Raw genomic sequence first — 53,000 nt, forward strand, 5'->3', positions numbered from 1 at the left:
TGTGGCTCTGCAGGCTCCTGCCATCGGTTGATCTGGAATCAACCTGTTCCTTCTGGAACAGCCAAAACGATTCAGATCAACTGAATCGGAAAGCCCCCTCCTCGGAGGGGGCTTTTTGTTGGGCTTGTAGACCCTTAGGTGTCGGGCACTATGAAAGGAACCGTCTGCGCCTTGGGCGGCGATTGCTAAGACAAGAGCACGTCAGTGATCGTTTTCATGACCTGTGGCGACATCTTCCGGATCATCATTGCTCTGTTCGTTCCACCCCTTGGCGTCTTCACCCAGGTGGGATTGACCCAGCCTTTTTGGATCAACCTGGTGATCTATCTGTTCGCTGTGGGCGGTCTTGGTTTTCCGGTGTTGTTCGGCATGTGGCCAGCCGCTGTGATTCACGCCCTGTTTGTGATCCTGACCCGCAAATAAACACGTTTTAGCAATCTGGCTCTGAACAGATTTCAGCTTCGGCGGAATCTCCTGCTTGATCGCTTGGTTGATCTTCAAGCAACTGAGGTGGTGCGAGGGCCGTTTCTGCCTCGTTGAAGATTTGCTCGAGGTCAACCTCGAGGTCCACTTCATTGCCTTCCACCACGCTCACGTTGATGCGTTGCACCTGCATCTGCAGTTCAAGGCCAGGGAATTGCCCTGCAAGTCTGCTGTTGATGGTGTCTTGAATGTTCTGAACCTGCTTGTAACTCGGCAGCTTGGGATCGACGGATCGCACCACCACCCGGAAGCTTGGGGCTTGATTTTGTTCCCAGTAGTTGGGCCAGTCGAAAACGATCTTTTCGAGTTCCACGGCGTCGTTGGCGCCAAAGGTCAACGTCTCATTCTTCAGGTAGTAGCTGATCTCAGATTCAATCTGTTTTTGGGCAACCTCCCGCTTCACCTTGAATCGGTATTGCTCATACCTTCCATTCAGCTTTTGACCCACAATCATGGCCAAACCCAATGCCAACAGCACTGGTAAGCGTGAGCGTCGTCGTCGCTTGAGTTTCTCGCGGAAGTACGGCTCACGAATCGCCAGCACTGTGATCCCACCAATCAGAATTCCAAGCAAGTTGGCGGCATAGAGCAGTGCAGGCCCTTGGGCGCTGCTGATGTCTGGGCCGGAGAGCATCAATCCCATCACGCACACCGGCGGCACCAAGGCCACGGCAATCGCCGTGCCAGCCATAGAACTCACGGCACCGGGGTTGACCTTGGCGTAGGTCGCAATGGCACCTGCCGCCAGGGCGATTCCCAGATCAAACGTGTTGGGTTCAAGTCGGGCAGCGATCTGTTCTGGCAAGGCCTCGACCACAAGCACGCCTTGACTGCGTGCGATCCAGCCCAATCCCATCGACAGGATCAAGGTGATCCCAGCTCCGGCCGCAAGGGTGATCAGTGATCGGGACAACAGCCTGGCCTGCCCGATCAGAATCGCGAACACCGCCACCCTCAGCGGCAGAATCCAGGGGGCTACAACCATGGCCCCAATGACGACGGCGGAGTTGTTGGCCAGTAATCCCAAGCTGGCGATCAAGCTGGCACCAATGGTCAGAACGATGAAGGATTCGTTCAGCAGTGCTTCGCCGTCGTAACTGCGGTGCAGTTCCTCGACACGATCTTGATCTTCGAGAAGCGATTGTTGATCAACAACCACGGATGTCGTTCGTTCAGTTGCGTCGCCCCACAATTACTGGAGGCGTGTTGCCGTTGCTGCCCGGAAGGGCCGGTACAACCTCCGTTTGCCCATCCCACTTATCGAGGAACAGCTTGTAGAGCACCTGATCATCAAGGCTTCGGTTAAGGGTGTCGTAACGCAAGGCTTCCTGTTCAGCGATCTTCACTTCGGTCTGGGCGCGGAGCAGTTGCTGCTCGGCGATCTGTTTCTGTTCAATGGCTGCGCGGTATTCCTCGGCAATCTGCAGACCTGTGAGGTCCAAACCGCGCACTTCCACATATTCAAATTTGTCTAGCTCTTCGGCGACCGTGCGCTCCACCAGCGAGGAGATGTCGTTCCATTCGGTGGCAATGGTGACCAGCTCGTACTGGGAGAAGACCGACTTCAGTGCCTTCAGCAATGACGGCTGAATGATGCGGGGGTAAATCTCGCGGTCGTTGCCGGCGATCGTCCGGTAGATCCGTCCCGCTTCGTTGGGGCGAACGGCATATTTCACGGTTGCTGTGGCTTCGATCACCTGGAGGTCTTTGGTGAGGGTGGCAAATTCCTCCGGTTTGACCTGGGTGCGCACATCAAACGGATACACCGATTGAATGAACGGCACCTTGAGATTGAGGCCGGGCAGTCGTGATCCCCCGCTCACCTTTCCCAAGGTGGTGACCACGGCCACCTTGCCGGCAGGAACGATGAACAGAGCCTGCCCCAACAACAACAGCGCGCTGAGAACGACGGCAACCACAACGGCGAGGCTGTTGGCGGGATCGTTGATCCGTCGTGGGGTTTGCATGGTTCGGCAAGATCCTGAGCTGATGATGTCGTGTTTGCTCGTGAGTCGTTGGCTCAGGGACCTGTTCTCGGCCAAACCGACACCATCAGGATCCGACTGACGTCTAGTTCAACCAGAGCGACTTAAAGGCCCTTGGGTAGGGATCTCGCATGGTCATGGAGGTCTCGCGGATGAAGGTGATGCACGCTTTAGACCCGTCGAACACCTTCGCTTTGATCATCATTTCCATGGCTTGTTCAAGCGTTTTCCCCTCTTTGAGACTGGTGTCGATAATCTTCACTGCCTTGGCGGGTTCACAAGGACCCAGCTCCAGGGCTCGTGCAGCAGATGAGAGCACGCTTAAAGAAATCGATAGAAGCAGCACTCCGTTGAGGGCACGCATCTGGCCGGGATCCTGTGATGGATGCACGAAGCCTATGGCGTGGGTTTGCATGGATCTGACCCTTTTCTGACTGAGTTGATGTCTGATCTCACTGGCCTGGGTCCGAGCTGAAGCAGTCTCAAGTTCACCGAAATGCGTCGGATCAGCGAACAAAGTTGTGCACCTACGGCTCACCTCCGCCGCGCAGACAAGCTCCTTGGGTATGAGAGCTTTTCAGGCTGCTCTGTCTTGTGATGGAACAAGGCATAAAAAAACCTCCGTTGAACGGAGGAATAAGCCAAGTAATCCCCATCACCCGGCCTTCCAATAAGTTTAGTGCTTCTCGTCAAGTTTGTGCAGCTGATCCACCACATCTGGTGGATTGAATTGCACAAAACACCGCTTAGCGGTCGCTTATCCACAGGAGGGTGGAAAACTTTGGCAGTCCGTGTTGTCGCCGTTTCTTCAGAAGGCCTGCAATCACTGGTTCGTTCAGGTAGGCTGTGGATATCCCCATCACCCGGCCGCCCGCTTGTGGCGGCTTTTTTGTGCCCGTCCTGCCAGTGTGGACCTGTATTCCACAAGCCCTATGACGGTGAACCGGGAGCAGGCAAGGGACGCATTGGCGACACTTCTCGAGGTTTTCGCGGGGCCGAACTACTCGGGTGCGTTGCGCGATGGTGATCTCACCACCCGCCTCGATCGATGCACCGGCTGGGTGAAGGCTGAAGCCTCGGAGGCGGCATCCCTGATCGAATCATGCGTTCCGCATGGCAAGCCGATGCTTGCTCAGGCTCAGCAACGCCTAGCTGTTCTGAAATCGTTGAAAACGTTGCAGGAGGTTGCCGTCAGCCATTTCGGCCCCCTTGACGATCTCAGCTAATGGGCATCAGTCGCGACGCAGCCAAGGCGAGGCTTTGCTGAACCAATCGCCGAGATCATCTTCTGGGTGCTCAGGGTCGTCTGGATGACGTCGCCCCAGGTCGAGATCGGCCATCAAACCGTCGAGGCCTTGTTGTGTGCCTTCCCGTTGAAAACGCTGTGCTCTGCTCACCCATGTGCTCACGCTGCGATCGCGTTCGGCGAATTTTTGAAGGTAGACGCGTTCCTGGAGTGACACGAACTCGCCCTGGGCCAGGCGGCTGCAGATGTTTTGCAGTTTCAATCGTGTCGATGTGGTCAGCATGATCGATTCACCTTTTTCAGGTGATAGGGAGTCCCGACACAGGCTTCAGTTGCCCAAGGCACCATTTGTTGCACTGGTGCATGGCCTGGTTTTCATATCCTGACGGGATGGATCACGAGGAAACCCAGCGCCTAACGCCGATCTCATCTGACTCGCCCTGGTTGGAGCGCTGTGGCACGTTGTTGCGTCCGCAGAACGATCCTGCTCTGTTTGGCAAAGCCGATGCAGATCTGTACTTCGCTACAGATGGTCAACCACGTTTCTACGTGATGCGGATCCGCCGCCGGCCTCCCGTGCTCAAGTCGATGACGCGGCACCATCGTGTGAGTCAGTGTTTGGGGTCTGCAGATGCACAGCCCTGGTGGCTGGCCATGGCCCCTTCAACGGATTCCGGCTGTCCGCCCCCCGTGTCCTCCATCGCTCTGATCAAGTTTCAAGCTGGTGAAGCCTTCAAGCTGCATCCGGGAACGTGGCATGCAGGCCCTTTTGTTCGGGAGCAATCAGCACTGTTTTTCAACCTTGAAATGAGAACGACCAACGAAGATGACCACAATTCGCTCGTGTTAGAGCAGCTTTTGCTGTTGAACTTGATTTGATTGCCCCGAGCTGTAACGGGATGAACAGCGCAACAGGGTTTGAATGGCCTATATTTATTTTGTAGCAACCGCTACGAACGTTCACTTCGCTACACAGCGAAGCGCAGTTCGACTCAGGGCATGGAACGGGGCCTGAGCTTTCTACGAGGAACACCATGAATGCTCTTCAGCTTCTGAAGGAGCGTGAGCTGCGCGTGCAGCTCCGCAACAACTCCAAAAAGGCCGTGGCTCGCGGATCTGAATCCAGCGACTACACCTCTGCGCATCTCTCTCCCGTCAAGTTGGCGAAAGAGAAGGTTGCTCCAACTCAGTTGAAATACCGAGGAGTGACCTACGAGGCGATGCGTGCCAATTGGCTCTGAACCCTGTTTCATTCAAGGGATGAAGCCCCACTTCAGTGGGGCTTTTTGTTTGGATGGTTCGACTAAGTGTGCAAGTTGACAGTGGCTTTTGATGTTGCGACAACCGGATCCATGTCTTATCTGGATGTAAGGGATCAACTGCCATCGATTGACCCTGAAAATCTTTCGCCGCAGGACGTGCTGACCATTCTTCTGCATCTGTTCCAGCAGCAGCCCGGGTTCGTCGACCGTGGCCATGAGGCCAATAATAAGGAGACAGCTTGGGTGAATGGCTTTCTCTTTCGTCTTCAGAATGATGCCGCGGCTGAGCGTCTTTCCATTGAGGAAGTTGGCTCAAGCGTCGACAAAATCTCGGCTTTAAGATGATTACAACAGCTGATCAAGCGATCCCAATAAGTTTCTGTTGATCCTGCACATAGCCCGCGTGCTCCTCGAGCCTTTGCTCAGTTCGAGCCAAGCGCATGTTTGCAGTTCAAGAGTTAACAGTTGAGGGCTGGTCCAATCGTGCTGAGCACGCTTCAAAAGACAACGCCTTCTGGCATGCCCGTGCCCGAAGTGATGCTGATGGGCACACGTATCGTCTGATCAGTGAGGAAAAGCATGTTGTGTGCCTGCTCACCAGCCGTGGGTCTGAGTGCTGGGAGCTCGACTGATTTGCTGCTCTGGTTGCCCTGTTCAGGCATGATCGGTTGATGACCGACGACATGCAGCAAACCCATCCGCTTTACGCCATCGATCGCGACCAGATCGATGCTGTGTTGGGTCATGAGGGCGCGCCAGGCCCGCAGCAGTTGACAACGATTGCCGCATTGTTTTCTCGATATGCGGATTTTCCTGGCGCTGAAGATATTCGCGACGATCTGCAGAAATGTCTCACGCTATGGGGACTATCTCGCGTCGAGTTGAATCTCAAGACGCGGGAAATCTGGGAAAGTGGTTGGCGGCCTGGGCAGGATCCTGTGGCTGAGGGTGTTGGCTCTGGGGCTGATGTTGAGGATGCAGAAGCTTGATGCGTGTCTGCATGGCTCTTCCTTTAAGTGTTGAAACGTGGGACTGAGATGAGATCGGGCTTGTGATGTTTCATCGGTCAGCAGCCAAAGAGGAAGGCCGCCCTTCCCGGTGGAAAGACGGCCTAACTCGCTCGTTTGTGCATCGTTCAACCCATCACTTCAGCTAAGGAAAGAAAGGGTCGAAGCGTCTGGCTCGAGGCGCCCTGGGGCCATGGGCTCGAGGTGTTGGGTCGTTTTCTCCGAGGGCACCTGAGACGGTGCAAGTGGAGCGTCGATTGGCGTGGCGGACCATTGCGTGCCCACCAAAGGACCAACCCAGGTCATGGTTGAGACTGTTGGAGCAGGGGCCAGAAAGTCAGTCTGCTTCTTCGGTCTGCTGGGGTGGAGTGTCGTCCGTCATGGGCTCCTCCGATCTCGATGCCCATAGTTTTGTGCCTTCAGGGCACAAAGTCATCGGCATTAAGGCGCATTGCCTTGAGGGCCTGAACGATCGATTGTTGGGGTGGCGTGCCTTTCAGTCGGTTGAAGCAGGGTCCTGGTCTCGCGGGGATCCAGGGGCGATGGTCGTTGCGTCCGTTCTTGCTGGTTTGAGTGAGCCTTCAGTTTTGGCTGAAGACAAACCTTTGAAAACCGTTCTCGGGCAAGCGAGCTCATCAGGCCCCGGCCTGCTTTTCGACGCCCCTTGATGTGCGTTCTTCCTCCGTGAGGTATTCCTCGATGAGGGGGGAGCATTCACCCCTTTGTACGGCAGCGATCTCCCGTTCGATGTTCTGAATGAAAAACTCGTTGCCGTTCCTCTGGGCCACCGCAAGCACACGCTCGAGGCGTTCGAGTTCCGCCTGCTGCTCGTTATTCATGCCATAGAACATCAGTCAACACACACGCTGGCAGGGTTGGATCAATAAATCTGAAAAAGATGGCGTGATGAGTTGCTGAACTCGATGGATTTTTGCTCCTGAGGCTTATCTCAAAACCCGCTTAAGCAGCCTCTGATTCCGCGTCCTCATACAGAGCTTTGAGCTGATCGAGCTCAACCATCAGATACTGAATTTCAAGCCAGTCCGTCGAAAGGTCTATGGCGGTTTCGAGGCGGTCAATCTGACGCTTGAGAAGCTCCGACATTCCGCCTTCTGGCTGCATACCTCCCATGTAATCGCGCTTGATGCTGGATGCAAGCTGACTGCTGAAGTACGGAGGGGAAGGCCTTGCTGCGTTTCATCCCTACGTGTTCGCTCTCACAGACTGGATGGCTCATCTGTGGGAGTGTTCGTTGGCTTCAACACTTCCAATGACCTTTTTGATGCACTGGTCTTTCAAGACCGGTTACCACGAGATTGCGGCCAAGAAGTTTCTGGCAACGGGTGCGCCCTTCCCGGAGTGCAAGTCTTGGAAGCGCTTCCATGCACCTGGCTCGGTCGAAGGCTGGATCCTCGTGGAGGCAGACAACGCCGACGCCTGTTACGAGCACGCTGCTGAGTGGGCCGAGTGTCTCGATTGGGAGGTCACCCCAGTGCTGACAGATGAGCAGGCTGGCCCCCTGATCGCCAAGGCCTACAGCTGACGATCTGTTTGGGTCGATGCCCCTCGCTAAACCGGGGGGCTCCGCATCCCATGGGATCGATTCCAATACTTCTTCGTCGGATTGGATTTGTTTAGACGCCCCCTGATGGATTCGAACCATCGACCGACTGCTTAGAAGGCAGTTGCTCTATCCAGCTGAGCTAAGGGAGCAGGTGATCTCATTTTGGCAGGCTGCTTCAGGGCAGGTTGGATTTAGATGCCTTGCGCCGCCTAAGGTGATGGGCTCTTGATCGGCATCCATGGCCCCGCGTCGTCTCAGCGACAGCGAGAAGCAGGATCTGGTCGGTCGTTACAAGGCCGGCGAGTCAACAGCTGCTTTGGCTGAGGCCTTTGGCTGCAGTCCCAATACCGTCAGCCGCACGGTGAAAGCACTGCTGCCCGCTGATGCCTACGCCGCACTGAAGGCCAGCCGGCAAAAAGGGTCTGTCACCCCTCCACCGGTAGCCGTCACTCCGGCTGAAGAATCTGAGGCTGACTCCCTCAAGGACGACGACACCAGCCTGGCCCTCGATGACGCGGATGACTTCGGCGAGGACCCTGATGAGGAGCTAGCTGACGACGATGACAACGCCGGCGTTGAAACGTTCACGGAGCTTGTTCCCCTTCTAGGCGTAGGAGACCTCAGTGATCGCCCTCTGAATCAAGCCCAACCGTTCAGTGTCGACCTGCTGCCCGACAGCGCTTACATGCTGGTTGACAAGGTGGTCGAGCTGGATGCCCGCCCCCTCAAGGAGTTCCCCGAGTTGGGCCTCCTCGACGATGCCGAACAGGAACGCCAGGGGTTGTGCCTGTTTGTCAGCCCCCGCGCGGCCAAGCGCCAGTGCGGGCGCAGTCAACGGGTGATCAAGGTTCCCGACATGGCTGTTTTTCAGCGCACCAGCAGTTTCCTGCTGGCCCGTGGCATCACTCGCTTGGTGGTGGATGGAACCTTGATTGCGTTGGATGCCTGATTACCGGAGCTGATCGCTCTTAATTGAAGCGATCGCGTTGTTCGGGAAGCAACACGGCCGTAGCGGTTCCGCCACTGATCACGCCGATCACCAGAGCAATGCCCACGAGAAAACCCGTGGGGAGAGGTACCGACCGCTGCCCACCGAGCTGGAGCGTGTGGCGATCCTGAAGGTTCTGAGCTCCGAGGCAGAGCAGCAGCATCAGCAGCAGGCCACCGCCAAAGCTGATCAGCAGAAGACGAAGGCGAATCAACACGGCACAACCATCGACGGGTTCAGTTTGACGTGGCCTGGTGCAAGAGGGCATACAGCCGTCGTCTGGACAGCCCTGTGGTTTGGGCCAATTGCCGTGCAGCGTCACTGGCGCTTGCACCTTCGTCCTGCAACACCTGCAGCTGCCTGAGCAGCTCATCGTCGTTGGGTTCTTCCGCTTCCACCAGCGGTGCTCCCCCAAGCACAACCGTGCATTCCCCTTGGGGGGGGTGCTGCTGAAAGTGCAGCAAGGCATGGTCCACCGTCGGCCCCACCTGTTCTTCGTGGCGTTTGGTGAGTTCCCGTGCCACCTGCAGGGGACGGTCTCCTCCGCAGTGGTGCTGAAGTTCCTCGAGCAATGTGATCAGGCGGTGCGGCGCTTCGTACAGCACGATGGTGCGGGGTTCGTGGCTGATGTCGTCCAGGCGTGCCCGTCGCTCCTTGCCTTTGGTTGGCAGGAATCCTTCGAAACAGAAGCGTCCACTGGGTAAGCCGCTGCTCACCAGAGCGGTGGTGGCGGCGCAGGGGCCAGGGATGCAGATCACGGGATGCCCGGCTTGGTGCGCAGCGGCCACCAGCTCTTCACCGGGGTCGCTGATGCCCGGCAGCCCGGCATCACTGATCACCGCCATGCTTAGCCCCTCTGCCAGCAGATCCAGCAGTTGGGGTAAGCGTGTGCGGGTGTTGTGCTGATGAAAAGAGAGCTTGCGGCCGCCTGCTCCAAGACTGCTGAGCAGCTGTCCGCTGTGGCGGGTGTCTTCGCAGGCGATCACATCCACGCTGCGGAGCAAATCGCGCGCTCGTGGCGACAGGTCCCCCAGGTGACCAATGGGAGTGCCCACCAGATAAAGGCTGCCGCCGCTTGGTTCATCCCGCTGCATCACAATGGCGAGCGCCTCTGTTGATCATGATGCCCAGCTCTGCCGTTCTCCCCGCTGGCGTGAACCAGGAGGCTCTGCTGACGGAACTGCGTCGCCTGAGTTGGGGAGCCGCCGATATCTTGCGGGCCTATGCCCGCGGCGAGCAGCCCCCGCATGGTTTTCCCAAGGCCTTGAGTGTCGATGAAGGAGGAGAGGGCCCCGTTTCTGCAGCTGACCTGGCCGTTAACACGTGGTTGCTGGACGGGCTTTCCGCGGCGTTCCCCAAGGCCGACTGGACGTTGCTGAGTGAGGAGACTGCCAAGGAGCAGCTCACAGAGGGCCAACCGCTGCCGGCGGAGTGGCTGTGGATTCTCGATCCCCTTGATGGCACCAAGGATTTTCTGCAGGGCACAGGCGAATACGCCGTTCATCTGGCCCTTGTTCGCGACAAGCGGCCGGTGATCGGTGTTGTGCTTCTGCCGGAAGCCGATGAGCTTTGGATCGGCATCGTTGGTGAGGGTGCCTGGTGTGAAGACCGTCAGGGTCAGCGGTCTCCGGTTCGCTTCAGCGACAGAACCGAGGTTTCAGATCTGATCCTGGTGGCCAGCCGCAGCCACCGTGACGACCGTCTGGTCAAGCTGATTGATGACCTCAATCTCGGTGGTTCCAAAGCAGTGGGCAGCGTGGGCTTCAAGGTGGCCACGATTCTTAGAGGCGAAACCGACCTCTATGTCTCCCTTTCCGGCAAGAGTGCTCCTAAGGATTGGGACATGGCGGCTCCGGAGGCTGTGCTGCTGGCGGCCGGTGGTCGCTTCACCCACGCCGATCAGGCCGACCTCACCTACAACACCGGCGATGTGCGTCAGGCCGGCTGTCTGATCGCCAGCCATGGAAAAGCCCACGCCGAGCTCGGAGAGCGTGCGACGCAGGCCATGGCCGAGATCGATCCCGGCTTTCAGGTCTGAGGCCTGATCAGCTCAGAGGTGCAACCGGGGTGGGCTGAGGCTCCACCTCGGAGGCCTCGCCGGCCTGGGGCACGCCCCGCAGGGTGAGGTTGATGCGGCCGCGGTTGTCGATTTCGCGCACCCGCACGGTCACCTCGTCGCCCACCTTCACAACGTCTTCGACCTTCTCGACGCGAGCTTCCGAGAGCTGCGAGATGTGGATCATTCCTTCCTTGCCAGGAAGGATCTCCACAAAGGCGCCGATCGGGATGATTCGGGTGATCGAACCGGAGAACACTTCGCCTTCGTTGACCTTGCGGGTGAGGCCTTCGATGATTTTCTGGGCTTCTTCAGCCGCAGCACCATCGTGGGAGGCGATGGTCACGATGCCGCCGTCCTCAATGTCGATTTTGGTGTTGGTGCGCTCGGTGATCCCTTTGATCGTGCGTCCACCGGGGCCGATAACGGTGCCGATCAGCTCAGGATCAATCCGGAAGCTGAGCAGACGTGGGGCATGGGGAGACAGGTTGTCCCGAGGGGTGTCGATCGCCTCGAGCATCTTCTCGAGAATGTGGAGTCGCGCTGGGCGCGCCTGGTTCACGGCCTCAGCCACCGTCTTCACCGAGAGGCCGGTAATTTTCATGTCCATCTGCAGGGCGGTGATGCCCTTTTCGCTGCCGGCCACCTTGAAGTCCATGTCGCCGAGGAAGTCCTCGATTCCCTGGATGTCGGTGAGGATCCGCACCTCATCGCCTTCCTTGATCAGACCCATGGCAGCGCCACTCACGGGGGCCTTCAGCGGCACACCGGCATCCATCAGCGACAGGGTGCTGCCGCAGACGGAACCCATGGAGGTGGAGCCATTGGAGCTGAGCACTTCGCTCACCACACGCACCACATAGGGGAAGGTGTCCTTCTCGGGAAGCACGGGAAGAATGGCCCGTTCGGCCAGGGCGCCATGGCCGATCTCACGACGACCGGGGGAGCGCATCGGCCGGGTTTCACCGACGGAGTAAGGCGGGAAGTTGTAGTGGTGCAGGTACAGCTTCTCGGTGTTGGGATGGAGGTCGTCCATCTCCTGGGCATCGCTGGGGGTGCCCAGCGTTGCGGTGGAGAGCACCTGGGTGAGTCCGCGCTGGAACAGACCGGATCCATGCACCCGTCGCGGCAGCACGCCAGCCATGGCACTGATCTGGCGCACCTCGTCGAGGCCGCGTCCATCCACGCGCTTGCCGTCCTTGAGAATCTGCTGACGCATCAGCTTCTTGGTCAGCGCCTTGAAGCTGTTACCGAGCAATTTCGGGCTGCTGGCCAGGGCCTGGCGGACGGCATGGTCTTCTTTGAGACCTGCGATGGTTTCGGACACTTCGCCCTTCACTGTTTCCAGGGCTGTGTCCCGGTCGTCCTTGCTCTGATCAAACTTGCTCAGCACAGCACTGATCGCTTTGCTGCACTGCTTCTCGAGATAGGCAGGAACAGTGCTGTCCTCTTCCGGCTTCTCTGGCTTGACCTGGGTGATGCCCAGATCCTTGAGCAGCTGTTCCTGAGCCTTGATCAGTTCGCAGATCGCTTCGTAGCCGAAATCGATCGCCTCGATCACGTCCTGCTCGGGCAGCTGGTTGGCGCCGGCCTCGACCATCACCACGCCGTCGGGGGTACCGGCGACCACCAGGTCCAGATCACCCCGCTCGATCTCCCGGTAACTCGGGTTGAGGACGAAGTCATCCCCCAGCAGACCCACCCGCACGGCTGCCATCGGGCCGTTGAAGGGGATGCCCGCCAGCAGCGTGGCTACCGATGCGCCCGTCACCGCCAGAACATCGGCGGGGACCCGCTCATCGAGGGACAGGCAGGTTGCTACCACCTGTAGGTCGTCGCGCAGCCAGCTGGGGAACAGCGGCCGCATGGGGCGGTCAATCAGTCGTGCCGTAAGCGTGGCGCGTTCGGGTGGGCGGCTCTCACGACGCATGTAGCTGCCGGGAATGCGGCCAGCTGCATAAAGCCGCTCCTCGTAGTCGCAGATCAGCGGCAGGAAATCAATGCCTTCTCGACCGCCTGAACGGGTTGCTGTCACAAGCACGGAGGTGTCGCCACACTCCACCAAGACGGATCCTCCCGCCTGTGGGGCGAAGCGCCCGGTGGTCAGTCGAATCTCGCGTCCGTCAAAGGAGATCGACTGGGTTTGTCCTTGCACGACGTCTTATGTCCTTTTGTCAATCCCAAGTCTGACATTTCATGGTTGCTCTTCACAAGAAAGGGGAGGCCAAGCCTCCCCTCACGACGCCATGGCGACAGCTTGATCACCAGCTGGACTTGACCACGCCGGGCAGTTCTCCCTTGTGGGCGCGCTCACGCAGTTGGTTACGGCAGAGACCAAAATCGCGATAAACGCCGCGGGGCTTGCCGGTGGCCCAGCAGCGGTTGCGCACACGGATGCGTGCGCTGTTGCGAGGCAGAGCCTGGATCTTGCGATGGATCTCGAGGCGATCCATCGGATCTTCGGCTGCGTTGAAGGCTGCCATCAGTGCTGCGCGCTTGGCCGCATAGCGCTCAACCGTTTTCTTGCGCTTCACATCGCGAGCGATCATCGACTTCTTGGCCATGCAGCTGAGGGCAGCGAGTGAACGAATCGTCAACGATACACGGGCGCCTTCGCCCTCCTAGCGACCGATCAATTGCTGGACCACCGGCAGCTGACTGGTGTCACGCACGATCAGCACAAGCGTGAGCCCCACCAGAAGAAGAAAACCAGATTGCACGAAGGCCATTTGGATCCGCTCCGACACCGGACGACCCCGAACGGACTGAATCGCGAGCATCATCATTTGCCAGCCATCGAGCAGCGGTAGCGGCAGCGAATTGAGCACCGCCAGATTGATTGAGATCAGGGCTGAGAAGAGCACCAACCCTGATCCCCCCTGCTGGCTGAGCTGAGCCCCCATCTCAACGATCTTCACGGGGCCACTCACCTGCCCCGCAGTGGCTCGGAAGTTGGTCAGGAGGCCGGCGTAGCCCCGCACGGTTTGCTGCAGCATTTGGCTGAATTGCGAGCCGGTGGTGAGCACCAGTTCACCGGGGTTCCGCACGGGTCGCATCTCCCCGCTGATGTTGGCCTGCAGTTGGGCGCCGATTTTCCCTGTGCCCTGTTGATCGTCGGGGACCAGTTCAACGGTGGACGTCTCGTCTCCCCGCCTTCGCTCCAAACGGATGGATTGCTCGGGTGCTGCTTTCACATCCCGCACCATCGCCTCAACGCCCCGTTGTCCTGCGGGAAGGGGGGTGGCATTCATGCTGAGGATCTGGTCACCGGCACGGAGCCCGGAGCGGGCGGCAGCACCGCCCGGTTGCACCTGAACCACCAGGACCCCCGGATCCGGCGCGGCGGGGACGCCGACAAACGCTGCCTGAGCGAAGAGCACCACCATTGCTAAGGCCAGGTTGGCCAACACCCCAGCAGCAACCACCAAGGCTTGCTGGGGGATCGGCCGATTGCGCAGCAGATCTGGATCATCAGCAGGGATCGTGCTCTCGTCGTCGTCGTCGGGGAAGGCGACGAAGCCACCCAGGGGCAGCAGCCGCAGGGCGTAGGTCACCCCACGCCGTTGTCTCTTGATCAGGGCTGGGCCAAAACCAATGGAAAAGCCGCTGACGCGGATGCCCTGGAGCGTGGCAGCGAGGAAATGGCCGGCCTCATGCACCACGATCAGCAGGGCGAGAACCAGAAGGGCTGCCAACACGTTCATATTTCCGTCAGGAATCCAGTCGGATCATTCTGGCTGGAGTCGCTCGCGGCCGACGTAGGGCACCAAAGCTTTGGGCAGCAGGACGCTGCCGTCGGGCTGTTGGCCGTTCTCCAACAGGGCCGCCATGGTTCTGCCAACGGCCAGGCCACTGCCATTCAGGGTGTGAACCAATTTCGTGGCCTTGCCTTCTTTGGTGCGGATGGAGGAGCGTCGCGCCTGAAAATCGCCACAGACGCTGCAACTGGAGATTTCCCGGTAGGCCCCCGCCCCCGGCAGCCAGACCTCGAGGTCGTAGGTCCGGCGGGCGGAGAAGCCGAGGTCGGCGGTGCAAAGGTCCAAGACCCGATAGGGCAGCTCCAGCGCCTGAAGCACGGCTTCTGCATCGGCCGTGATCTGTTGGTGCGCCTCCTCGGAGTGATCGGGGTGCACAAACCAGTACAGCTCCACCTTGTTGAACTGGTGCAGGCGAATCAGGCCACGGGTGTCGCGGCCGTAGCTGCCGGCCTCACGGCGGAAGCAGGGGCTGTAAGCGGCGTAGCGCAGGGGCAGTTGATCTGCCGGGATGATTTCATCCCGATGCAGGGAGGTCACCGGCACCTCAGCGGTTGGTGTCAGCCAGAGGTCGTCCTCCGCGCAACGGAAGCTTTCCTCGGCGAACTTGGGCAATTGTCCTGATCCGGTGAGGCTGGCGCTGTTCACCAGCACCGGAGGCAGCACTTCTATGTACCCCTTGCTCGCATGGAGGTCGAGCATGAAATTGATCAGGCCACGCTCCAGTCGTGCCCCCTGCCCCATCAGCGTGACGAAACGGCTCTGCGCGATGCGGACGGAGCGTTCGGTATCGAACAGCTGCAGCCGTTCCGCGATCTGCCAGTGCTCGTCCAGGTTGTCGTCAACCCGGGGGGTTCCCCAGCGGCGTACTTCAACGTTGTCGTCTTCACTGCGCCCATCAGGGCAGGCGTCGGACGGCAGGTTGGGGAATCCCAGCAGCTGTTGCTTGAGCTCACTCGAGAGCTGCTTTTCCTCCTCCTCCAGCACCGCCACCTTCTGCTTGATGGCATTGCCCTGTTGGCGGAGTTCGGCGACCTCGTCGCCTTTGGGATCAGCGCCCGACTTGATGCGTTGGCCGACTTCTTTGCCGATCTGGTTGCCTTCCGCCTGCAGGCTGCTGCGTTGTTGCTCTAGATCGCGCTGCTGCTGGGCAATCAGCTGCAGTTTGGTGAGATCAACAGCCTTACCTCGACGCCCCAGCTGCTGGGCAATCGTTTCGGGGTTGTCACGCACAAGGCGCTGATCGAGCACGGTTTCAGGGGCGTCAGCGCGGGCAGCCTATGGCAGTCCGTTTCAGAGCACCTGGCCCACCATCACAGCTGCGATGCCTGAAAACAGGGTGATGCCAAGAGCTGTGAGGGGGCTTTGTCCCTGGGCGACGGCCATCGTCGTGATCACACCGGCACCAAGGCAGGCCACGCAGAGCTGAGTGGCGATGTCGTTGCGGCTCTCCACGTTGCTCCTGCTGTTGTGCGGACCGTAGGGAGCGCGCCTGCCAGCGCCTCACTCAAGGCTGGCGTTCGTTACGCCCCGTCAGGGTTCGTTACCTCCAGCAACAGAAGCGGGGCGGGCGCGGCCTCCGGCAGCCCATTGCTTAAGCCGCTCGAGCTGTTCGCTGGCGGTGCGGGAGAGGGGGATGAGCTGGGATGCCGCTCCAATCAGATCCGTCTCCGTCAACTCACGGTTATCGGCAAAGGCCAAGTGCATCGCCTCGATCACGGTCTGCTCCAGCTCGGCACCGGAGAAGCCCTCACTGCGGCTCACCACGGTGTCCAGGGGAAGCTTCAGCCCCGGGCGTCGCTGTTCCAGATGAAGCTCAAGAATGCTGTTGCGCTCAGAGCTGCTGGGCAGATCGAGCATGAAGATCTCATCGAAACGCCCCTTGCGCAGCAGCTCCGGTGGCAGCTTCTCGACACCGTTGGCGGTGGCGACGACGAACACCGGGGACTGTTTCTCGGCCATCCAGGTGAGCACGTTGGCCAGAACCCGCTGGGTGGTGCCGCCGTCACTGCGGCCATCCCCCCCGAAGCCCTTGTCGATCTCATCGATCCAGAGCACGCAGGGCGCCATCGCTTCAGCCCTTTGGATCATCTCGCGGGTGCGTGCCTCGCTGGCCCCCACCAAGCCCGCGAACAGACGCCCCACATCCAGACGCAAAAGGGGCATCGACCAACTGCAGGCGATGGCTTTGGCCGTGAGTGATTTCCCTGTGCCTTGAGGACCCACGAGCAGAACGCCACGGGGCAGAGGCAGTCCGAAACGCCGTGCATCTTCCGAGAAGGCCCGGTGTCGTTGGTTCAACCAGGTCTTGAGACCGTCGAGGCCTCCGATGGCTTCGGTGCCCGCATCGCTGCGACAGAACTCCAGCACCTCACTGCGTGCAATCGTCTGACGTTTTTCGTCCAGAACGTCCTGCAGATCCTCTGAGCCCAACTGGCCGCGGCGGGCCAGGGCACGGGCCGCAACCTGGCGAACCCGCATCTCACTGAGCCCGCTGCAGGCCTGAGCCAGCTCATCCAGGACGGAAGCTGGAAGGGAGCTGCCGCTGCTGGTGCTGATGCTGCTGATCAGTCGGCGCAGGTCGTTGTTGTCGGGAAGGGGGAGATCCAGCAAGGTGAGGCTCTCTTCCAGATCCCCTGGTGGTGTCCATTGCCCGCAGCACAGCACCAGCGTGTGCGGGGTGCTGCGCAGGGATGCCTCGAGATTGCGCAGCATCCGGGCCACACCGGGGTCATCACAGAAACGATGAAAATCCTTGGCGAGCAGCAGGGTTGGGCTGCCTGCATCCCGTTGCTGCAGCCACTGCAGCATGGCCATCGGTTGTCGGCTTCCCTGGCCATCGGCATTCACCGGCCCGCTGATGCCATCGATGAAATTCCAGCAGACCAGCTGGCGTGCAAGCCGTTGAGCGGCCTCTCCCAGCAGGCTTTCCACCCGGGCTTCTTCATTGCTGCGCACCCAGATCAAAGGTGTGCGCGCACGCACCAGAAGGTCGATCTGGTGTCCCCAGGCGGCACTGCTCATGGCTGGTCGATCTGCTGCTGGATCTGTCGAAGGGCCTGCCAGCGGGGATCCACGTCCTTTGGCTTGGTGTTTGGGGGCACGGACTGCTGATGGAGGCCTGGTGGGCCTGGGCAGTGGTCACCGCAGTGGTTGACGACGGGCAACAGCAGATTGAGCTGTTCGAATGCCCATTGCTGGGGGTCAAATTGACCACGTGGATCGAGAACATCCACCAGACCTTCCATCTCAGCGACCTCTCCGGAGAGCTCCAGCTCGTCGGCCGTCGGTTGCTCTTCTCCCAGCCAGATCAGTTCAGAGGGCGTGCAGCTGAGCTTCTGATTGAACTGATTAAGGCAGCGATCGCAGCAGAGCGTCACGATCGTGTTGAGCTTTCCCTGAACCGCCAAGACGTTGCCGCGGTGCTCTGCGGAAACATGGCCTCGCACCGGTGTGAGCGAGGGGAGTTCATCGAGCTCACCCTCAACGTCCCAAACTTTCGCGGTGCCGAGGGCCCGGAGCTCCTGGAGGGGAACAGGCTCCAGTGCCTCAATCACTTGCCCTTCGGTTCAAATGGCAGCCGTGAACCACCTGAGCTGGCGGAGACCGTCACCGTTTTCTGGGCCATTTGCTGGTCCAGAATTTTCTGGAGGTTGTCGGGCAGTGCCTCTTTGGTGAGGATGAAAGTCTGGAGACCTTGGAAAATGTTGGCGATCAGCATGTAGAGCAAAACGCCGGCGGGGAGGGGGAAGAACAAAAACATCCCCGTGATCATCACCGGAGTGATTTTGTTGGCCGTGGACTGCTGAGGGTTGGCGGGCATGCCCATGCCCGACAGCAGTTGTGAAATGAACAGGGTGACGCCGAAGCCGGCAACGAGAATGGCGATGTCCCAGTTGATGGCACCGTCGGCATAGAAGCCGACCTGACCTAGAGCTTTGATGAACAGGAAGCCACTGCGCGCTGCCAGGCCCTGAATCTTGGCTTCAACAGTGGCATCACCGGCAGCGAGAGCTGTGATTGTGCCGTCCTCACTGACGCTGACGATGTCTTCGCCCTTGGTCACCGCCCAGGTTGGGGCAAAGCGTCCAGGATTCTCAACATCCGTGAGTACATCGCTGAAAGCGCGGCCGTCCTTCGTGTGAAGGTTCACTGTGGCGCTATCGCCGACACCGATCTTGGTGCCCCGCGGCAGGCTGGCGATCACCGGCACATGGTCGGTTTCACCGATGAAGATGGAATGGCTAGCGCTGTTGAACGGTTTGGGTTCAACTGCGGCGATCTGGTCAGCCGGCAACACCTTCATGTTCAAGGTGTAGGGAACGTCGGCGAACGGTGACCCCCTCAGGGTCGCAAACAGAGCGAAGAGGATCGGCATCTGCACCAGCAGCGGCAGGCATCCCGCCAAGGGGCTGCCGAATTCCTTCATCACATTGCCCAGCTCCTCCTGCTGTTTCTGAGGATTGTTGGCATAACGGCTTTTGATCTCAGCCTGACGTTTCTGGATTACCGGTTGGGCAATGCGCATGCGCCGGGCGCTGCGAATTGATCCTGCGCTCAGGGGGTAGAGCGCGATCCGGATCACGAGGGTGAGGGCGACGATGGCCAGGCCATAGCTCGGAACCAACCCATAGAAGAAGTCCAGGATTGGAATCAGCAGGTTGTCGGAGATGTATCCGATCACGTTGAAGAAACGGGGGGGCGGGACGTTGTGAAGCCAGTGTGCATGAACAGCTGCACTCAGGCGGCGAAACCTTCAGTGGTTTTCTCTTGGGCTTTGGCCGCACGGCTGCTGATGCGTTCGAGGATGTAAGCCTCAACTTCCCGGAATCGAGGCATCGAGCGCAGTTCGAGCCTGGCGCCGTCCTTGAGCACCAACACCATGTCTCCCCAGGCACCGAAGCCCCGGGGCACGGTGCGCACTTCGCTGATCTGGGAATACACCACCTGGGTTTTGTCTTTGCCCATCCATCCCCCCGTCACCGAGATGCGGCGACTGGTGACGCGGAAGCGCAGCCAAAGGGCCCGAACAACGGCTCCGATGGTGAAGGGAAGGCCGATCAGCGTGAAACCAAGCAAGATATTGAAGATCAGATCCCCGCGGGCTGGTCCACCGTCGTAGTGGACATCTTCCTGAATGCTGGTCATGGATCCAGTCCGGCGATTCTCAGAAGACTGTCGCATTCTTCGAGCAATTGTGTGGGTTCGGCTTCCGCGGCTTCCGGGCGAAGGCTGATCAACAACCACCGACCCGCCAAGTCGTTTCGCTGTTCAAAACGTCGACGCAGGTGGTCATGCAGAAGCCGCCTGAGCCGGTTCCGCTTGACGGAACGTTTGCTCACCTTGTTGCTGATCACCAGGGCGCAGCGGCAGGTTCTTTCCTGGATGCCCCGCAACTCCCGGCGAAGCAAGTTGGAGTCACCTGCAGCGACCCGCAGAACCATCAAGGTTCCGTGTTGTCGCTTGGAGGACCGGTGCAAACGGTTGAAGCATCGATGCCCGCGCAAACGCATGGAGGCGGGAAGGACCATCAACCAATCCTGTTTGGAGATGCCGAGGTTGGGATGAATCCGATGGATTCATCCCAGACCATCAAGCTGCGAGGCGGGCGCGGCCGCGCTTGCGACGCGTGCGGATCACACGGCGGCCGGTGTGGGAGCGCATCCGTACACGGAAACCCGAGACGCGCTTCCTCTTGCGGTTTGTCCCCCCGAGGGTGCGCTTGGTCATGGACGTCTCCTGGCTACCGGCCGATCTGAATCTGGGATTTTATCAGTCAGTCCACATCGATCAGCCAGCTGCCGCGGTAGCCGGACATCGGCACATCGCCGGGAGCCTGCACCAGGGCGTTGAACTGATACATGCGCTTCCCTTGGGGGTTGAACAGCTTGATGTGAAGCGAGTAGTCCCCGTCAGAAGGCAGCGGAGTGTCGGGGAAGACCACGATTTCTGTTTGGTCTTTGTTGACCTCGATGACTGCCGGGATCGCTTCGAGGCACTTGCTCCGGCTCATCATGCTGCCGACGCTGGTGCGGCACAGGCGCATGCGGTGGGGCTTGAGCTTGGAGTCGAAGTAGTCCGGAACAGTGACGGTGAGTTTGAGGATCGCTGTCTTGCGGTCCTTTTCGCGCAGGGTGAGATACCACTCCGAGCGGTCGTTTTCGATGCTGGAGGTCTGGTAGTAGTACAGCTTCCGGTAGTCACGATCGCTGTCCCAGCGGAATTCCATCAGCCCCGGTGTGCCTTGGGCGTGGGCGATCTGCTCGGGAGCCCCGGTGAATGCTGAGCCAATCAGTAGAGCTGCAGCGGTGCCGGCTCCAGCAAGCAAGCGTCTGGTGGTGGAACGGACCATTAGGAAGCATCTTGATGGTGGGATTCTCCTGAGTCCAACCACGGGGCGGTGATCTCAGGGGTCGGAGACTGATCTGTCAGTTGTGACCAGATCGGTCTGGCCTGAGCCGCTGCGCGTCGCCTTGGTAAGGGTGCACCGGTTGCTGCTCCTGCGGGATCCAGGCGTGGGCCAGAACACGGATGCAGCGGGGGAGGTCTCCTTGAACCGCCATTTGCTGGCAGTCCAGCAGGGCCACCGTGTCCCAGCCGGGCCGCCGGCGTGCAACGGCTGCTGGGAAACAGGCGTCGAGATCGGCGGTGACCGAGAAGGTCACCGACACCAGTTGGTCTGGGGTTAGACCATTGCGATCAACAAGGGCATCCATCAAAGCGGTGACCGCCGCTTGGATGGCCTCCGTGCTGTTCTCCGTGCAGGTGGTGGCCCCGCGCAGGCCTCTCAGAACAAGTGGTGAGCTGGTCATGGGCGGTACAGCCAAAGCACCTGACCGCTCCCCATCAATTCAATCGAGAGGCGCTGCTGAAGTTGATGCAAGAGCTGGGATCCCGGCAGCAAGCCACTGAGCTTGCGGCGTTGCTTGCCCAAGGTGACGGGACGGATGTCGTCCGCGTCGAGATCGGCCAGCTGCGCCGCGAGGCGACGGGCATGCTCTTCGTCGCCGAGTTCATCCACCAAGCCCAGGGCCTGCGCCTGTTCTCCGCTGAACACCCGTCCATCGGCGAAGCGCTTCACCGTCTCCAGATCAAGGTTTCGCCCCTGAGCCACAACCCCAACGAACTGGCTGTAGCTGCTGTCGATCAGCTCCTGAAGCAGTGCCCGTTCGGCATCGCTCAGCGGACGATCTGGGGAAAGGATGTCCTTGAACGGACCGCTCTTCACGGTGTCGAAGCGAATCCCGATCTTTTCGAACACCTGCGAGAGGTCGTTGCCCCGCAGGATTACCCCGATGGAACCGGTGATCGTGCCGGGATTGGCGACGATTTTCTCCGCGGCAACGCCGATGTAGACGCCTCCGGACGCGGAGATGTTGCCGAAGCTGGCCACCACGCGACAGCCCTGTTCCCGGAGTCGCAGCAGGGCTGCATGAATTTCCTGGCTGTCTCCAACCGTGCCGCCGGGGCTGTCAATTCGCAGCAGTAGCGCTGGAAATTCCCTTTGCTTCACCTCCCGCAGCGCTTTAAGCACTCGCTTCCGCGTGGCGCCGGTGATGGGGCCATCAACAACGATGCGCGCCATCCGTCGTCGTGATTTTCGCCGCCAGGGCCAGATCATGTTGCGCATCTGCATCGCTCCAGATCTTAAAAAGAGCACCCAAGCGCTCATCCATGCCGTCATTGCGACTCTGGTTCCTCATGGTGTTGCCCTTTGCGCTCTGGGGAACGGCGATGACCGCCATGGCGCCGTTGCTCGCCAGCGCAGGGCCCTGGCTGGTTGCTGGCTTTCGCCTCGTGCCCGCCGGTTTGGCTCTTTTGCTCTGGGGCCAGTGGACCGGCCGTGGCCTGGCGATCGATTCCCGAGATCTGCTTTGGTTCCTCCTGTTCACCCTGGTGGATGCCACTTTGTTTCAAGGCCTTTTGGCGCGGGGGTTGGAGGGCACAGGGGCGGGTCTCGGTTCCGTCCTGATTGATTGCCAACCTCTGCTGGTGGCCCTGATGGCACGCGCTCTTTTCAGGGAGTCGATCAATCCCATCGGTTGGATGGGGCTGGCCATCGGTTTGGCGGGAATCGTCTGCATTGGCCTGCCCTCTGAGCTGTTGGGACATTGGTGGTTGCTGGCTGATCCACCGGCCGTGCAGGAGGTGTTTCAGCCCGGTGAGGGCTGGATGTTGCTGGCGGCCGTTGCCATGGCTGCTGGGACGGTGTTGATCCGCTTTGCCTCACGCCACAGCGATCCGGTCACCGTCACGGCCTGGCACATGGTTCTGGGGGGACTTCCCCTGTTCGGGCTTCATGCCCTCCAGCGCACAGATGCTGGTTTGGCCTGGACGGCAACGGACTGGGCGCGTATGGGGTACGCGAGCCTGCTCGGAAGCGCCTTGGCCTATGGATTGTTTTTCTGGTTCGCCAATCAGCGCGATCTCACCAGTTTCAGCAGCCTGGGATTTCTCACCCCTGTGTTTGCGTTGGCCACCGGTGGGTGGTTGCTGGGAGAGCGCCTTGATCTGCTCCAGTGGATCGGTGTCGTGCTGGTGCTCGTGTCGGTGATCTTCGTCAGTCAACGGCGCCGGTTCTGGGAGCCGTTGCCGCTTACGGATCCTTCGTCATGACGGAGTCGCCGCTTCACCTCGTCATCGTCAACACGCCCATCGGGGCTCTCGGCAGCGGCGAGGGTGGTGGTGTGGAGCTCACCCTCCGATCCTTGGTGCAGGGGTTGGTTCGGCGGGGCCACAGGCTCACGGTTGTGGCCGCCAAGGGCTCTACCCTCCCCGCCGACTGCAGCGGAGTTGAGCTGCTGGAGGTGGAGGGTGTGAACCAGCCCAGCTGGCAGCACGCTGCCGAGCATGCACCGGTCGAAATTCCCCGCAACGGTCTCCTGCCGGCTCTCTGGGAGGCTGCGCTCGATGCGGGGCAGTCTGCCGACGCTGTCATCAACGGCGGGTACGACTGGCTGCCTCTATGGCTGACGCAACGGGTCAGCGCCAGGCTCTTTCACCTCGTGAGCATGGGAGATGTGGCTGCGGTGATGCGCGATGTGATCGAAGCCGTCGCCGCCTGGGATTCACGTCGCCTTGCCTTTCACACCCACCGCCAGGCCGCTGATTTCCGGCTGCCTTCCCCCGCCAATGTTGTGGGCAACGGATTTGATCTCCGCAACTACACCTTTCAGCGCCAGACCGATGGCCCCCTGGGTTGGGCGGGCCGTATCGCTCCGGAAAAGGGTCTGGAGGATGCGGCTGCGGCTGCTGCTGCTTTGGGTGAACAGCTTCTGGTTTGGGGGTTGCGTGAGGACGATGCCTATGCGCGGCAGGTGGAGTCGAGTGTTCCCAAGGGCACGATCGACTGGCGTGGATTTCGATCGACCCAGGAGCTGCAGCAGGAGATGGGCCACTGCCGCGCTCTGATCAACACACCGAAATGGAACGAGGCCTACGGCAATGTTGTGGTGGAGGCCCTTTCCTGTGGTGTTCCGGTTGTTGCCTATGACCGCGGTGGGCCGGGAGAGCTGATCTGTTCGGGTCGCACAGGTTGGTTGGTGCCGCCCGACGATGTTGCCGCCCTTACTGAGGCTTTGCGGCGCGTCGGCAGCATTGAGCGCTCCCACTGCCGCAGCTGGGCTGAGGAGCATGCTTCCTGTGAGGTCTTCAGTCAGCGTGTTGAATCTTGGGTCCGAACAGGACTGATGGCGGATGTCAGCATCAACCCCAGACGCTGAGAGTCCCTTGTCGGTCAATGTTTCAGGACGACAGCGGCGCCAGGTTCTGGCGCTTGTGCTGGCCCTGGGACTCGTCATCACGTTCTGGCGGCTGGGATCCACCGGCGTGGTGGATGAAACTCCGCCATTGTTTGCCGCAGCCGGGCGGGCCATGGCAGACACCGGCGACTGGCTGACGCCTCGGGTGAACGGCTTGCCCCGTTACGACAAACCGCCCCTGGTGTACTGGCTCATGGGGTTCGGTTACGCCTTCCCCGGACGCGAGGTTTGGGATCCTCTCGGCAGTTGGGCGGCACGGCTTCCTTCCGCCCTGGCCACGGTCGGGCTGATGCTTGGCCTCGCCGATACCTTGTTGCGCTGGCCATTTTCAGGCGATGTGCGTCCGCGTTTGACGGCCTTGATTGCATCTCTGGCGTTTGCCTTCTCGCCCCTGGTGCTCGTCTGGAGCCGCACCGCGGTGAGTGATGCCCTGCTGTGTGGCCTGCTGGGTCTCAGCCTTTTGCTGCAGTGGAGGCGTTTTGCCGCTCCCCAAGAGGTGGCCTGGTGGCCGGCCTGGGTGATCCTCGGATTTGCAGTGCTGGCCAAGGGGCCTGTTGCTGTGGTGCTCTCAGGTCTCGCTCTGCTGATGTTTGGAGCGTTGCGACGGGATCTTGTTCAGCCCTGGCGGAGGCTGCGCCCGCTGCCAGGGTTGCTGCTCACCGCTCTGATCAGCCTTCCCTGGTACGCCCTGGAGTTGCTGGTGGAAGGACAGCCCTTCTGGGACAGCTTTTTCGGCTACCACAACCTTCAACGCTTCACCTCCGTGGTGAACGATCACCTCCAGCCTTGGTGGTTTTTCGGCCCGGTGATGCTCGTGGCTGCCCTGCCCTTCACGCCCTACCTGCTGTTGGGGCTGGCGCGGGTGCCCCGATCGCCGATCGCTCCGGAGCATTCGTTGCATCAATTCGCAGCTTGCTGGCTGTTGGCGGTGCTGCTGCTGTTCACCACCGCAGCCACCAAGCTCCCCAGCTATTGGTTGCCCGCCACCCCCGCGGCGGCCCTGTTGGTGGCCCAGGCCACGCTGGGCTCATCGCGCTGGCAACGGATGGCGTGGGGAACTTGCCTAGCGCTGATTGCCGTCCTGGCCGCTGGGTTTTGGCTGGGATCGCTCTGGGTTCCCTTGATCGACGATCCGGAGATGCCGACGCTGTCGGTGGATTTGCTGGCCAGCGGTCTGTTGAACTGGGCTGCGGTCTGGTTCAGTGCTGCCGCCGCGCTTGGAGCCTGTCTGTTGCTTCAGCGTCGTGCTGCCGCCAAGGCCTTGCTGGCCATGCAGGGCTGTCTGCTCGGATTTCATCTCACAGCTCTGATCCCCATCGCCGAGCTCGCCGATCGTCTGCGTCAGCAACCGGTTCGCGACGCGGCCTCACTGATGTTGTCGCAACAGCGCAGTGGAGAGCCCATGGTCATGGTTGGCGCCATGAAGCCTTCGCTGCACTTCTACACAGATCAAGTGATCGTCTACGAAGGTCAATCCGATGGGGCGTTGGTCAACATTGCGGATCGCCTGGCCCATGAACAGCGACGCGGCTGGAGTGGATACCCCCTCGGGAGCCCGGCTGCATCCAGCACCGCGCTGGTTCTGATCGATCGCGGCACGGCAGAACGTGACCATTGGATCAACCTTGAGCCTGAGCTACTTGGTCAGATCGGGATTTACGACGTGTGGCGTTTGGACCGCAGTCGCCTTGAGCAACGGGCACAAACTCTGATAGCCGAGGGCGTCGATGCCGACTGGCGGGAACCACGTCCCGAGCGGTACTAGTCAGAAGGCCGAGTGCTTGGGTGAATATCCAGTTGCGTTAAAATCTTCTTTGTAGTACTCAACAACTTCTCGGAAATTCTTTTTTGAAAATTTCCCAAGACTGGCTGTGTCGGGTGATTTGTTTGTGCGCTTGAGCTTGGATTTGATGCGTAGAATTTTAGAAAGAATGGCGAAGTCGGTGTCAATGTTTTCCACTCTTCCGATGAACTGAGGCTTCCCTTTTTTAAGCCAATGTTTTTGGTGTTTGAAGAAGGGTATCTTCTTCAGTTTTCCATCGGTGAGATCGTCAATGATTGAGTCATAGTTTGCGTTGCTGGTGATGAGGTGTAGGCGGTATTCCTTGGATGGGCTAAGGGATTTTGAATCTGCTAGCTCCAGCTTTTTGCGTGTGGCGGTGGCCACTCTTAAGTTGTAGTTGCAGGCGGATATGAAACGTCGAACCGGATGTCTTACAAAGGTGAACCGGAAGTAATTTTCTAGGTCGTCTGGTAGGTCGTTAACTTTGTGATGACGATGATGGTGTTTGTATCCCAGGGCTTTTTCAATTGATTGACCTGCGCACTTCGGAATGTGCAGGAAGATCGCATTGTATTTGGGTATGAATAAACTCATTTTCTTTGGGATCTAGGGGTTAAGTAAGGGTTTGTCTGTGGCAAAAACCGCAGTGACCCCAGAGCTTGATTTCTCCGTTGGGCCCTGGTCGGCCGCAGTCCGGGCATGTCCCCATGCCATGGACATCGGTGCGGCTCGGATGCTCGGCCCAGATGCTGGCTTCGCTTTCCAGCACAGGGGATTGAAGGGGGTGGTGTTGCTGGATACGCAGATCACGCACCGCGTGGCCGGCTTGATGCAGGGCGGTGATGAGCTGGGGCCGGTTGTAGAGGAGAGCCTGGCGCCATTGAGGATGGCTGGCTCCCACGGTCAGCACCCCGCGTTGCAGCGACAAGGGGCGACAGTGCGGTGCCAGTTGTGCTCCTGCAACTCTCGGCCAGTCCTGCCACAGAGCTGCCAGATGATCATCCTTGCGCCACTCCCTCTGCAGCGCGCCCAGGCAGGTTCTCAACGGTGCTGCCGGCGCTGGTGCAGCTGATTGGAGCAGCTCCAGGCCCGGTAGGCGACGCCGTTGGGAATCAGGTGCAACCGCCATACCCCGATCCTAAGCAGAACCATTGCGGAAACCTCGCTAATCTCAGCGCGTCTAAGGCCAAGTCATGGGTTTCTTTGATCGGCTGAGCAGGCTGGTTCGATCCAACGCCAACGCTGCCGTCAGCGGCATGGAGGACCCTTCCAAAATCCTCGACCAATCCGTCGCTGACATGCAGGCGGATCTGGTCAAATTGCGTCAGGCCGTTGCTCTGGCAATCGCGAGTCAGAAGCGGTTGACCAGTCAGGCTGAACAGGCTGCAGCCCAATCCAAGACCTGGTATGAGCGTGCCGAGCTGGCACTGAAAAAGGGTGAGGAATCCCTGGCTCGGGAAGCTTTGACCCGGCGCAAGACCTTCCAGGAGACGGCGACGTCACTGACCGCGCAGGTGCAGGCCCAAGACGGCCAGGTGGAATCGCTCAAAAAGAGTCTGGTCGCCCTCGAAGGAAAGATCGCCGAGGCCAAGACTAAAAAGGACATGCTCAAGGCCCGGGCTCAGGCGGCCAAGGCTCAGCAGCAGTTGCAAAGCGCCGTCGGCAGCATCGGCACCAATTCCGCCATGGCAGCCTTCGAGCGGATGGAGGAAAAGGTGGAGGCCTTGGAGGCCACCGGTCAGGCTGCGGCTGAGCTGGCTGGAACTGATCTGGAAAGTCAGTTCGCGGCTTTGGAAAGCGGTGGCGGCGTTGATGATGATCTTGAGGCGTTGCGCGCTCAGCTGAAAGGAGGCCCAGAAGCCGTTGCTCTGCCCGCGTCCGAGGCGTCTGAAGCCGTGAAGCCCGTGCAGGTGGAAGAGGTGGATGCCGAACTCGAAGACTTGAAGCGATCCATCGACAAGCTCTGATCAACCCGGGAAAGGCGTCCGGCTTTCCATAGGATCGGTTCAGTCATTTGAGTGCCTTGGCTGGAGCTGTTGCCGATTTCACCGACGCTGGTTTTGAACGTGAAGTCCTCAAGGCTTCCGGCACTGTCCTCGTCGATTTCTGGGCCGCCTGGTGTGGCCCCTGCCGACTGATCGCCCCATTGATGGATTGGGTCGCGAGCGACTACGGCGATCGCCTCAGCGTTGGCAAGCTTGAGGTGGATGCGAATCCCCAGACCCGTGACGCCTATCAGGTGCAGGGCATCCCAACGTTGATTCTGTTCCGCAACGGTGAGGTTTTGGCGCGGCATGAAGGTGCCATCGCCAAACCGCAGCTGCAGGCCTTCTTGGATGCCAACCTCTAAGCGGCTTGCCTCGCTGGGCAACGCTGTTTTTGCCCGTGTTGATGCTGCAAAGCACGCTTATCGCGTTGAGGTGTCTCCTTCCGCACGTCCGGATCTGGTGGATCTCTCCATCGGATCGTCTGATCTTCGGCCGCCCAAGGCTTTGTTGGACACCATGGCCTCTGCGGTCGTGGAGTCCAACAGCTGCTCCTATTGCCTGCAAGCCGGGCTGAGGCCTTTCCATGCCGCCGTCGCGGACTGGTGTCGCCATCGCTTCGACGTTTCGGTGGATCCTGATCATGAGGTTCAGTTGTTGGTGGGATCCCAGGAAGGAACAGCCCATCTGCCGCTTGCGGTGCTTGATCCCGGTGACGCTGCCCTGCATCTGGACCCCTGTTATCCGTCCCATACCGGTGGATTGCACTTGGCGGGAGCCCGGACCAAGGCCTTGGCCCTCTCCCCCGAAAAAGACTGGCGTCCGGATCTAACAACCATCAGCCCCCAGCTTTGGGATCAACTGAAGCTTTTCGTTTTGGGGTATCCCCACAACCCTTCAGCCCGGGTGGGGGATCAGGAGGATCTCAATCGCATCATGGCGACCGCGGCTCGGCACGATGTGGTGATCGCTCACGACAATCCCTATGTGGATCTCGCCCTGGATGGAGAACCTCCCTCTCTTTTGCAGGCTCCGAACTGGAGAGAGTGCGGCATTGAATTCTTCTCCCTCTCGAAGGGCTGGTGCCTTGGGGGATTCAGACTTGGTTTCGCTGTTGGTGCTGCACCGCTGATTGCCGCCCTGCGTCGTGCCAAGGCCGTCATCGATTTCAACCAGAGCCTGGCCCTGCAGCAGGGTGCGATCCAGGCCTTGCAACGCTTCCCCGATTGGCCGCGGCAACTGCATCCGACCTATCGCGAACGACGGGATCGTGTGGTCGAGACCCTCAGGGCACGCGGTTGGTCGGTCCCCTGTTCAGAGATGGCGATGTACCTCTGGTTCCCCTTGCCTGATGCGGCCCATCGTCGGGGTTGGAGTGATGAAGATGCCGCCAGGGAACTGCTTCAGCGCAGTGGTGTCGCCTTGACCCCTGGGTCCGGTTTTGGTGGCGGCGGTCGCCAGTGGCTGCGCATGGCGCTGGTGCGGCCGGTGAATGAGTTGGTGGAGGCTGCATCGCGACTCGCGGATGCGATGGATGACTGATCCACGCATGCCGCAACATCGATGCCCTCACCACGGTGGTGGTCGGTTGATGGCGACGTATCGCCGCCTCGCTGGTGCCTCGGCACGCCACTGGAGCATCCGGCATGTGCCTGTGTGCAGCAGCACGGAGGAGTTGCTGGGGACCTGGATGCGCGATCAGCCCTCGTTGCTAGGGCCTCGCGCCGTCATTGCTACCCACCAACGCCGGGGAGTCGGCCAGTGGGGGCGCGCCTGGGTTTCTCCGCCAGGCGGTGTCTGGATCAGTGCTGCATTGCCCTGGCGGAGCCATGGGTCCGGTCAGGCCGGCTTGCTTGGCTTGGCGCTGGCCCTGTCTGTGGCGCAACGGCTTGAGCAGCGGGGCCTTTCGGTTCAGATCAAATGGCCCAATGACCTGCTCGTGAACGGCCGCAAATTGGCGGGCCTCCTGCCTGGGGTGGTGCAACGGGGCTCCCAGCTGCGTTTGCTGCGCATCGGCCTGGGCCTGAATGTGCGGAATTCAGTTCCTGGTAACGCCATTGCCCTGCGAAGGCTGGAAGGACAGCAGGCTGCGGATCCGATCCGGTGGACGGCGGAGGTTTTACTTGCCTTCGATCACTGTCACTTCGTTGGAGGCGATGGGTCCTGGTGCCTCGATGGAGTTCAGGCCCGGCTCTGGTCCGATCAGCTCGTCCATCCTGAAGACGGTCAGATTTGGAGGATTGCTGGCCTTGAAGGCGATGGAGGGCTTCGTTTGCGTCAGGGTTCAAGGACCGAAACCTGGCGCCGCTGGCCCTGAGTTGGTGTCCCATCCATAGGATTTCTCTGCACAGCCGTCTCGTCCGTTGCTGGCTTGGTTCGCGCTGATCTGGGTGTTGGTTCCAGCTGCGGCTGCGCAGGGTTTTGATCAGTCTCTCGATGGGCTGGTCCGACAACGGGTGATCACGTCCCTGGAGCGCAAGCTGCTCCAGGGTGGTAGCTCGGTGGTTCCCATGGAACGAAGCCGTTTTGAAGAGGCCTGTCGAACTGGTGCTCTGTCCCGGAAGGACTGTGCGTCCGGGGTGGCCAGGCGTCCGCCGGGGGCACCGGCTTCGGCTCGGGTTCGACTGATCCCCTCCCGGCAACCGTTGCGTGTTCCCGTGTCAGCGCTTCTCGCCCGCGATGGCGGCACCTTTCGTCTGGAATCCGTCTTCGCTGTCACGCCTCGTCCGCTGCCCAGCCCTGGAAATGGCGACAGTCAACTGCTCTTCCCTGTGGCTGGAGACGCCTTTAAAAGCAGTGGGTTTGGTTGGCGTTTGCATCCCATCCTGGGGAGCTGGTTGATGCATGCCGGTCGGGACTTTGCAGCGCCGGAGGGCACGCCGGTGGTGGCTGCTCTTTCGGGGCAGGTCTTAAGTAGTGGTCTTGCTGGTGGGTATGGCATCGCCATCGAACTGGAACATGCCGAGCCATTGCGCCGCACGTTGTATGGCCATCTCTCGGAGATCTATGTGCGACCCGGTCAGCCGGTACGCCAAGGAGAGGTGATTGGCCGCGTCGGCAGCACGGGCCTCAGCACAGGCCCGCACCTGCATTTCGAGTTGCGCACACCATCGCGGGCAGGTTGGCAGGCCGTTGATCCTGGAGATCTGGATCTTTCCTCCGTGATGCGTGAGAACAACGATCCTGTTGCGTTGCTGCTCGACCAGGTGTTGCGCAGCCTTGAACGCGATCAGCCCTAGCTCAAAGCGAAGCCGAGCGAAACAGAGACTTCAGTTCGATTGTTCCCTGAGGATGAATCCGACACCGCGCACGGTGTGGATGAGGGTTGGCGCATCGTCCAATTCGACTTTTTGACGCAGGTAGCGGATGTAGACGTCAAGAAGATTGTCGTCCCCATAAAAATTTTCTCCCCATACACCGTGCATGATCTCTTGACGTTCGAGCACACGGCCTGCGCCCCGCATCAGGAAATTCAGCAGGTCGTATTCCTTCACCGACAGTCGGAGGGCACGATCTCCCCGTGTCACATCCCGGGTTCGCGTGTTCATGCTGAGGTCGGCGACCTTGAGAATTTCGTTGACGTCGGAGCCGCTCACGGGCCCTGAGAATGTTTCAGCGCGACGGTGCATGGCCCGCAGGCGCGCCATTAATTCGTCGATGGAAAATGGCTTGATCAGGTAATCATCAACGCCGGCATCGAGAGCTTTGACCCGATCAGTGATTTCGTCGTGCCCCGTGAGCATCAGGATTGGGATGGTGATTCCTCCGGCTCGGATGCGTTGACAGATGTCGATGCCGCTGAAGTCCGGCAGGTTCCAATCCAGGATGATCAGGTCTGGATTGGGTTCAGTACGGCTTCGGATCAGGCCGCTGGCTCCGTCAGAGGCAACATCAACGTCGTATCCCTCAACATCAAGCTCCAGACGAAGCAGATCAGTCAGTTTGTGTTCGTCGTCAACAAGAAGGACACGGAGACGGTGCTGGGATTCCGGGGACATCCGGCCTTAAAACCTCATTCCACTCTAGGCATCGAAAGAAATTTCACTGATTTTGTCCCTACATTGAAATCGGCTGTTTTTCGCTATGTCGACCCCAGGCGCCTGGACGGAAGACCGAATCCGAGCACTGCGTGAGAAGGAAGACCTCCCCTTTGTTCGTGCCGATTCCTCTGGGATCGTGCAGGAAATCAATGATCGTTTCAAGGCCGTCTACGGCTGGTCTGAAGCCGCGCTGATTGGTCAATCCCTTGGTTTGATTTTGCCGCCAAGCTTTCGCGATTCCCATCACGCTGGGTTCGCCCGTTTCCAACTGACGGAGGTCTCCAAGGTGCTGAATCACCCGTTGAAACTGGCAACTTTTTGCTCCGATGGGCATGCCATTGAAAGTGAACATTTCATTGTGGCGGAGAAGCACAGCAATGGAAGCTGGTCGTTCGCGGCAACGCTGCGACCGTTGATGGAATCGAGCTGAGATGGGTGATTCGGCATGAATAGCTCAGATTCATCGTCGTCATCCTCAAGGGATAGAGAGCTGATTGCGCAATTGCGGCAGTCCCTTGGAATGCTTCAGGTCGCTTTCGACGCGGCCAGCGAAGCGATGGTGATTGTCGATGTGCATCGAAGAATTCACTGGGCAAATCAAGCCTCTGCCGACCTCTTTGTTGGTGGCGTGCCGATTCAGCTGGTGAATCAAACCCTGGCTGATGTTCTGAAGCTCAGGCCCTTGGATGCCCATGCCAAGGCAGCACTCCAGTTGTTGGACCCCCACCTGCCTCTGCCGCGGACGTCGGGAGAGAGCCGCTGCCAGGTGCTGTCCCCGAATGGTGATGAATCGCAGGTGCACTTGCTGCGTTGGCGGCCGGTCGAATTGATTCAGGCGCCGTTTCTGCTGGTGTCGTTGCGCGACCTCAGCCCCGAAGAACGGGCCTTGGTTCAGCAGCAGCGCTTCATGACCGATCTCACCCATGAATTGCGCACGCCCCTGGCGATCGTGAGCGGGAATCTGCAACGGATGGCTCGGCTGAGCCCTCTCCCTGAGGCCGTCAGCTCCCGTCTCACGATGGCCCGCGAGGAAATGGCGCGGATTCAGAAGTTGCTCGGTCATCTCTCGCTGCTTACACGCCTGGAGCTGGATCCTGATGTGGTCAGCTGTGGCGACCACCTCTTGGGGCCGCTGCTTCAGCGCTGGTATGAAGCCTCTCGGGAGCTGGCTCCGAGTCTCCAGCTGAAGGGCCTGGAATGGGGGGACGAACTGGTGGTCCAAACCGACCCTCGGGCCTTGATGCTGGCGTTGGATCAGTTGCTGGACAACGCTTGCCAGCACGCCAATCGATCCATGCCGATTCAGCTCAGCCTTGCTGGCAGTGACGGGCTCGGCCATTGCATCCTGGAGTTCGCCAGTCAGAGCCTTGATGCCCCTGTGGCTTCGGAGGATCTGGAACGCTGGTCTCTACCGTTTTTCCGGGGCAAGCCCGAACGCGACGGCGAAAGGGTGGAGGGCCCTGGTTTGGGGCTCGCCTTGGTGCGCGAACTGGTCAGGGGGTGTGGAGGAACGCTTGAGCTCCATCAGCAGCCCTCACCGCAAGAAACCACCACGATCGTGCGCTTGCGTCTGAAACTCAGAACATCGAACGCGTCTGGAGCAGTTGCGGCAGCTGTTCGAACAGATCCGGCTTGAGCACGTAGGCCTCCGCTCCGTTAGCCAGAGCTTCGCGTTTCTTGTCGGCATCATTGAGAGCCGTCACGATCACCACCCTTAAAGCAGGCTCGGAAGGGGACTTGAGCTGCAGCTGTTTCAGGCAGGCCAAGCCGTCCATGCCCGGCAGCATCAAATCCAGCAGCAGCAGATCAAAGCGCTCGGAGCTTGCTTCGACGAGAAAGTCTTCTGCGGAACCGAAGCAGATGCAGGCGTGCCCCTCATCGGTGATTTCAGCGCTGATCAGCTGCTGAATGCGTGGGTCATCCTCCACGACTGCAATATGCAGAGCCTTGGGGGGCTTCACCATGAGCGCAGGGGCACTGCACTCATTGTGGACATCCTGTGAGTGCCCGACCATCCTGGAACCGAGCAATGCGCTGTGCTCGGGCCGCCACATCGTCCTCATGGGTCACCATCACCAGGGTGATGCCCTGCTGGTGGAGTTCATCAAACAGTTCCAGTACCTCGGCGGTGGTGCTGGAATCCAGGGCCCCTGTGGGTTCGTCCGCCAGCAACAGACTGGGGCGATTGATGATGGCTCGGGCAATGGCCACCCGTTGTTGCTGCCCTCCGGAGAGCTGATTGGGCTTGTTCTCCAGACGCTGCGCTAGGCCAACACGGCGCAGTGCCGATTGGGCACGCTCGACCCGTTCGTCCCTGGGAACCCCCGCATAAATCATCGGGAGCATCACATTCTCCATGGCGCTGGCGTGGCCGAGCAGATGGAACTGCTGAAAGACAAACCCCAGCGAGCGGTTGCGAACGTCGGCTAACGCATCGTCCTCCAACTGTTCAACAGCCATGCCATTGAGCCGGTAGGTCCCTCTGGTGGGCCGGTCGAGGCAGCCAAGGATGTTCATTGCCGTGCTCTTGCCGGAGCCGCTGGCGCCCATCACCGCCAGGTAATCCCCCTCCTGGACGGTGAGATTCAGTTGATCAAGGGCTTTGACTTCGAGATCACCGGATCCGTAGATCTTGCTGATACCCCGGAGCTCAGCAACTGGCGGTCGCGCAGGCTCAGCCAAGGCCCTTCAGGCTGGAGAGGGCGATGGCCTGCTGAAGCAATGGAGTTCCTGCAACCGCTGTGTTGGCCCACTGGAACAGTGGATTGGAGAGGATTCCGCCAACGGCGGTGATGGCCACACATCCAATTAGGGCAACCCGCAGCGGCTGCATCCCCATCAACGACCAGTTCACGTCGGGATAGGCCTTGACCACATCGGAGGCCTCTTGGGGCTCCTTCACCACCATCATCTTGATGACTGAGATGTAGTAGTAGATCGAGATCACAGAGGTGACCAAGCCAACCACCACCAGCAGGTACTGGTGGTTGGCCCAACCGGCAAAGAACAGATAGATCTTTCCGAAGAAACCCAGCATTGGAGGAATTCCCCCCAGGGAAAGCAGGCAAAGACTGAGGCCGAGGGTGATTAGGGGATCCTTCTGGTAAAGCCCGGCGTAATCGGAGATTCGATCACTTCCTGTGCGGATCGAGAAGAGGATGATGCAGGCGAAGGCCCCCAAGTTCATAAACAGGTAGGCCGCCATATACAAAACCATGGCCGCAAAACCGTCCTCTGTGCCGCAGACCATGCCGATCATCACGAAGCCGGCCTGGCCAATCGAGCTGTAGGCCAGCATTCGCTTCATCGAGGTCTGTGCGAGGGCAACAACGTTGCCCAAGGTCATGCTCAACACCGCCAGAACGGTGAATAGCAATTTCCATTGATCGTCGAAGGCACCGAAGCAGCCCACCAGGATGCGAAGGGCTAGTGCAAAACCGGCTGCTTTGGAACCCACGGAGAGGAACGCCACCACAGGGGTTGGTGAGCCTTCGTAAACGTCAGGCGTCCACTGGTGGAAGGGAACGGCTGCGATCTTGAATGCAACGGTGGCCAAGACGAACACCAGGGCCAAAGCGGCCAGAGGTGTGGTGCTGGTCTGCAGGGCCAGGCCGATGGTGTCGAGGCTGGTGCTGCCGCTCAGGCCGTAGAGAAGGGAGGAGCCGTAGAGGAAAACAGCAGCAGCTGCCGATCCCACAAGCAGGTATTTGAGTGCTGCTTCCGAACTGCGGGCATCCCGCTTCATGTAGCCCGACAGCAGATAGCTGGCGACAGAGAGCGTTTCCAGCGAAATGAACACACTCACCAGATCCGTTGCCCCGCAAAGAAGCATGGCGCCGAGGGTGGCGGCGAGAAGGATGGCGGCGTACTCGCCAACAGGAGTGCCGCTCTTCTCGGCATAACGCCAGCTGATCAGTAGCGAAAGAAGCGTGGACAGGGCAATCACAGCCCTGAAGGCCACCGCCAGGTTGTCGGCGAGAAAGGACCCGAGGAAGGATGGCTCTAGGGGTGCATTCCACTGCAGGGCCAGCAGAACCAGGGAGGTCCCTAGGCCGATGTAGCAAATCGGGGGCACCCAGCGTGTGGCGACCTTTTCGCCCGCCAGGTCCACCAAGAGGGTGGCGATCATCGCCAGCAGCACTGCTGCTTCGGGCAGCACTGCGGAAGCATTGAGAGAGAGATTCAGCAGCTCACCAGGGGCAGCCATGGCCTGGGTGGCGAGAAGGGAAGCACCCATGTCGGGCATGACAGCCTGGAACCGTTGCGCTGCGGCGACTGTAGCGGCGCTTGACGCGCCGACGATCATGCAGAGCGCTGCTCGGTGCGATAAAGAAGGGGAACGGTTCACCTGCCGCTAGTGGCGCACACCCTCGTCATCGTTGAAAGCCCCACGAAGGCCAAGACCATCCGTGGCTTTCTGCCCAAGGGATTCAAAGTTGAAGCCTCCATGGGGCATGTCCGCGACCTTCCCAACAACGCCAGCGAGATTCCGGCATCGGCCAAGGGGCAGAAATGGGCCAATCTCGGTGTGAACACCGACTCGGATTTCGAGCCGCTTTACGTGGTTCCGAAAGACAAGAAGAAGACGGTTCGCGAACTCAAGGACGCCCTCAAGGGGGCTGATCAGTTGCTGCTGGCGACGGACGAAGACCGGGAAGGCGAGAGCATCAGTTGGCACTTGCTCCAGTTGCTGGCGCCGAAGGTGCCGGTGAAGCGGATGGTGTTTCACGAGATCACCAAGGAAGCCATCGGCAAGGCCCTTGACCAAACCCGCGACCTGGACATGGAGCTGGTCCATGCCCAGGAAACCCGGCGCATTTTGGATCGCCTTGTGGGATACACCCTGTCCCCTCTCCTCTGGAAAAAGGTGGCCTGGGGACTCTCCGCAGGGCGGGTGCAGTCCGTTGCGGTTCGGCTCCTGGTCCAGCGGGAACGGGCCCGGCGTGCCTTCCGCAGCGGCAGTTACTGGGACCTCAAGGCCCAACTTGAGCAGTCGGGCAGCGCCTTTGAGGCCAAGCTCACCCATGTGGGTGGCCAGCGGATCGCCACCGGCAACGACTTCGACGAGAGCACCGGCGGGCTGAAAGCGGGCAGTGCCGTGCGGCTGCTCAGCGAGATCGAGGCCAAGGCGTTGGCTGAAGCCGTGCGATCCACCGCCTGGACGGTGGACGCGGTGGAGGAAAAGCCCACCGTGCGCAAGCCGGTGCCTCCCTTCACCACCAGCACCCTCCAACAGGAGGCGAATCGCAAGTTGCGCCTCTCAGCCCGGGAAACCATGCGCTGTGCCCAGGGGCTCTACGAACGCGGTTTCATCACCTATATGCGGACCGACTCGGTTCACTTGTCGGATCAGGCGATCAATGCATCACGCAGCTGCGTGGAGAGCCTCTACGGCAAGGAGTATTTGAGCAAGGGGCCGCGGCAGTTCAGCACCAAAGCCCGCAATGCCCAGGAGGCTCATGAAGCGATTCGTCCGTCGGGCGAAAGCTTCCGAACCCCCGGTGAGACCGGTCTTGATGGGCGAGATCTGGCGGTCTATGAGCTGATCTGGAAGCGCACCGTGGCCAGCCAGATGGCCGAGGCCAGGCTCACCATGCTGTCGGTTGATCTCAGCTCAGGCGAGGCCAGTTTCCGGGCCAGCGGCAAGCGCATCGACTTCCCCGGTTTCTTCCGCGCCTACGTGGAGGGCAGCGATGATCCCGATGCTGCCATTGAGGGGCAGGAAGTGTTGTTGCCGGCATTGAGCGTTGGCGATTCACCAGAGCCGAAGACTGTCGAACCTCTCGGGCATCAGACCCAGCCGCCGGCACGGTTCAGCGAGGCATCGCTCGTGAAGATGCTGGAAAAAGAGGGCATCGGCCGGCCGTCGACCTACGCCTCGATCATTGGAACGATTGTTGATCGCGGCTACGCGACGCTGCTCGGCAATGCTCTTACCCCCAGCTTCACCGCCTTTGCCGTGACGGCGCTGCTCGAGGAGCATTTCCCTGAACTGGTGGACACCAGCTTCACCGCCCGGATGGAGAACACCCTCGATGAGATCTCTCACGGCAAGGTGCAGTGGTTGCCTTACCTGGAGGGTTTCTACAAAGGAGAAGAGGGCCTGGAAACCCAGGTGCAGCAGCGGGAAGGGGACATTGACCCAGGTGCATCCCGCACCATCGATCTGGAGGGCTTGTCTTCCGTGGTTCGTATCGGCCGTTTTGGCGCCTACCTGGAGGCCAAACGTGTTAGCGACGACGGTGAGGAAGAGCTGATCAAGGCCACCTTGCCCCGGGAGATCACTCCGGCTGATCTGGATGAAGAGCAGGCCGAACTGATCCTCAAACAGAAGGCCGACGGCCCTGAAGCCATCGGTGAGGATCCCGAAACGGGTGATTTGGTCTACCTGCTCTTCGGTCAGTACGGCCCGTACGTGCAGCGGGGCCAGGTGAGTGATGAGAATCCCAAGCCCAAGCGCGCGTCGCTGCCCAAGGGGCAGAAGCCTGAAGATCTCACCTTGGAGGATGCCCTCGGACTGCTCCGCTTGCCGCGTCTTCTCGGTGAACATCCCGATGGTGGGCGCATTCAGGCGGGGCTGGGCCGATTTGGCGCCTATGTCGTCTGGGACAAAGGCAAAGGCGAGAAGGATTACCGATCCCTCAAGGGGGACGACGATGTTCTGGCGGTGGGGCTGAGCCGTGCCCTCGAGCTGCTGTCCATGCCCAAACGGGGGCGGGGTGGACGCACCGCCCTCAAGGACCTCGGTAAGCCGGAGGGCAGTGATGAAACGATTCAGGTCTATGACGGCCCCTACGGCCTTTACGTCAAACAGGGCAAGGTGAATGCCTCGCTGCCGGAAGGTAAAGGCGCTGACGATGTGACCCTTGAGGAGGCGGTGGAACTGCTTGCCGCCAAGGCAGCATCGAAAAAGGGCGGTCGTAAAACTGCCGCGAAAAAACCGGCGGCGAAGAAGCCAGCTGCCAAAAAACCTGCCGCCAAGAAACCCCCCGCCACCACCAAGACCGGTCGGCTAAGGGCCAGTGCGGTGCGGGTGATCAAGCCGGCTGACAATTGATGGCCCGTCTGCTTTGGCTGCTGCCTGTGGGGCTCCTGCAGGCCTGTGCCGGTACACCGGTCGCCGAGCAGTTGGAGCGATCCTTTGCGGTGCCTGAAGACAGACCGGTTCAGCTAACTGCGCCCGTCCCGGCTGTGAAAACCAGTCCAACGGTTGCAAGTTCCACTGCTGAGCCTCCCTCCGCATCGGAGCCCGAGGCTGTTTCCCGGCCTGAGGCAGAGAATGTCCCTGAGCTTGTGCCGCAGCCAAAACCGCGGACGGTGGCATCCCAACGTCTGCCCCAGGCGCCATACCGGATCACCATCCGTTTGGCCGGAGCCGACCCTGCCGCTCCTGCTGAAGCCGTTACCCGCGCCCTGCGCGAGGCGGGTGTTGGCTTCGCTGTGGAACGGATTGAGCGGGTTGAACCATGACCGAGGCGACTCCCCGGTTGAGCCGCCAGCAGGCTCTGAGGCTTGTTGAGGGGGCGTATCTCGCGGCCGCGACGGGGCTGATCTGGTTAGCCCTCTACTACTTACCGGTGGGTGGTGCGCTGTTCCGTCTGGCCCTTCCCCTGCCCCTGATCCTGCTGCAGTTACGGCGCGGCAGTCGTTCTGGTGCCGAGGGGCTGTTGCTTTCCGTGCTTCTGCTCACGGCCTTGATGGGGCCTTTGCGTGGGCCGCTGCTGCTGTTTCCCTATGGGCTTTTGTCGCTGTGGCTGGGTTGGAGCTGGTGCCGGGGGGTCAGCTGGTGGCTGAGCTGGTCGGGGGGCATCGTTCTTGGAACAGCAGGTTTTTTGGTCCGAGTTCTCGTGCTCTCGTTGCTGGTGGGAGAAAACCTCTGGGTGGTGATCACCCGGGCTGGCTCCGCTCTGCTCGACCGCTTGATCGCGGCGCTGCATCTGCCGATCACACCGGATCTCACCCAGGTGCAGTTGATGGCGCTGCTGTTGGTGGTGGTTCAGGAGGTCATCTACGTCCTGTCCCTTCATGCTCTGGCGTACTGGATCTTTCCCCGCCTGAAATCACCGATTCCGGAGCCCCCGAGGCTGCTTCATGGACTCATTGCCCTCGATCCCCTCTGAAACCTCGGTGTTGCCTGAGGGCTGTCAGCAGCTGGGACGTCTCGGTGCAAGCGCTCTGGATGCAGCGGCACTCCGTCCCTGGACCTCCAACGATCAACCGCTGGATCTGTTGCTCGTTCTGGCGGCAACACGAACGGCGGAGCATGAGGGGATCTCTGCCGCTGGCTCCACCGTGGCTTCGCGGCGCTACACCGCCCTGGCTGATGCGGAGCTCCTGATCTGTGGTCCGGCTGGACAGCGCCGTTGGCCCCTACCGCCACTGCCCGCTGGGGTCTCCCCCGCCCTGCTCAGTTATGTCGCGGCGCGACGCTTGAAGTTGACGCCGCAGGTGGCGGCTCTTGGCTTGGTCCAGAAACCCGATTTTCCCCACCTGGACATTGAGCCCCTGGATCAAGGCCCCTCGGCTTGTCTATCCACTGGTACGGCGATGCCATTGCTGCGGGTGCAGTATTTGTGGCGACAGGGAGAGCTGCTGGGGCGGCGGTTACAACGCCCCCTGGTGGTGGCGGAGTGTGTTCCAGGAGGCACCACAACCGCTCAAGCGGTGTTGACGGCCCTCGGCGTGGAGGTTGCCCATCTGATCAGCGGTAGTGCTCTTCATCCGCCGCAGCAGCTCAAGCAAGAGCTCGTTACCCGAGGGCTGCAGCGGGCGTCTCTTGGCGCACATCCTTCGGCCGAGCAGATCCTGGCTGCTGTTGGTGACCCTTTTCAGGCCTTCACCGCAGGGGTGTTGGTGGGTGCGGTCTCGGCGGGACAACCGCTGTTGCTGGGGGGCGGTTGCCAGATGCTGGCTGTTCTGGCCTTGGCGATGCATGCTTTGCCCGCCCGTCAGCGGGAACACCTGGCGGCCCAGGTGCTGATCGGCACCACCGGCTGGCTTGCTGATGAGGGTGCGGCCGCTGCGGGGCAGTCACCCTTTGGCGGGTTGGTGGATGCCACCGCGAGCCACCTGGCTGCCGCACTGTCCGTCTTGGCCTGTGGCGTGCGTTTTCACAGCAGTACCCATCAACCCTTAAGGGACTATGAACGGGGCTATGTGAAAGAAGGGGTGGGGGCCGGAGCCCTCTTGCTGCTCGCACAGCTGCGCGGTTGGTCCTGTGACGACCTGGTGCTGGATTGTGAGCATGCCTTGGAGCAGCTGCTCAGCCGCCCCGTAACGTCAAGCCCATGAACGTCTGGAGTGAGCGGTTGGGTCCCTTGAGCCGGCGCCATGTGCTCCAGATGATCGGGGCGACCGGCACCGTGCTGTTGGCGGGCTGTCGTCCTGCGACAGCCGCACCAACAATGATGGCTCCGGCTGGGGTTTTGCCGAAACTGTGGGCTGATGCCTTGCCCAAGCCCTGGCGCCTGACGCTGGCCCCAGCCCAGCAGGACTGGACGCCGGCGGATCAGGCGCGTGCCGATTTGTTGGTGATGGCTGATGGGTGGCTTGATGCCCATCCAGCGGACAAACTCCAGCCCATCGCCTCTGAACCGCTCTTCAGCCAGTTGGATGGTCAGGCCAAGGCTCTTCTGGCTGACCTCGGTGCCCTGCAGGATCGGGTGTTGCCGCTGTCCGTCAGCCCCTGGGTGATGCTGCTGCGGGATGACCCAGCCATGACCCAGAAGGGGTGGTCCCTGTTGCTGGATTCCTCCATGGCAGGACGTGTGGTGCTGCCCGCCAGCCCCCGCCTGGTGATGAGCCTGGCGGACCATCTGGGCGGAGGCCAAGCTTTGAGTGCGCTGCGTCGCCAGGTGCTCACCTACGACGACCGGCAAGCCATCAACTGGCTGCTCAAGGGTGAGGCCAAGCTGGTGGTTCTTCCGCTCAACCGTTGCATCGCTCTGCTGGGGAGGGATCCCCGTCTTCGGGCGGTGCTGCCTGCCTCCGGTGCTCCCTTGCACTGGACTGTTCTGCTCCGACCGGAGGCCAGTCGTGAACCGGTGCCCCAGAGCTGGGTCGAGCAGGGATGGGGGGATCCCCTGCGTCGCCGATTGGTGCAGCAGGGATGGCGGGCGCCGATTGCATCGTCAGGGGCGATGGCGGATCAAAACGCCCTTTCGGCGCGTCTGCGGCCTCTGCTCTTTCCGTCTGCAGACACCTGGTCACGCTGCTGGTCGCTGCCACCGCTGTTGCCCCACGACCGGAGTGCCTTGGAAGAGCTCTGGCGAGATTCAGCTCCAGAGCCGCCGTCGCGGTGAAGCCTCCAGGCTTTGGTGGGTGTCTGCCAGCAGATCAGGGATGGGCAAGTGATGCGGGCAACGGGGAAGGCACTCCCCACAGCGTTCACAGTCCGAAGCATCGTTCTCTTCCCACCAGTGGCCGGCACGGCCGATCAGGTTGTAGCGCTCCTGCGCGAATGCGGTGAGCCCATGGCCTATGGCCAGATTGCGCAGCCGTAAGAGTTCGGGAATCGGGACCTCGTTCGGACAGGGAATGCAGGCCTGACACTGCTTGCAATGATCCTGGCCGAGGCGTTCCTGCTGCCGCCTTTCTGCCGTGATCAGGGCCTGTTGCTCTGCCTGGCTGAGGGGGCCATCCTCTTGAGCCAGTGTTGCGGCGAGTTGAAGATCGCCTGCAGCTGCGGCACCAACGGTCAGGGTGCTGATGCCCTGTGCCAGCAGGAACCGGTAGGCCAGCTGAAGGGGAGCAAAGGGGGTGCAGTCCTCCACCAGTGTTGGGCTGGGGGCCTGTAGGCGACCGCCTTTGTCTGCAGGGGAGATTGCCATCACACCGAGGCCTTGCTCAAGGGCCCAACGGGCCAAGGGCAGGCGCTGGGGATCCAGCCAATGCAGGTGCAGGCTGCAGAAACTGAAGCGCTGGCTGCGCAGCGCCCGATCGATCAGCGGGTTGCTGCCATGGCTGCTGAAGCCCACCTGGCTGACGCGGCCGCTGCTGAGGGCCCAATCCATAAGCCTGGACCCATCGCCCACCAGGGCCCAGTCCAGATGTTCCTCCCGGTTGATGCCATGGATGGCGAGGTTGTCGAGCTGTGGACAGCCCAGCCGCTCCAGAATCTGATCAAGGTGGCGTTGTCCCTCTTCGAAACTCAGCCCCGGCAGCAGTTTGCTGGTGATCACCCAGTGGCCTGATCTTGTCCGGCTGTTCTGGCGAAGGGCCTCTCCCAGAAAACGTTCCGCAGGTCCGTAGGCCGGGGCGGTTTCCAGGTGATTGATTCCAGCTGCAGCTGCCGCGTCAAGCACTTCGGCCATCTGGGCCGCTGAGTTCAGGGCACGCATCGTGCCCAGGCTGAACAGGCTGACGGGGCGGCCGCTGCCGAAGGCGCGGGTTTTCACTCCTCCGAGGGTGCTTCGCTGTCTTGGTTGCGCAGATGGCGCACCAAGGCGGCAGGGCTGAGGTCGTCGACGAAACGGCTGAAGGCACTTTGATCTTCAGCATCGGCCTCCGCATCCACAGGAATCGAGGCTTCCGCTACCACCTCCTCCAGCATCCAGATGCTGCTCCCGGTTCGGATCGCCAGCGCAATGGCGTCGCTGGGTCGGGCATCCACTTCAATCAGCTCCAGCACTTCGTCTTCGGCCAACTCCGCTTCGTCCAGGTCTGGTCGCAGCTTCAAGACCGCATGAAAGGTGTTGTCTTCGATCGCATGAACAATTACGCGCTCCAGCTCGAGGCCCCCAGCCACCAAGAGTGCTGCCATCAGGTCATGGCTCAGGGGGCGTGGTGGTGCACCTCCCTGCAGCCCCGCCATGATGTTGTGGGCTTGTGCTTGGTCGATCCAGATCGGAACTTGACGTCGACCGCTTGGATCCCGCAGCAGCACCATGGGTGTGCGGCTGGCGGCATCGAGGGCAATTCCGGCGACGCTCATTTCGACCATGTCGGCGGCGCAGCTCTATCCGATTATGGCCAGAGAGCCGCTGCGAGCGATGTTCACGGGGCTAGTGCAGTCAGAGGGAAGGATCGAGCGTCGTGCAGGGGCGGTGGTGGTTTGGGGCTGCGCTCCTTTTGCCCCATTGGCGCTTGGCGACAGCGTGGCTGTGGATGGCGTTTGCCTCACGGCGGCAGAGCTGATGGGAGATGGCTTCCGCGCCGATGTGAGTGAAGAAACCCTTCGCCGCACCACGTTGGGACGCAAGGCGGATCGTGGTGGAGCCGTGAACCTCGAGCCGGCGCTTCGGCTGAGCGACCGCCTTGGTGGTCATCTGGTGAGCGGTCATGTGGATGCCATCGGTGAAGTCACCCACTTGGAGACTCTCCCTCACTCCTGGGCCCTGTCGATCCGCTGGTCGGAACCCCGATTCGGCCGTTATGTCTGTGAGAAGGCCAGCATCGCGGTGGATGGGATCAGCCTCACGGTGGCTGAATGTTCAGCAGATGGAACGACATTCACTCTCGCTGTCATCCCCCACACCTGGGAGGCAACGACCCTGAGGCACCTGGCTGTTGGGGACACCGTGAACCTGGAGGCCGATCAACTGGCCCGTTATGCCGAGCGGCTGCTGCATGCCACCGCTGCCGATAAAGGAAACGCCGATGGCCGAAACAAGGATGAGGATCTGTCAGCCAACTGGCTGGCTGCTCACGGCTGGTCTTGATCCATCTGCTGAAGAACAATCATTCCGGAGTCCCGCTGGAGCTCGATCTTGAACTCCTGGCCGGGTTCCAGGCCGAGCCGACGGGTGTAGGCGTGGCCGATCAGCAGGTTGCCGTTGCCATGCACTCGGGTTCGGAATTCGGCCTGGCGACCACGGCTGCCGCCTGAGGAACTGCTGCTGCTTTTCGGCAATTGCCATCCCTGGGCCGCCGCTTTGGCCTCCACCAGGGCTCGATAAAAACTCTTTTTGAGCAGACGTCCGCTTGGGCCGACGTAGCCGCAGCCGCGAGCGATGTCATCTTCAGGCCGATTGCTGAGCGATCTGGCCTTGTCCAGCAGTTCCTTGCCGACCAGCATTTCAGGATCTAATTCAACTGAATTCTGACCATGCTCGCCAATCAAGGCAAGGGATCAGAGCAGATAAAGGATCACGAAGAGAATCACCCAGATCCCATCAACAAAGTGCCAGTACAACTCAGCTGCTTCCAGGGGGAAGTGGTCGGCTGCAGTCACACGGCCCTGCGGCTGCCTCGCCTGCCACCAGACGATCAGGGTCATCAGTGCCCCGAGGGTCACATGGAGACCATGAAATCCCGTGGCGGCGAAGAAGGTACTGGCGTAGAGGTTGTCGGTGAGGCCAAAGGGAAGGGTGAAGTACTCCACCATCTGGCTCACCAGAAAGGCCAGGCCGAGGCCTGCGGTGATCAGCAGCCAACGTCGACAGCGGCCGTGGTCGTCCTGTCGGATCGCCTGGCCGGCTCGGTGGAAAGTGGCACTGCTCACCAGGAGCAGAATGGTGTTGAGGATGGGCAGGGGCAGCTCAAGTTCATAGATGGCCCCATCCGGTAGGGGGTTCACCGCTTTAAAGGTGAGGTAGGCCGCAAAAAAGCCGGCGAAGGTCATGGCGTCCGCCACAAGAAACGTGGCCAGGCCAAACATGCGGTGATCGGGATGCTCGGCATGCTCCCCCTGGCTGTGGTCCTGATCCTTAATGGGCGCTGTGGTAGTCATTTGCCGCTGCTCCAGAGATCACGACCGCTGGCTGCGCTCAGGTCCAGCTCGTCAGGCGGGACGCCGTAGCCGTAGGGCTCTTCCACGAGAGGGGCCTCGCCAATCCAATTCTCGACCGGTGGCGGAGAACTGGTTAGCCATTCGGGCGTGAGCGCTCTCCAGGGGTTGTCCCCTGCGACTGGGCCGCTGAGGGCGCTGTGGATCACATTCCATAGGAAGGGCAGGGTGCTGATGGCCATCAGCAGGGCTCCGACGGAGCTGATCTGATTGATCAGGGTGAATTGAGGGTCGTATTCAGCGACGCGTCGCGGCATTCCATTGAGGCCGAGCCAGTGCTGAGGGCCGAAGCACAGGTTGAAGCCGATGAAGGTGAGGGCACAGTGAAGGCGGCCGAGATCTTCGTTGAGCATTCGGCCGGTGAACTTGGGATACCAGTGGTAGACCGAGGCGAAAATCACGAACACCGATCCACCGAAGACGATGTAGTGGAAGTGGGCGACAACGAAGTAGGTGTCGTGCACATGAATGTCGAATGGCACCTGTGCCAGGGCGACCCCTGTGATGCCTCCAAGCACGAAGTTCACAATGAAGCCGCATGAAAACAGCATGGCGCTGTTGAGGCTGATGCGTCCGCCCCAGAGTGTTGCCAACCAGTTGAAGAACTTGATTCCGGTGGGAACGGCGATGAATGCGGTTGCAATGGTGAAGAACAGACGCATCCAGGGAGGTGTGCCGCTGGTGAACATGTGGTGCGCCCACACAATCAGGCCCAACACAACGATGGCCATGATCGAATACACCATCGTCACGTAGCCGAATAGAGGCTTGCGCGCATGAACCGGCAGGATTTCGCTCACCAAGCCAAAGGCCGGCAAGACCATGATGTAAACGGCTGGGTGCGAATAAAACCAGAACAGATGCTGGTAAACCACCACATTGCCTCCCAGGGTGGGATTGAAGAAGCCTGTATGGGCAACGATGTCGAAACTCAGCAACACCAACGTTCCCGCCAGAACCGGCGTTGAGAGAACCACAAGAATGCTGGTGCCCAGCATCGCCCAGCAATACATGGGAAGCTGCATTAATTTCAAGCCGGGGCGTCGCAGCTTGAGAATGGTGGCGATGAAGTTGATGCCTCCAAAAATCGAACTTCCGCCCAGGAGCAGCACGCTCAGGATCCAGATGATTTGGCCAGTTGCTGGCGTGGTGATACTGAGGGGTGGATAGGCCGTCCAGCCCGATTGAGCAGCACCCGTGAGGAAATAGCTGGTGATCAGCATCAAACCTGCTGGAGGAATCAGCCAGAACGCAACAGCATTGAGGCGTGGGAAGGCCATATCCCGAGCACCCACATAAAAGGGAATCAAATAGTTCCCAAAAGCACCGTTCACCACGGGGACGATCCAGAGAAAGATCATCACCGTGCCGTGGAGGGTCAGCACCTGGTTGTAGACATCTCGTGCCATGAAGTCGGACACGGGACTGGTGAGTTCCGTGCGAATGGCACCGGCTAGGGCACCGCCAATCAGATAAAAAACAAAGCCGCAGACGAGATATTGCAGCCCGATCACCTTGTGATCAACGCTGAAGCTGAAATACCGCAACCAACCGCTGGGTTGAAGCCGTGGAGGGCTGGATGTTTCCGGGGGCAAGCTGATGGTCATGTCAGGCGTTCGAGATGGTGAGCGTTTCGTCTTCAGGTGCGGCTTTGGCGTTGTCCCTGTACCAGCTGTCCCAGTCCTCCGGACTTTCCACCACAACGGTGGAGCGCATTCCACCGTGGTAGGGGCCACAGAGTTCGGCGCAAACAATTGGATAACGGCCGGTGCGGGTGGGCGTGAAACTCAGCTGGGTTGGTTGGCCTGGAATGATGTCCTGCTTCAGGCGAAATTCAGGAACCCAGAAGGCGTGAATCACATCTTTTGCTTCCATCCGCAGGGTGATTGGTCGGTCGGCTGGAACATGAAGTTCACCTGATGTGATGTCTCCCTCTGGGTAATGAAAGAGGAAGGCGAATTGCATGGCTGTTACTTCAACGGGCAAGACATTTGTTGCCGCTGCTGATTGAATTGAGCCTGAACTGATTCCTCCCCAGATCTGCTCCTCGTGCGCTCCGCCCATGTGGTCATGGGCCAGAGGCACCATGCCACCCATGCGGTCGTAAATGTCGTAGCTGTAAAGACCAACAAACAGCACCACAACAGCAGGAACTGCTGTCCAGAAAATTTCGAGTGGCAGATTTCCCTCGATGGCCAGGCCGTCGCCGAGCTGGCCGCTGCGTCGCCTAAATCGAATCAAGCTGAAGACGAGAAGGCCAACGATTCCGACAAACAGAATGCTGCCAATCGTGAATAGAACCTTAAAAAGCTCGTCGTAAATCGGCGCGTTGGCGCTCGCATCGATGGGGAGGAGGTTGATGTTCTGGCCGATCCAAAGGCCGCCCAGAGCAAGGACCATACCGATCACCAACGTGAGGATGGCGGATGGGATCTGCACCTGATCAATCCCTGGTTTTCAACAGCGTATGGGCCTGGCTGCGGTTCTCCATGAAGTGATTGTTAAGGCCTTATTTGTGTCAGGAAAAGGGGATGATTTTTCCTCATTTGTGTTGCAGACGTCCACACAGCATGACGTCATCTTCTGCATCGCTACGGTCCAAGCAATCCCTTTTGGATGCATCGGATGGAGCTTGTTCGATGATGCTTTCCTCAATGTCGACATTGCGTCGACGTCTCGGGTTGTTATCGGCTCACCTAGTGGTTGCGGTGATCGCTTTGGTGGTGATCGGTGGAGCGACTCGGGTGATGGAGGCCGGTTTGGCCTGTCCGGACTGGCCCCTGTGCTTTGGCTCATTTTTGCCGGGTCGCCAGATGAATGTTCAGGTTTTCCTGGAGTGGTTTCATCGCCTCGATGCTTTCGTCATCGGCATCGCCCTGGTGGTGATGGCTGTGGCGACGACGCTCCAGCGGCATCAACTACCGCGATGGCTGCCCTGGCTGGCCGCTGGCCTGATGGTTCTGGTGGCGATGCAGGGAGCTTTGGGTGCGCTGACGGTGACCCGGCTGCTCCCCTCCGGTGTGGTGACAGCTCATCTGGCACTCGCTCTCACCCTTGTGGCGCTCCTTAGTGGGCTGACCCAACGCTTGCTTCACCCCGCTGCTGTCGTCGCTCCGCTCTGGTGGCGCATCGGGGCATCGCTTGGCCTGTTGTCGATCTTTGTGCAGTGCCTGCTTGGTGGTCGTATGGCCACCGCTTGGGCAGGGCAGCGTTGCCTTGCTGGAGGAGAGGCCTGCCAGCTGGTTCTCTCCCATCGCGTGACGGCGATGCCGGTGGCCGTTCTTGTGCTCGCCTTCGCCGGGGCAGCAGTTCTCGCGGGTGGTTGGGCTCGCCAGCAGTGGCCCTGGCTGGCTGGGGCCGTGCTCTTGGTGCTGGTTCAGGTGGCTCTTGGCGTTCTCACCCTTCGTCTTGGTTTGTCGCAACCCGCAGTGACCGTCGCGCATCAGCTGGTGGCTGCCCTGCTGATCGCTCTGTTGGCGGCGCTTCTGGTCCGCTCTCCGGACCTCCCCTCATCGTCCCGTTCCGTCGTCCTCGACGACACCTCCTTGGAGGCCTGTCATGGCTGAAATCACTGCAACCGTTCGTCCGACCCGTGAGGAGGTGGTTCCCTCCCGCAAGCGGGTGAAACTTCCGGCCTGGCTGGAAGTCGCCAAACCCCGCCTTATTCCTCTGCTGCTGGCCACCACCCTGGGTGGAATGGCTCTCAGTGAGGGCTGGCCTCTCTCATCTCCGCGGCTCGTCTGCACCCTGGGGGGAGGGGCGCTTGCCTCCGCAGCTGCAGGGGTTTTGAACTGCTTGTGGGAGCAGGATCTCGATGGTCGGATGGCCCGCACCAGCGGTCGCGCACTCCCCTCCGGTCGGCTGTCGCCCACCAGTGCATTCATCGGCGCCATCGCCTGCACCCTGGCGGCGGCGATGCTTCTGGTGAGCGGTGTGAACTGTCTCGCTGCCGGGTTGTCCCTGCTCGGTCTGTGCAGTTACGTGCTGCTCTACACAGCTTTGCTCAAGCCGCGGACGTCCCAGAACATCGTCATCGGTGGGGTCGCCGGGGCCATTCCGCCCCTCGTGGGAGCAGCCGCCGCCACGGGCCATGTGGGCCTCGGGGGCTGGTGGCTGTTCGCTCTGGTGATGGTCTGGACGCCAGCTCACTTCTGGGCCTTGGCCCTGCTGTTGCGTGAGGACTATCGCGCTGTCGGGATCCCGATGCTCCCCGTGGTGAAGGGACCTGTGGTGACGGCCCGGGCGATCAAGACCTATGGCTGGATCACCGTCCTGCTTAGCGGTTTGGGCGTGTTTGCTCTGCCTTCAGGCGGCGTCTTCTATGGCGTGATGCTGCTTCCTTACAACGGTCGATTGCTGCAGCTCGTTGATCGGCTTTCCTTGGATCCCGACAGCCTTGTCAATGCCAAGGCTCTGTTCCGTTGGTCAATTCTGTATCTGTTTGGTCTCTGCCTGCTGCTCATTCTCAGCCGGACGGATCTGGCTTCAGGCTTTGCTCAACAGGTGATGCAGCTCCTCTCCCTGCTAACGGGAGTGCAATGAGCACTCTCTAGATTCCCTGAATTGGCCGAGCAAGTCCCTGACGGTGCCTGATGGCGTTGATTGAACTGCGGAAGATCTCCAAGGCCTACGGCACGGTATCGGCTCTGCGTGAGCTTGATCTCACCGTTCCTGAAGGGTGCCTTTACGGGCTGCTTGGCCCGAACGGTGCCGGTAAAACAACGGCCATGCGCATCCTGGCCACCCTGCTCGCCCCCGACAGCGGCTCAGTGGTTGTGGGTGGTGTCGATGGTCTGGCGCAACCACGAGAGGTTCGTCAGCTCATGGGCTATGTGGCCCAGGAGGTGGCCATCGACAAAATTCTCAGTGGCCGGGAACTTTTGCAATTGCAAGGGGATCTCTATCACTTGCGGCGGAACGATCGCGAAAGTCGCATCGCTGATTTGATTGATCGCCTCGCGATGGGCGACTGGATTGACCGCCGCTGCGGTACCTATTCCGGTGGCATGCGCCGGCGGCTGGATTTGGCGGCTGGTCTGCTGCACCGACCCCGGTTGCTTGTGCTCGATGAACCCACCGTGGGACTGGATATCGAGAGTCGCAGTGCCATCTGGCAACTGCTGCGTCAGTTGGTTGAGGGGGGCACGACTGTTCTTCTGAGCAGTCACTACCTCGAAGAAGTGGAGGCTCTGGCGGATCAGATGGCGATTATCGACGCCGGTCGTGTGATTGCCGAAGGCAGCCCTGACCAGCTCAAACAACGGCTTGGGGGTGATCGCGTCACCCTGCGGGTCCGAGAGTTCAGCAATGCCGATGAGGCGACCCAGGTGCGTACCCTTCTTGAACCCCTGGATGGGGTGCGACAGGTGGTGGTGAACCGATCCCAGGGATTTTCCCTGAACCTGGTGATTGAGGGTGGTGCCGTGATTGATCAGCTGCGTCAGACCCTCGAGGCTGCAGGTCTGCCTGTGTTTGCCCTGGCCCAAAGCCGTCCCAGCCTGGATGATGTCTACCTTCAGGCCACAGGACGCACCCTGATGGACGCTGAACTGGCCATCGCAGGCCAGCGCGACGTCAAACAGGAAAAGCGTCAATCCATGCGTTGAGCTCCAACGATGACTTCCCCAACAGCATCTGTTGCTCTCCAGCAGCAGCAATCCGGAGCCCTCGCAGAGCTCAGTCAGGAAACGTGGGCCCTCACTCGGCGCCTCTTCCTTCAGTTGATGCGTCGCCCTTCAACCTTGATTGCCGGGGTTCTGCAGCCCCTGATCTGGTTGATTCTGTTCGGTGCGCTCTTCGCCAACGCCCCTGAGGGGCTGTTGCCAGGAGGCATGAGCTACGGCCGTTTTCTTGGTGCTGGAGTGATTGTCTTTACGGCCTTCAGCGGTGCTTTGAATGCCGGCTTGCCGGTCATGTTCGACCGCGAATTCGGTTTCCTCAATCGTTTGCTTGTGGCACCGCTTCGGAGCCGCAGTTCCATCGTGCTGGCGTCGGTGATCTACATCACGGCGCTGAGCCTGCTGCAGAGTCTGGCGATCATGGGCATGGCAGCCGTGCTGGGTTATGGATGGCCAGGCATCAGCGGCCTGGCCCTGGTGCTGGTGACGCTGCTGCTCCTTGTCTTTGCTGTGACGGCCCTCAGCCTCGGACTGGCGTTCGCTTTGCCAGGGCACATCGAGTTGATCGCCGTGATTTTTGTGGCCAATTTGCCGTTGTTGTTTGCCAGCACGGCCTTGGCCCCGTTGTCGTTCATGCCGACCTGGCTGGGCTGGCTTGCGGCCTTGAATCCCCTTACCTTCGCGATAGAACCCATTCGAGCGGCTTACCAAGGTCCTCTGGACCTCTCGGCCGTTCTGCTGGAGGCCCCCTACGGAGATGTCACCGGCATCAGCTGCCTGCTGATCCTTCTGCTCCTCACCATCGGGCTGTTTCTTGCGATTCGCCCTCTGCTCAACCGCAAACTTTCCTGAATCCGTGCTTTCTCATCCGTTCCAGCAGCCGTCACCTCGACAGAACGCTCTGGCCCTTCAGATCCAGGAGGCCAGGACCTCAGGTAATGAGCCCTTGCTGGCGGGTCTGATCAGTCAGTGGGTTCACCGCTACGGCTTTGACGGAGCAGCCGAGCTCGACCTGAGCTTGCCGGAGCCTGTTGCTGTGAATCGTGAGTTCAGCCCCACGCCGATGCCGTTCGCTGAGGAGCAGATTGCTGCTGAAGACGACGTATTTCTGCAGAACGGGGCCGTCGCTGAGGACGAGATGGTCCTTGAAGAAGCGGAGGAGATTGCTGTCGAAGACGACGTGCTGCTGGAGGACGAGGTAGTGGAGAACGAGGTGGTCGCTGAACAAGAAACGTTCGTCGAAAAGGAAGAGATTGCCGCTGAAGAAACGCTGCTTCAACGCAGCTTCCCGGCTGCTCCTGTTCCGGCCCCACCGATCAGCACACCCCGTTCGCTGCGGCGTTGGCTCCCCCGTCGGGAGGATGACGCTTTCCCCAAGGCGTCCTGAACACCATGATTCCGAACCCTGAATCCCTGTATCAGGGGCTGATCGTTTCGGTGCAGGCACCCCTGGGTTCGCCGATGCGCGATCCCGATGTGATCGCTGCCATGGCGGATGCCGCCCTGCGCAATGGGGCTGTGGGTGTGCGCTTGGAAAGCCCTGAACACATCGGTGCTGTGCGTCGGCGCTGTCCGGATGCCTTGATCATTGGCCTCTGGAAATGCACGTTTCCAGACAGCTCGGTGTACATCACCCCGGGCTGGAAAGAAATTCAGGCCGTGTGGTCTGCGGGGGCCGATGTGATCGCGATCGATGCCACAGCCCGTCCGCGTCCTGCGGGGGAGGACCTGGCCGCGTTGA

At 60.4% G+C, this 53,000-nt stretch carries 65 protein-coding genes and 1 tRNA gene (1 of these 66 running past the window's edge); 31 read left to right on the forward strand and 35 right to left on the reverse strand.

All coding sequences use genetic code 11. The features are described 5' to 3' along the window. Positions 1–216 precede the first annotated feature (216 nt). Positions 217–423 (forward strand): YqaE/Pmp3 family membrane protein, encoded by a 207-nt coding sequence (locus FZZ90_RS11195; RefSeq protein ID WP_226425874.1) that lies wholly within the window; start codon positions 217–219, stop codon positions 421–423. Between the two features lie 7 nt (positions 424–430). Here the strand turns inward: FZZ90_RS11195 and FZZ90_RS11200 are convergent, their stop codons facing one another. The 3 genes from FZZ90_RS11200 to FZZ90_RS11210 all read right to left on the reverse strand — a co-directional run bounded on the left by FZZ90_RS11200 (position 431) and on the right by FZZ90_RS11210 (position 2,883). Continuing rightward, positions 431–1,642 carry a DUF389 domain-containing protein gene (locus FZZ90_RS11200; protein ID WP_226425875.1) on the reverse strand — a complete coding sequence of 404 codons (1,212 nt, stop codon included), beginning with the start codon at positions 1,640–1,642 and terminating at the stop codon, positions 431–433. A gap of 13 nt (positions 1,643–1,655) precedes the next feature. Continuing rightward, the gene (locus FZZ90_RS11205) at positions 1,656–2,450 is read right to left on the reverse strand and encodes a prohibitin family protein (protein WP_226425876.1); all 795 of its coding nucleotides are present in this window, start codon (positions 2,448–2,450) and stop codon (positions 1,656–1,658) included. A 103-nt stretch (positions 2,451–2,553) separates the two neighbouring features. Beyond that, positions 2,554–2,883, reverse strand: a complete 330-nt coding sequence (locus FZZ90_RS11210) for a hypothetical protein (protein ID WP_226425877.1) — start codon at positions 2,881–2,883, stop codon at positions 2,554–2,556. Between the two features lie 517 nt (positions 2,884–3,400). On the opposite strand from FZZ90_RS11210, the gene FZZ90_RS11215 reads away from it, so the two are divergent. Then, entirely contained in the window at positions 3,401–3,694 is a 294-nt protein-coding gene (locus FZZ90_RS11215) for a hypothetical protein (RefSeq protein WP_226425878.1), read from the forward strand. A 6-nt stretch (positions 3,695–3,700) separates the two neighbouring features. Here the strand turns inward: FZZ90_RS11215 and FZZ90_RS11220 are convergent, their stop codons facing one another. Further along, on the reverse strand, positions 3,701–3,997 hold the full coding sequence (locus FZZ90_RS11220; protein WP_226425879.1) for a hypothetical protein: 297 nt from the start codon (positions 3,995–3,997) through the stop codon (positions 3,701–3,703). A 407-nt stretch (positions 3,998–4,404) separates the two neighbouring features. On the opposite strand from FZZ90_RS11220, the gene FZZ90_RS11225 reads away from it, so the two are divergent. From FZZ90_RS11225 to FZZ90_RS11240, 4 genes are all read left to right on the forward strand, one after another. Continuing rightward, positions 4,405–4,593: a hypothetical protein gene (locus FZZ90_RS11225; protein ID WP_226425880.1), complete on the forward strand. Its 189-nt coding sequence runs from the start codon at positions 4,405–4,407 to the stop codon at positions 4,591–4,593. 155 nt (positions 4,594–4,748) lie between these two features. Continuing rightward, a complete protein-coding gene (locus FZZ90_RS11230; protein ID WP_226425881.1) occupies positions 4,749–4,955 on the forward strand; it encodes a hypothetical protein in 207 nt (68 codons plus the stop codon). Positions 4,956–5,066: 111 nt separating this feature from the next. After that, positions 5,067–5,321, forward strand: coding sequence for a hypothetical protein (locus FZZ90_RS11235; protein ID WP_226425882.1), 255 nt, complete (start codon positions 5,067–5,069; stop codon positions 5,319–5,321). Positions 5,322–5,647: 326 nt separating this feature from the next. Continuing rightward, a complete protein-coding gene (locus tag FZZ90_RS11240; protein ID WP_226425883.1) occupies positions 5,648–5,965 on the forward strand; it encodes a DUF3288 family protein in 318 nt (105 codons plus the stop codon). A 653-nt stretch (positions 5,966–6,618) separates the two neighbouring features. Here the strand turns inward: FZZ90_RS11240 and FZZ90_RS11245 are convergent. Continuing rightward, positions 6,619–6,822, reverse strand: coding sequence for a hypothetical protein (locus FZZ90_RS11245; RefSeq protein WP_226425884.1), 204 nt, complete (start codon positions 6,820–6,822; stop codon positions 6,619–6,621). A 121-nt stretch (positions 6,823–6,943) separates the two neighbouring features. After that, complete coding sequence (locus FZZ90_RS11250; RefSeq protein ID WP_226425885.1) at positions 6,944–7,087, reverse strand: hypothetical protein; 144 nt, start codon at positions 7,085–7,087, stop codon at positions 6,944–6,946. A gap of 166 nt (positions 7,088–7,253) precedes the next feature. Between FZZ90_RS11250 and FZZ90_RS11255 the strand changes: the two genes are divergently transcribed. After that, positions 7,254–7,526 carry a DUF3303 domain-containing protein gene (locus tag FZZ90_RS11255; RefSeq protein WP_226426021.1) on the forward strand — a complete coding sequence of 91 codons (273 nt, stop codon included), beginning with the start codon at positions 7,254–7,256 and terminating at the stop codon, positions 7,524–7,526. A gap of 96 nt (positions 7,527–7,622) precedes the next feature. On the opposite strand, the gene FZZ90_RS11260 is transcribed toward FZZ90_RS11255, so the two are convergent. Beyond that, positions 7,623–7,696 (reverse strand) — tRNA-Arg (locus FZZ90_RS11260). A gap of 89 nt (positions 7,697–7,785) precedes the next feature. Between FZZ90_RS11260 and FZZ90_RS11265 the strand changes: the two genes are divergently transcribed. Next, a complete protein-coding gene (locus FZZ90_RS11265; RefSeq protein WP_226425886.1) occupies positions 7,786–8,496 on the forward strand; it encodes a helix-turn-helix domain-containing protein in 711 nt (236 codons plus the stop codon). A gap of 19 nt (positions 8,497–8,515) precedes the next feature. Here the strand turns inward: FZZ90_RS11265 and FZZ90_RS11270 are convergent, their stop codons facing one another. Together FZZ90_RS11270 and rsmI are read right to left on the reverse strand one after the other, a co-directional pair. Further along, positions 8,516–8,752, reverse strand: a complete 237-nt coding sequence (locus FZZ90_RS11270) for a hypothetical protein (protein ID WP_226425887.1) — start codon at positions 8,750–8,752, stop codon at positions 8,516–8,518. Positions 8,753–8,771: 19 nt separating this feature from the next. Continuing rightward, positions 8,772–9,629, reverse strand: coding sequence for a 16S rRNA (cytidine(1402)-2'-O)-methyltransferase (rsmI, locus tag FZZ90_RS11275; protein ID WP_226425888.1), 858 nt, complete (start codon positions 9,627–9,629; stop codon positions 8,772–8,774). A gap of 26 nt (positions 9,630–9,655) precedes the next feature. Between rsmI and FZZ90_RS11280 the strand changes: the two genes are divergently transcribed. Further along, positions 9,656–10,573: a 3'(2'),5'-bisphosphate nucleotidase CysQ gene (locus FZZ90_RS11280; protein ID WP_226425889.1), complete on the forward strand. Its 918-nt coding sequence runs from the start codon at positions 9,656–9,658 to the stop codon at positions 10,571–10,573. Between the two features lie 7 nt (positions 10,574–10,580). Here FZZ90_RS11280 and FZZ90_RS11285 read toward each other — a convergent pair whose 3' ends face one another. From FZZ90_RS11285 to sppA, 14 genes are all read right to left on the reverse strand, one after another. Further along, positions 10,581–12,746 carry a polyribonucleotide nucleotidyltransferase gene (locus tag FZZ90_RS11285; protein ID WP_226425890.1) on the reverse strand — a complete coding sequence of 722 codons (2,166 nt, stop codon included), beginning with the start codon at positions 12,744–12,746 and terminating at the stop codon, positions 10,581–10,583. A gap of 106 nt (positions 12,747–12,852) precedes the next feature. Continuing rightward, positions 12,853–13,155, reverse strand: a complete 303-nt coding sequence (gene rpsN, locus FZZ90_RS11290) for a 30S ribosomal protein S14 (RefSeq protein ID WP_011363576.1) — start codon at positions 13,153–13,155, stop codon at positions 12,853–12,855. 57 nt (positions 13,156–13,212) lie between these two features. Beyond that, positions 13,213–14,295 (reverse strand): RIP metalloprotease RseP, encoded by a 1,083-nt coding sequence (gene rseP, locus FZZ90_RS11295; RefSeq protein ID WP_226425891.1) that lies wholly within the window; start codon positions 14,293–14,295, stop codon positions 13,213–13,215. 24 nt (positions 14,296–14,319) lie between these two features. Further along, positions 14,320–15,597: a serine--tRNA ligase gene (gene serS, locus FZZ90_RS11300; protein ID WP_226425892.1), complete on the reverse strand. Its 1,278-nt coding sequence runs from the start codon at positions 15,595–15,597 to the stop codon at positions 14,320–14,322. A 42-nt stretch (positions 15,598–15,639) separates the two neighbouring features. Then, the gene (locus FZZ90_RS11305) at positions 15,640–15,801 is read right to left on the reverse strand and encodes a hypothetical protein (RefSeq protein WP_006852120.1); all 162 of its coding nucleotides are present in this window, start codon (positions 15,799–15,801) and stop codon (positions 15,640–15,642) included. Between the two features lie 78 nt (positions 15,802–15,879). Continuing rightward, positions 15,880–17,370 (reverse strand): AAA family ATPase, encoded by a 1,491-nt coding sequence (locus FZZ90_RS11310; RefSeq protein ID WP_226425893.1) that lies wholly within the window; start codon positions 17,368–17,370, stop codon positions 15,880–15,882. After that, complete coding sequence (locus tag FZZ90_RS11315; RefSeq protein ID WP_226425894.1) at positions 17,367–17,903, reverse strand: DUF177 domain-containing protein; 537 nt, start codon at positions 17,901–17,903, stop codon at positions 17,367–17,369. Before FZZ90_RS11315 ends, FZZ90_RS11310 begins: the two co-directional genes overlap by 4 nt. Then, complete coding sequence (gene yidC, locus FZZ90_RS11320) at positions 17,900–19,030, reverse strand: membrane protein insertase YidC (RefSeq protein WP_226425895.1); 1,131 nt, start codon at positions 19,028–19,030, stop codon at positions 17,900–17,902. Before yidC ends, FZZ90_RS11315 begins: the two co-directional genes overlap by 4 nt. 56 nt (positions 19,031–19,086) lie before the next feature. Further along, on the reverse strand, positions 19,087–19,494 hold the full coding sequence (locus tag FZZ90_RS11325; protein ID WP_226425896.1) for a PH domain-containing protein: 408 nt from the start codon (positions 19,492–19,494) through the stop codon (positions 19,087–19,089). Beyond that, on the reverse strand, positions 19,491–19,877 hold the full coding sequence (locus FZZ90_RS11330) for a ribonuclease P protein component (RefSeq protein WP_226425897.1): 387 nt from the start codon (positions 19,875–19,877) through the stop codon (positions 19,491–19,493). The genes FZZ90_RS11325 and FZZ90_RS11330 overlap by 4 nt, the downstream gene beginning before the upstream one ends. Before the next feature lie 61 nt (positions 19,878–19,938). Further along, complete coding sequence (gene rpmH / locus FZZ90_RS11335) at positions 19,939–20,076, reverse strand: 50S ribosomal protein L34 (protein WP_011363584.1); 138 nt, start codon at positions 20,074–20,076, stop codon at positions 19,939–19,941. 46 nt (positions 20,077–20,122) lie between these two features. Then, positions 20,123–20,698 carry a DUF2808 domain-containing protein gene (locus FZZ90_RS11340; protein ID WP_226425898.1) on the reverse strand — a complete coding sequence of 192 codons (576 nt, stop codon included), beginning with the start codon at positions 20,696–20,698 and terminating at the stop codon, positions 20,123–20,125. A 76-nt stretch (positions 20,699–20,774) separates the two neighbouring features. Beyond that, complete coding sequence (gene aroH / locus FZZ90_RS11345) at positions 20,775–21,158, reverse strand: chorismate mutase (RefSeq protein ID WP_226425899.1); 384 nt, start codon at positions 21,156–21,158, stop codon at positions 20,775–20,777. After that, on the reverse strand, positions 21,155–21,967 hold the full coding sequence (sppA, locus tag FZZ90_RS11350) for a signal peptide peptidase SppA (RefSeq protein WP_226426022.1): 813 nt from the start codon (positions 21,965–21,967) through the stop codon (positions 21,155–21,157). The genes aroH and sppA overlap by 4 nt, the downstream gene beginning before the upstream one ends. Before the next feature lie 53 nt (positions 21,968–22,020). On the opposite strand from sppA, the gene FZZ90_RS11355 reads away from it, so the two are divergent. The 3 genes from FZZ90_RS11355 to FZZ90_RS11365 are packed head-to-tail and all read left to right on the forward strand — an operon-like array spanning position 22,021 to position 25,872. Then, entirely contained in the window at positions 22,021–22,962 is a 942-nt protein-coding gene (locus FZZ90_RS11355) for a DMT family transporter (protein ID WP_226425900.1), read from the forward strand. Then, a complete protein-coding gene (locus tag FZZ90_RS11360) occupies positions 22,959–24,068 on the forward strand; it encodes a glycosyltransferase (protein ID WP_226425901.1) in 1,110 nt (369 codons plus the stop codon). Before FZZ90_RS11355 ends, FZZ90_RS11360 begins: the two co-directional genes overlap by 4 nt. After that, on the forward strand, positions 24,043–25,872 hold the full coding sequence (locus tag FZZ90_RS11365) for a glycosyltransferase family 39 protein (RefSeq protein WP_226425902.1): 1,830 nt from the start codon (positions 24,043–24,045) through the stop codon (positions 25,870–25,872). Before FZZ90_RS11360 ends, FZZ90_RS11365 begins: the two co-directional genes overlap by 26 nt. Here the strand turns inward: FZZ90_RS11365 and FZZ90_RS11370 are convergent, their stop codons facing one another. Continuing rightward, positions 25,873–26,484, reverse strand: a complete 612-nt coding sequence (locus FZZ90_RS11370; RefSeq protein ID WP_226425903.1) for a sulfotransferase family 2 domain-containing protein — start codon at positions 26,482–26,484, stop codon at positions 25,873–25,875. Between the two features lie 19 nt (positions 26,485–26,503). Then, a complete protein-coding gene (locus FZZ90_RS11375; protein ID WP_226425904.1) occupies positions 26,504–27,019 on the reverse strand; it encodes a DUF721 domain-containing protein in 516 nt (171 codons plus the stop codon). A gap of 64 nt (positions 27,020–27,083) precedes the next feature. Between FZZ90_RS11375 and FZZ90_RS11380 the strand changes: the two genes are divergently transcribed. The 5 genes from FZZ90_RS11380 to FZZ90_RS11400 are packed head-to-tail and all read left to right on the forward strand — an operon-like array spanning position 27,084 to position 31,114. Then, positions 27,084–27,857: a PspA/IM30 family protein gene (locus FZZ90_RS11380; protein WP_226425905.1), complete on the forward strand. Its 774-nt coding sequence runs from the start codon at positions 27,084–27,086 to the stop codon at positions 27,855–27,857. A gap of 56 nt (positions 27,858–27,913) precedes the next feature. Further along, positions 27,914–28,240: a thioredoxin gene (trxA, locus tag FZZ90_RS11385; RefSeq protein ID WP_226425906.1), complete on the forward strand. Its 327-nt coding sequence runs from the start codon at positions 27,914–27,916 to the stop codon at positions 28,238–28,240. Next, a complete protein-coding gene (locus FZZ90_RS11390) occupies positions 28,227–29,417 on the forward strand; it encodes an aminotransferase class I/II-fold pyridoxal phosphate-dependent enzyme (protein WP_226425907.1) in 1,191 nt (396 codons plus the stop codon). Before trxA ends, FZZ90_RS11390 begins: the two co-directional genes overlap by 14 nt. Continuing rightward, complete coding sequence (locus FZZ90_RS11395) at positions 29,401–30,192, forward strand: biotin--[acetyl-CoA-carboxylase] ligase (RefSeq protein ID WP_370631060.1); 792 nt, start codon at positions 29,401–29,403, stop codon at positions 30,190–30,192. Before FZZ90_RS11390 ends, FZZ90_RS11395 begins: the two co-directional genes overlap by 17 nt. A 46-nt stretch (positions 30,193–30,238) precedes the next feature. Then, positions 30,239–31,114, forward strand: coding sequence for a M23 family metallopeptidase (locus FZZ90_RS11400; protein WP_226425909.1), 876 nt, complete (start codon positions 30,239–30,241; stop codon positions 31,112–31,114). A gap of 30 nt (positions 31,115–31,144) precedes the next feature. On the opposite strand, the gene FZZ90_RS11405 is transcribed toward FZZ90_RS11400, so the two are convergent. Continuing rightward, positions 31,145–31,873, reverse strand: coding sequence for a response regulator transcription factor (locus tag FZZ90_RS11405; protein ID WP_226425910.1), 729 nt, complete (start codon positions 31,871–31,873; stop codon positions 31,145–31,147). Between the two features lie 85 nt (positions 31,874–31,958). Between FZZ90_RS11405 and FZZ90_RS11410 the strand changes: the two genes are divergently transcribed. Both FZZ90_RS11410 and FZZ90_RS11415 read left to right on the forward strand, forming a co-directional pair. Then, positions 31,959–32,345: a PAS domain S-box protein gene (locus tag FZZ90_RS11410; protein WP_226425911.1), complete on the forward strand. Its 387-nt coding sequence runs from the start codon at positions 31,959–31,961 to the stop codon at positions 32,343–32,345. A gap of 72 nt (positions 32,346–32,417) precedes the next feature. Then, the gene (locus FZZ90_RS11415) at positions 32,418–33,551 is read left to right on the forward strand and encodes a HAMP domain-containing sensor histidine kinase (protein WP_226425912.1); all 1,134 of its coding nucleotides are present in this window, start codon (positions 32,418–32,420) and stop codon (positions 33,549–33,551) included. Here the strand turns inward: FZZ90_RS11415 and FZZ90_RS11420 are convergent. Genes FZZ90_RS11420 through FZZ90_RS11430 form a run of 3 tightly spaced genes read right to left on the reverse strand, consistent with a single transcriptional unit; the run spans position 33,493 to position 36,161 of the window. Next, complete coding sequence (locus FZZ90_RS11420) at positions 33,493–33,879, reverse strand: response regulator (protein ID WP_226425913.1); 387 nt, start codon at positions 33,877–33,879, stop codon at positions 33,493–33,495. The two genes, FZZ90_RS11415 and FZZ90_RS11420, sit on opposite strands and share 59 nt — an antisense overlap. A 19-nt stretch (positions 33,880–33,898) precedes the next feature. Next, the gene (locus FZZ90_RS11425) at positions 33,899–34,597 is read right to left on the reverse strand and encodes an ABC transporter ATP-binding protein (protein ID WP_226425914.1); all 699 of its coding nucleotides are present in this window, start codon (positions 34,595–34,597) and stop codon (positions 33,899–33,901) included. Beyond that, positions 34,590–36,161, reverse strand: coding sequence for an NAD(P)H-quinone oxidoreductase subunit N (locus FZZ90_RS11430; protein ID WP_226426023.1), 1,572 nt, complete (start codon positions 36,159–36,161; stop codon positions 34,590–34,592). Before FZZ90_RS11430 ends, FZZ90_RS11425 begins: the two co-directional genes overlap by 8 nt. A gap of 111 nt (positions 36,162–36,272) precedes the next feature. Here FZZ90_RS11430 and topA point away from each other — a divergent pair, with 111 nt between their 5' ends. The 5 genes from topA to FZZ90_RS11455 are packed head-to-tail and all read left to right on the forward strand — an operon-like array spanning position 36,273 to position 42,216. Then, complete coding sequence (gene topA / locus FZZ90_RS11435; RefSeq protein ID WP_226425915.1) at positions 36,273–38,972, forward strand: type I DNA topoisomerase; 2,700 nt, start codon at positions 36,273–36,275, stop codon at positions 38,970–38,972. Beyond that, complete coding sequence (locus tag FZZ90_RS11440) at positions 38,972–39,385, forward strand: hypothetical protein (protein ID WP_226425916.1); 414 nt, start codon at positions 38,972–38,974, stop codon at positions 39,383–39,385. Before topA ends, FZZ90_RS11440 begins: the two co-directional genes overlap by 1 nt. Next, complete coding sequence (locus FZZ90_RS11445) at positions 39,382–40,035, forward strand: DUF2232 domain-containing protein (RefSeq protein ID WP_226425917.1); 654 nt, start codon at positions 39,382–39,384, stop codon at positions 40,033–40,035. Before FZZ90_RS11440 ends, FZZ90_RS11445 begins: the two co-directional genes overlap by 4 nt. Continuing rightward, positions 40,007–41,206, forward strand: a complete 1,200-nt coding sequence (locus tag FZZ90_RS11450) for a nicotinate-nucleotide--dimethylbenzimidazole phosphoribosyltransferase (RefSeq protein ID WP_226425918.1) — start codon at positions 40,007–40,009, stop codon at positions 41,204–41,206. Before FZZ90_RS11445 ends, FZZ90_RS11450 begins: the two co-directional genes overlap by 29 nt. Beyond that, complete coding sequence (locus FZZ90_RS11455) at positions 41,203–42,216, forward strand: ABC transporter substrate-binding protein (RefSeq protein WP_226425919.1); 1,014 nt, start codon at positions 41,203–41,205, stop codon at positions 42,214–42,216. The genes FZZ90_RS11450 and FZZ90_RS11455 overlap by 4 nt, the downstream gene beginning before the upstream one ends. Here the strand turns inward: FZZ90_RS11455 and FZZ90_RS11460 are convergent. Both FZZ90_RS11460 and FZZ90_RS11465 read right to left on the reverse strand, forming a co-directional pair. Then, the gene (locus FZZ90_RS11460) at positions 42,190–43,311 is read right to left on the reverse strand and encodes an aldo/keto reductase (RefSeq protein WP_226425920.1); all 1,122 of its coding nucleotides are present in this window, start codon (positions 43,309–43,311) and stop codon (positions 42,190–42,192) included. The genes FZZ90_RS11455 and FZZ90_RS11460 overlap by 27 nt on opposite strands. Further along, positions 43,308–43,856 (reverse strand): bifunctional nuclease family protein, encoded by a 549-nt coding sequence (locus FZZ90_RS11465; RefSeq protein ID WP_226425921.1) that lies wholly within the window; start codon positions 43,854–43,856, stop codon positions 43,308–43,310. Before FZZ90_RS11465 ends, FZZ90_RS11460 begins: the two co-directional genes overlap by 4 nt. Before the next feature lie 49 nt (positions 43,857–43,905). Here FZZ90_RS11465 and FZZ90_RS11470 point away from each other — a divergent pair, with 49 nt between their 5' ends. Next, the gene (locus FZZ90_RS11470; protein WP_226426024.1) at positions 43,906–44,574 is read left to right on the forward strand and encodes a riboflavin synthase; all 669 of its coding nucleotides are present in this window, start codon (positions 43,906–43,908) and stop codon (positions 44,572–44,574) included. On the opposite strand, the gene FZZ90_RS11475 is transcribed toward FZZ90_RS11470, so the two are convergent. Genes FZZ90_RS11475 through FZZ90_RS11490 form a run of 4 tightly spaced genes read right to left on the reverse strand, consistent with a single transcriptional unit; the run spans position 44,559 to position 48,080 of the window. Then, a complete protein-coding gene (locus FZZ90_RS11475; RefSeq protein ID WP_011363609.1) occupies positions 44,559–44,930 on the reverse strand; it encodes an AbrB-like transcriptional regulator in 372 nt (123 codons plus the stop codon). The genes FZZ90_RS11470 and FZZ90_RS11475 overlap by 16 nt on opposite strands. 54 nt (positions 44,931–44,984) lie before the next feature. Further along, positions 44,985–45,584: a cytochrome c oxidase subunit 3 gene (locus tag FZZ90_RS11480; RefSeq protein WP_226425922.1), complete on the reverse strand. Its 600-nt coding sequence runs from the start codon at positions 45,582–45,584 to the stop codon at positions 44,985–44,987. Beyond that, positions 45,581–47,248 carry a cytochrome c oxidase subunit I gene (ctaD, locus tag FZZ90_RS11485; RefSeq protein ID WP_226425923.1) on the reverse strand — a complete coding sequence of 556 codons (1,668 nt, stop codon included), beginning with the start codon at positions 47,246–47,248 and terminating at the stop codon, positions 45,581–45,583. The genes FZZ90_RS11480 and ctaD overlap by 4 nt, the downstream gene beginning before the upstream one ends. A 1-nt stretch (position 47,249) precedes the next feature. Continuing rightward, positions 47,250–48,080, reverse strand: a complete 831-nt coding sequence (locus FZZ90_RS11490) for a cytochrome c oxidase subunit II (RefSeq protein WP_226425924.1) — start codon at positions 48,078–48,080, stop codon at positions 47,250–47,252. 200 nt (positions 48,081–48,280) lie between these two features. On the opposite strand from FZZ90_RS11490, the gene FZZ90_RS11495 reads away from it, so the two are divergent. The 6 genes in view from FZZ90_RS11495 to FZZ90_RS11520 are tightly spaced (at most 50 nt apart) and all read left to right on the forward strand, a layout consistent with a single transcriptional unit that may run on beyond the window. Beyond that, positions 48,281–49,207, forward strand: coding sequence for a heme A synthase (locus FZZ90_RS11495; RefSeq protein WP_370631061.1), 927 nt, complete (start codon positions 48,281–48,283; stop codon positions 49,205–49,207). Beyond that, positions 49,200–50,183 (forward strand): heme o synthase, encoded by a 984-nt coding sequence (locus tag FZZ90_RS11500; RefSeq protein ID WP_226425925.1) that lies wholly within the window; start codon positions 49,200–49,202, stop codon positions 50,181–50,183. The genes FZZ90_RS11495 and FZZ90_RS11500 overlap by 8 nt, the downstream gene beginning before the upstream one ends. Positions 50,184–50,233: 50 nt before the next feature. Continuing rightward, positions 50,234–51,247: an ATP-binding cassette domain-containing protein gene (locus FZZ90_RS11505; RefSeq protein ID WP_226425926.1), complete on the forward strand. Its 1,014-nt coding sequence runs from the start codon at positions 50,234–50,236 to the stop codon at positions 51,245–51,247. 9 nt (positions 51,248–51,256) lie between these two features. Then, positions 51,257–52,111, forward strand: a complete 855-nt coding sequence (locus FZZ90_RS11510) for an ABC transporter permease (RefSeq protein WP_226425927.1) — start codon at positions 51,257–51,259, stop codon at positions 52,109–52,111. 4 nt (positions 52,112–52,115) lie between these two features. Beyond that, positions 52,116–52,646 carry a hypothetical protein gene (locus FZZ90_RS11515; RefSeq protein ID WP_226425928.1) on the forward strand — a complete coding sequence of 177 codons (531 nt, stop codon included), beginning with the start codon at positions 52,116–52,118 and terminating at the stop codon, positions 52,644–52,646. A 5-nt stretch (positions 52,647–52,651) separates the two neighbouring features. Beyond that, positions 52,652–53,000 carry the 5' portion of an N-acetylmannosamine-6-phosphate 2-epimerase gene (locus FZZ90_RS11520; protein WP_226425929.1) on the forward strand. 341 nt of this gene lie beyond the right edge of the window, so the window shows 349 of its 690 coding nt (coding positions 1–349); its start codon is at positions 52,652–52,654; its stop codon lies beyond the right edge, outside the window.

Source organism: Synechococcus sp. MU1617 (assembly GCF_020514235.1).
Classification (GTDB): Bacteria; Cyanobacteriota; Cyanobacteriia; order PCC-6307; family Cyanobiaceae; genus Parasynechococcus.

Coding starts and splice junctions, on each gene's coding strand:
- FZZ90_RS11195 (WP_226425874.1), top strand. CDS start 217: ATGACCTGTGGCGACATCTTCCGGATCATCATTGCTCTGTTCGTTCCA.
- FZZ90_RS11205 (WP_226425876.1), bottom strand. CDS start 2,450: ATGCAAACCCCACGACGGATCAACGATCCCGCCAACAGCCTCGCCGTT.
- FZZ90_RS11210 (WP_226425877.1), bottom strand. CDS start 2,883: ATGCAAACCCACGCCATAGGCTTCGTGCATCCATCACAGGATCCCGGC.
- FZZ90_RS11215 (WP_226425878.1), top strand. CDS start 3,401: ATGACGGTGAACCGGGAGCAGGCAAGGGACGCATTGGCGACACTTCTC.
- FZZ90_RS11220 (WP_226425879.1), bottom strand. CDS start 3,997: ATGCTGACCACATCGACACGATTGAAACTGCAAAACATCTGCAGCCGC.
- FZZ90_RS11230 (WP_226425881.1), top strand. CDS start 4,749: ATGAATGCTCTTCAGCTTCTGAAGGAGCGTGAGCTGCGCGTGCAGCTC.
- FZZ90_RS11235 (WP_226425882.1), top strand. CDS start 5,067: ATGTCTTATCTGGATGTAAGGGATCAACTGCCATCGATTGACCCTGAA.
- FZZ90_RS11240 (WP_226425883.1), top strand. CDS start 5,648: ATGACCGACGACATGCAGCAAACCCATCCGCTTTACGCCATCGATCGC.
- FZZ90_RS11245 (WP_226425884.1), bottom strand. CDS start 6,822: ATGAATAACGAGCAGCAGGCGGAACTCGAACGCCTCGAGCGTGTGCTT.
- FZZ90_RS11250 (WP_226425885.1), bottom strand. CDS start 7,087: ATGTCGGAGCTTCTCAAGCGTCAGATTGACCGCCTCGAAACCGCCATA.
- FZZ90_RS11255 (WP_226426021.1), top strand. CDS start 7,254: ATGACCTTTTTGATGCACTGGTCTTTCAAGACCGGTTACCACGAGATT.
- FZZ90_RS11265 (WP_226425886.1), top strand. CDS start 7,786: ATGGCCCCGCGTCGTCTCAGCGACAGCGAGAAGCAGGATCTGGTCGGT.
- rsmI (WP_226425888.1), bottom strand. CDS start 9,629: ATGCAGCGGGATGAACCAAGCGGCGGCAGCCTTTATCTGGTGGGCACT.
- FZZ90_RS11280 (WP_226425889.1), top strand. CDS start 9,656: ATGATGCCCAGCTCTGCCGTTCTCCCCGCTGGCGTGAACCAGGAGGCT.
- rpsN (WP_011363576.1), bottom strand. CDS start 13,155: ATGGCCAAGAAGTCGATGATCGCTCGCGATGTGAAGCGCAAGAAAACG.
- rseP (WP_226425891.1), bottom strand. CDS start 14,295: ATGAACGTGTTGGCAGCCCTTCTGGTTCTCGCCCTGCTGATCGTGGTG.
- FZZ90_RS11310 (WP_226425893.1), bottom strand. CDS start 17,370: ATGAGCAGTGCCGCCTGGGGACACCAGATCGACCTTCTGGTGCGTGCG.
- FZZ90_RS11325 (WP_226425896.1), bottom strand. CDS start 19,494: ATGACCAGCATTCAGGAAGATGTCCACTACGACGGTGGACCAGCCCGC.
- FZZ90_RS11330 (WP_226425897.1), bottom strand. CDS start 19,877: ATGGTCCTTCCCGCCTCCATGCGTTTGCGCGGGCATCGATGCTTCAAC.
- rpmH (WP_011363584.1), bottom strand. CDS start 20,076: ATGACCAAGCGCACCCTCGGGGGGACAAACCGCAAGAGGAAGCGCGTC.
- FZZ90_RS11340 (WP_226425898.1), bottom strand. CDS start 20,698: ATGGTCCGTTCCACCACCAGACGCTTGCTTGCTGGAGCCGGCACCGCT.
- aroH (WP_226425899.1), bottom strand. CDS start 21,158: ATGACCAGCTCACCACTTGTTCTGAGAGGCCTGCGCGGGGCCACCACC.
- sppA (WP_226426022.1), bottom strand. CDS start 21,967: ATGATCTGGCCCTGGCGGCGAAAATCACGACGACGGATGGCGCGCATC.
- FZZ90_RS11355 (WP_226425900.1), top strand. CDS start 22,021: ATGCCGTCATTGCGACTCTGGTTCCTCATGGTGTTGCCCTTTGCGCTC.
- FZZ90_RS11360 (WP_226425901.1), top strand. CDS start 22,959: ATGACGGAGTCGCCGCTTCACCTCGTCATCGTCAACACGCCCATCGGG.
- FZZ90_RS11365 (WP_226425902.1), top strand. CDS start 24,043: ATGTCAGCATCAACCCCAGACGCTGAGAGTCCCTTGTCGGTCAATGTT.
- FZZ90_RS11370 (WP_226425903.1), bottom strand. CDS start 26,484: ATGAGTTTATTCATACCCAAATACAATGCGATCTTCCTGCACATTCCG.
- FZZ90_RS11375 (WP_226425904.1), bottom strand. CDS start 27,019: ATGGCGGTTGCACCTGATTCCCAACGGCGTCGCCTACCGGGCCTGGAG.
- FZZ90_RS11380 (WP_226425905.1), top strand. CDS start 27,084: ATGGGTTTCTTTGATCGGCTGAGCAGGCTGGTTCGATCCAACGCCAAC.
- FZZ90_RS11390 (WP_226425907.1), top strand. CDS start 28,227: ATGCCAACCTCTAAGCGGCTTGCCTCGCTGGGCAACGCTGTTTTTGCC.
- FZZ90_RS11395 (WP_370631060.1), top strand. CDS start 29,401: ATGCGATGGATGACTGATCCACGCATGCCGCAACATCGATGCCCTCAC.
- FZZ90_RS11405 (WP_226425910.1), bottom strand. CDS start 31,873: ATGTCCCCGGAATCCCAGCACCGTCTCCGTGTCCTTCTTGTTGACGAC.
- FZZ90_RS11410 (WP_226425911.1), top strand. CDS start 31,959: ATGTCGACCCCAGGCGCCTGGACGGAAGACCGAATCCGAGCACTGCGT.
- FZZ90_RS11420 (WP_226425913.1), bottom strand. CDS start 33,879: ATGGTGAAGCCCCCCAAGGCTCTGCATATTGCAGTCGTGGAGGATGAC.
- FZZ90_RS11430 (WP_226426023.1), bottom strand. CDS start 36,161: ATGCCCGACATGGGTGCTTCCCTTCTCGCCACCCAGGCCATGGCTGCC.
- FZZ90_RS11440 (WP_226425916.1), top strand. CDS start 38,972: ATGGCCCGTCTGCTTTGGCTGCTGCCTGTGGGGCTCCTGCAGGCCTGT.
- FZZ90_RS11445 (WP_226425917.1), top strand. CDS start 39,382: ATGACCGAGGCGACTCCCCGGTTGAGCCGCCAGCAGGCTCTGAGGCTT.
- FZZ90_RS11450 (WP_226425918.1), top strand. CDS start 40,007: ATGGACTCATTGCCCTCGATCCCCTCTGAAACCTCGGTGTTGCCTGAG.
- FZZ90_RS11455 (WP_226425919.1), top strand. CDS start 41,203: ATGAACGTCTGGAGTGAGCGGTTGGGTCCCTTGAGCCGGCGCCATGTG.
- FZZ90_RS11465 (WP_226425921.1), bottom strand. CDS start 43,856: ATGGTCGAAATGAGCGTCGCCGGAATTGCCCTCGATGCCGCCAGCCGC.
- FZZ90_RS11470 (WP_226426024.1), top strand. CDS start 43,906: ATGTTCACGGGGCTAGTGCAGTCAGAGGGAAGGATCGAGCGTCGTGCA.
- FZZ90_RS11475 (WP_011363609.1), bottom strand. CDS start 44,930: ATGCTGGTCGGCAAGGAACTGCTGGACAAGGCCAGATCGCTCAGCAAT.
- FZZ90_RS11480 (WP_226425922.1), bottom strand. CDS start 45,584: ATGACTACCACAGCGCCCATTAAGGATCAGGACCACAGCCAGGGGGAG.
- ctaD (WP_226425923.1), bottom strand. CDS start 47,248: ATGACCATCAGCTTGCCCCCGGAAACATCCAGCCCTCCACGGCTTCAA.
- FZZ90_RS11495 (WP_370631061.1), top strand. CDS start 48,281: ATGATGCTTTCCTCAATGTCGACATTGCGTCGACGTCTCGGGTTGTTA.
- FZZ90_RS11500 (WP_226425925.1), top strand. CDS start 49,200: ATGGCTGAAATCACTGCAACCGTTCGTCCGACCCGTGAGGAGGTGGTT.
- FZZ90_RS11505 (WP_226425926.1), top strand. CDS start 50,234: ATGGCGTTGATTGAACTGCGGAAGATCTCCAAGGCCTACGGCACGGTA.
- FZZ90_RS11510 (WP_226425927.1), top strand. CDS start 51,257: ATGACTTCCCCAACAGCATCTGTTGCTCTCCAGCAGCAGCAATCCGGA.